Genomic DNA, 56,458 nt, shown 5'->3' with positions numbered 1-56,458 from the left:
GACTTGAGCCGCTACCCTCAAGCGCGTGAACGCATCTGTTACTCCGGACAACCTCCAGGGCGCCGGCCCGGTCGACCCCAGGGTCGCCGCCGACGCCGCCGCCTCGCGCCTGCGCGAGCTCACCGGCGCCGAGACCCATGACGTCGCCCTCGTGATGGGCTCCGGCTGGGCACCGGCCGCCGAGGCGCTGGGCGCGCCCGCCGCCGAGTTCCCCTTCACCGCGCTGCCCGGCTTCACCGGCGCGGCCGTGGCGGGCCACGGCGGCAAGGTCCGCTCGTACCTGATCGGCGAGAAGCGCGCCCTGGTCTACCTGGGCCGCACCCACTTCTACGAGGGCCACGGAGTCGCGTCCGTCGCGCACGGCGTGCGCACCGCCGCCGCCGCGGGCTGCAAGACGATCGTGCTGACCAACGGCTGCGGCGGCCTGCGCCAGGGCATGCGCCCGGGCCAGCCGGTCCTCATCTCCGACCACCTCAACCTGACGGCCACGTCGCCGATCGTCGGCGCCAACTTCGTCGACCTCACCGACCTGTACTCGCCGCGCCTGCGCGCCCTGTGCCAGGAGATCGACCCGACGCTGGAGGAGGGCGTGTACGCCCAGTTCCCCGGCCCGCACTACGAGACGCCCGCCGAGGTCCGGATGGCCGGCATCCTCGGCGCCGACCTCGTCGGCATGTCCACCGTCCTGGAGGCCATCGCGGCCCGTGAGGCGGGCGTGGAGGTCCTCGGCATCTCCCTGGTCACCAACCTGGCCGCGGGCCTGTCCGGCGAACCGCTCAACCACGCGGAGGTCCTCCAGGCCGGCCGTGACTCCGCCGCGCGCATGGGCGAGCTGCTGACCAAGGTCCTCGCCAAGATCTGAGCCCCGTCCCGCACCCGTACGTCCCTGAATGCCGAAGGAAGCCGACCGTGACCGTACAAGGCAGCGAACTGCTCGACCGGGCGAAGACCTGGCTGGCGGAGGACCCCGACGAGGAGACCCGCGCGGAGCTGGCCGCCCTCATCGACAGCGGTGACCTCGACGCGCTCGGCGAGCGGTTCGCCGGCACGCTCCAGTTCGGCACGGCCGGACTCCGCGGCGAACTGGGCGCGGGCCCCATGCGGATGAACCGCGCGGTGGTCATCCGCGCGGCCGCGGGCCTCGCCGCGTATCTGAAGGCCCAGGGACAGACCGACGGCGTGGTCGGCACCGTCGTCATCGGGTACGACGCCCGCCACAAGTCGGCGGACTTCGCGCGCGACACGGCGGCGGTGATGGTGGGCGCCGGGCTGCGCGCGGCGGTCCTTCCGCGACCGCTGCCCACGCCCGTGCTCGCCTTCGCCATACGGCATCTGGGCGCGGTCGCGGGTGTGGAGGTCACCGCCTCCCACAACCCGCCCCGGGACAACGGCTACAAGGTGTATCTCGGCGACGGTTCGCAGATCGTGCCGCCCGCCGACGCGGAGATCGCCGCCGAGATCGACGCGGTGGCGTCGCTGCACGACGTGGAGCGCCCGGAGTCCGGCTGGGAGACGCTCGGCGAGGAGGTCCTGGAGGCGTACCTGGCGCGTACGGACGCCGTCCTCGCCGCCGGGTCCGCGCGCACGGCCCGCACGGTCTACACCGCCATGCACGGCGTCGGCAAGGACACGCTCCTCGCCGCCTTCGCGCGCGCGGGCTTCCCCGAGCCGGTGCTCGTGCCCGAGCAGGCCGATCCCGACCCGGACTTCCCGACGGTCGCGTTCCCGAACCCGGAGGAGCCGGGCGCGATGGACCTGTCCTTCGCGACGGCCCGCGCCCTGCCCGAGGCCCCCGACCTGATCATCGCCAACGACCCGGACGCGGACCGCTGCGCCGTGGCCGTCCGGGACGGCGAGGACTGGCGGATGCTGCGCGGCGACGAGGTGGGCGCACTGCTCGCGGCGCACCTGGTCGAGCGCGGCGTACACGGCGTCCTCGCCGAGTCGATCGTCTCCTCCTCCCTCCTCGGCCGGATCGCCGAGGCGGCGTCGCTCCCGTACGAGGAGACGCTGACGGGCTTCAAGTGGATCGCCCGCGTCGAGGGCCTGCGCTACGGCTACGAGGAGGCGCTCGGCTACTGCGTCGACCCCGAGGGCGTGCGCGACAAGGACGGCATCACGGCCGCGCTGCTCGTGACCGAGCTGGCGAGCGAGCTCAAGGAGCGGGGCCGCACCCTCCTGGACGCGCTCGACGACCTGGCCCTGGCCCACGGGCTGCACGCCACGGACCAGTTGAGCGTGCGCGTCGAGGACGTCTCGGTCATCGCGGCGGCCATGCGGCGCCTGCGCGAGCGTCCGCCGTCGGCACTCGCCGGGCTCGCGGTGACCCGGGCCGACGACCTGTCGGCCGGTGAGGGCGGCCTGCCGCCCACGGACGGGCTGCGCTACACGCTGGACGGCGCGCGGGTCATCGTCCGCCCGTCCGGCACGGAGCCCAAGCTGAAGTGCTACCTGGAGGTCGTGGTGCCGGTGGCCGACCGGTCGGCGCTGCCCGCGGCGCGGGCGACGGCCTCGGACCTGCTCGCCGCGGTGAAGCGGGACCTCGCGGAGGCCGCGGGCATCTGACGCGGCGTCCACCGCGAGGCGGAGCCCGCCGGGCGCACTCGTCCGAGTGATGCGCGCGGGTCAGTTGACGGAGTCCGGAGCGACAGCGGCCGGGGGCGACGGGAACGTTGCCCCCGCAGACCGTCCCCGTCCCCGTCCCGCAGGAGCCGCCGACGTGTCCCCGACCGCCGCACCCGAGGCCGCCCTCCTCCTTGAGGCACACCCCGTCCGCCCGGCCCCGGGACCCATGACGGGCCTGCGCGACCGGTTCCTCGGCTCCCTGCGGCGCGCGGCCCCCGCCCTGTTCGCGTACGCGGCCGTCCGCACCGTCGTGCTACTCGTCCTCGGCATCTGGGCGCACAAGGAGGGCCACGGCGTCTGGCCCGCGCTCGCCGCGGACTGGGACGCCAAGTGGTACCTGGGCATCGCCGACCACGGCTACGAGCACCGGCTCGGCACCAAGTACGACGCCAACAACCTCGCCTTCTTCCCGCTCTACCCCTGCCTCGTCAAGGCGCTGGCCGCCGTGACGCCGGGCTCGCGGGCGAGCGTGGGGCTGGTCCTGGCGGCCCTGGCGTCCTTCCCCGCCGCGTGGGGCGTCTTCGCGGTCGGCGACCGGCTGCACGGGCGCCGCGTGGGTGTCCTGCTCACCCTGCTCTGGGCGTGCCACCCCGTCGGCATCGTCCAGTGGATGGGCTACACCGAGTCCTTGTTCACCGCGTTCGTGGCATGGTCCCTGTACGCGGTCCTGACCGGCCGCTGGGTCTGGGCGGGGACCCTCGCGGCACTCGCCGGTCTGACCCGCCCGACCGGCGTCGCGCTCGCCGCCGCCGTCCTCCTGTGCGGCCTGCTGGCCCTGCGCCGCCGCTTCTGCCCGCGGGTCCTGGCGGGCACCCTGCTCGCCCCGCTCGGCTGGCTCGGGTACGTGGGCTGGGTCGGGCTGCGCCTCGGTCGCTGGGACGGCTACTTCGCCGTACAACGGCTGTGGCGCAACGAGATCGACGGCGGCCTCGTCACCCTGCGCCACTTCCGGAGCCTTCTCGCCTACGACTCGACGCCCGAACTGTTCCTGGTGATGGTGACGGTGACGCTCCTCGCGTCCGCCGTCCTGTACGTGTACGCGCTCGGGGACCGCCAGCCGCTGGCCCTGCTGATCTTCACCGGGGTCCTGCTCGCGATCGTGCTCGGCAGCGGCGGCGTCTACTTCTCACGGGCCCGCTTCCTGGCCCCCGGCTTCCCCCTGCTGCTCCCGCTCGCCCTGGCGCTGGCACGAGCCTCGCGGCGCACCCTGGTCCTGGGCGTGTCGGGGGCGGTGCTGGGCGCCGCGTACTGCGGCGCGTACATGCTCCTGGTGTGGCCGAGCGCGCCCTAGTGAGGGCGCTCAGCCCAGCGCGACGAGGACGACCAGCAGGACGGCTCCGGCGACGGCCGGGGCGATGATCTCGTAGGCCCAGCGGACGACCGGCTCGCCCTGCGACGTGGTCGCCTGCGCGCGGGCCTGCCACAGCTCGCGCAGCTCGTCCATCGACTTGTCGGCGGGCGCGCGCCGCTCGGAGACGGGGGCCGGCGTCACATCCTGCTGAACGCGCCCACCGGGTCGCGGCTGGGCGGGGCGGCGCTGGGCCTTGCGGCGGGCGCGCAGCGAGACCGGGATGGACCAGAGCTGGTACTTGGTCCCCGCCTCGTCGAACACCTCGTTGGAGTATCCGGAGCGGAAGTTGGCGACGGCGGCCCAGGGCAGCGTGATGACGCGGAACGGGTTGCGCACGCGCAGCCGGTCCTCGTTGCCGAAGACGGCGGGGCGGATGGTGAACGCGACGACGAGCGGCACGGCGAACAGCAGCCCGGCGAGCGCGAACCACGGCGTGCGACCGTCCCCGCCGAACACGGCGTCGGCACCGAGCCAGGCGCCGAGGGCGAGGAGCACGACACCGCCCGCGATGCCGGCGGGCGACCGATAGACACGGTCCGGGGAGGTGACGGGGCGGCTGCTCATGCCCACGATTCTGCCGCACGCCCACCCGAACCCGATGACAGCCCCGAAGTTCGGGCCCCTCCGGCGATCGAGGGGCGGGGTCCGGGGCGGAGCCCCGTGGCAGGAAGACAGCCCCGGGCGCCCGACCGACGAGGCAAGCGGCCACGACCCCGCCCCCTATACAGCCGCTACGCGCGTAGATATGCTCCCCTCGTGACCATGCCCACTGCACCCACCCCCGCCGGAGAACACGCGTTGTCCGACGCTGTCGCTTCCGAGGCCACTCTGCGCCGATTCCTCCAGGGTCTGCCTGGCGTCGACGCGGTGGGCCTGGAGGGCCGCGCCGCCGCGCTCGGGACCCGCTCCATCAAGACCACGGCGAAGGCGTACGCCATCGACCTGGCCATTTCGATGATCGACCTGACGACCCTGGAAGGCGCCGACACCCCGGGCAAGGTCCGGGCCCTCGGCGCGAAGGCCGTCAACCCGGACCCGACCGACCGGACCGCCCCGCGCACCGCGGCCGTCTGCGTCTATCCGGACCGCGTGGCCGTCGCGAAGGAGGCCGTCGCCGGTACGGACGTCAAGGTCGCGTCCGTCGCCACCGCCTTCCCCGCGGGCCGCGCCGCCCTGGACGTCAAGCTCGGCGACGTCCGTGAGGCCGTCGCCGCGGGCGCCGACGAGATCGACATGGTCATCGATCGCGGCGCGTTCCTCGCGGGCCGGTACATGCGGGTCTACGAGGAGATCCGCGCCGTGAAGGAGGCCTCCGGGTCCGCCCGGCTCAAGGTCATCTTCGAGACCGGCGAGCTGTCGACGTACGACAACATCCGGCGCGCGAGCTGGATCGGCATGCTGGCCGGCGCCGACTTCATCAAGACCTCGACCGGCAAGGTGGGGGTCAACGCCACCCCCGCCAACACGCTGCTGATGCTGGAGGCGGTGCGCGACTTCCGCGAGGCCACCGGCGTCCAGGTCGGCGTGAAGCCCGCCGGCGGCATCCGCACCTCGAAGGACGCCGTCAAGTTCCTCGTGATCGTGAACGAGACCGTGGGCGAGGACTGGCTCGACAACCACTGGTTCCGGTTCGGCGCCTCCAGCCTCCTGGGCGATCTGCTGATGCAGCGCCAGAAGCTGGCCACAGGCCGCTACTCCGGTCCCGACTACGTGACGGTGGACTGAGACCTCATGGCTATGGAAAAGCAGACATCCGCGTTCGTGTACGCACCGGCCCCCGAGTCCCGCTCGGTCGTCGACATCGCCCCGTCCTACGGGCTGTTCATCGACGGCGAGTTCACCGAGGCCGCCGACGGCAAGGTCTTCAAGACCGTCTCCCCGTCCACCGAGGAGGTCCTCTCCGAGGTCGCGCAGGCCGGTGAGGCCGACGTCGACCGCGCGGTGGAGGCCGCCCGCAAGGCGTTCGAGAAGTGGTCGGCGCTGCCCGGCGCCGAGCGCGGCAAGTACCTGTTCCGGATCGCCCGCATCATCCAGGAGCGCTCCCGCGAACTCGCCGTCCTGGAGACCCTGGACAACGGCAAGCCCATCAAGGAGACGAGGGACGCCGACCTGCCCCTCGTGGCCGCGCACTTCTTCTACTACGCGGGCTGGGCCGACAAGCTCGACCACGCGGGGTACGGGCCGAAGCCGAGGCCGCTCGGCGTCGCGGGCCAGGTCATCCCGTGGAACTTCCCGCTGCTCATGCTGGCCTGGAAGATCGCCCCGGCGCTCGCCACCGGCAACACGGTCGTCCTCAAGCCCGCCGAGACGACCCCGCTGTCCGCCCTGTTCTTCGCGGACATCTGCCGCCAGGCCGGTCTGCCCAAGGGCGTCGTCAACATCCTTCCCGGGTACGGCGACGCGGGCGCCGCGCTCGTCGCGCACCCCGGCGTGAACAAGGTGGCCTTCACCGGCTCCACGGCGGTCGGCAAGCAGATCGCCCGGACCGTCGCCGGCACGGACAAGAAGCTCACACTCGAACTGGGCGGCAAGGGCGCCAACATCGTCTTCGACGACGCCCCGCTCGACCAGGCCGTCGAGGGCATCGTCACCGGCATCTTCTTCAACCAGGGCCAGGTCTGCTGCGCGGGCTCGCGCCTGCTGGTGCAGGAGTCCGTCCAGGACGAGCTGCTGCACGCGCTCAAGCGGCGCCTGTCGACCCTGCGCCTCGGCGACCCGCTCGACAAGAACACCGACATCGGCGCGATCAACTCCGCGGAGCAGCTCGCCCGGATCACCGCGCTCGCCGAGACCGGCGAGGCCGAGGGCGCCGAGCGCTGGTCGGCCCCGTGCGAGCTGCCGTCGTCCGGGTACTGGTTCGCGCCGACGCTGTTCACCGGCGTCACGCAGGCGCACACCATCGCCCGCGACGAGATCTTCGGCCCGGTCCTGTCCGTGCTGTCCTTCCGTACGCCGGAGGAGGCCGTCGCCAAGGCCAACAACACGCAGTACGGGCTCTCGGCGGGCATCTGGACCGAGAAGGGTTCGCGGATCCTCGCCGTGGCGAACAAGCTGCGGGCCGGGGTCGTCTGGGCCAACACGTTCAACAAGTTTGATCCGACCTCGCCGTTCGGCGGTTACAAGGAGTCGGGCTTCGGCCGCGAGGGCGGCCGCCACGGCCTGGAGGCATACCTCGATGTCTGATAAGTCCGAGTCGACGCGACTGTCCGTCTTCAAGACCTACAAGCTGTACGTGGGCGGGAAGTTCCCGCGTTCCGAGAGCGGCCGGGTGTACGAAGTGACCGACTCGAAGGGCAAGTGGCTGGCGAACGCGCCGCTCTCGTCCCGCAAGGACGGCCGGGACGCCGTCGTCGCCGCGCGCAAGGCGTTCGGCGGCTGGTCGGGCGCGACGGCGTACAACCGCGGGCAGATCCTCTACCGCGTCGCCGAGATGCTGGAGGGCCGCCGCGAGCAGTTCGTGCGCGAGGTCGCCGAGGCGGAGGGCCTGGGCAGGTCCAAGGCGTCCGCCATGGTGGACGCGGCGATCGACCGCTGGGTCTGGTACGCGGGCTGGACCGACAAGATCGGCCAGGTCGTGGGCGGCGCCAACCCGGTGGCCGGTCCGTACCTCAACCTCTCGACGCCCGAGCCGACCGGTGTCGTCGTGGTCGTCGCGCCGCAGGAGTCGCCGTTCCTCGGGCTCGTCTCGGTGATCGCCCCGGTCATCGCCTCGGGCAACACGGCGGTGGTCATCGCCTCCGAGCGGGCCCCGCTCCCGGCGCTCTCCCTCGGCGAGGTGCTGGCCACCTCCGACCTGCCGGGCGGCGTCGTCAACATCCTGTCCGGCAAGGCGTCGGAGATCGCCCCGTCGCTCGCCGCGCACCAGGACGTGAACGGCATCGACCTCACCGGCGCCGACGTGGCGCTCGCCAAGGAGCTGGAGATCGCGGCGGCGGACAACCTGAAGCGCGTACGCCGTCCCCAGCCTGTGGAGGACTTCACCGCGGACCCGGGCACGGAGCGGCTGACCCGGTTCCTGGAGACCAAGACGGTCTGGCACCCGACGGGCTCACTGGGCGCGTCCGGTTCTTCGTACTAGACCCCGCAACCGCCGACACCGAGGCCCCGGCCCCTTCTCCGTCCAGGAGGGGCCGGGGCCTCGCCCGTTCCCTGGCCTCAGATCCCGAGGCGCTGCGCGATGCCGTCGAGGACGCAGTCGAGGCCGAACTCGAACTCCCAGGCCGGGTCGTCCTTGCGCGTCGCGGACAGGGCGTACTTCTTGTAGGTGGGGTAACGGCCGGTGCCCATCAGGTAGTTCATCTGGGGTGCGAGCGCCTGCCGGGTCTCGGCGCCGCTCTCCCAGCCGTGCTCCCGCTTGTACGCGCGCAACGCGATCTCCGCCTGCGTCGCGCCGTGGACGAACGCGCCGACCGCGCGGAACGCGGCCATCATCGAGTCGGCGTCGAGGTCGCGGCCGGCCAGCGCCCGCAACTGCCGCTCCGCGACGGCCATCCGGGCGGGGGTGAGCTGGATCAGCGACGTCGGCACCTGTCCGAGCCAGGGATGCCTGAGCATCAGCTCCCGCGTCTGCACGGCGAAGGAGCGCAGCACCTCGCGCCAGTCCGCCACGTCGTCGTCCACCGTGAGCCCGGCCGAGACCCGGTCGAACATGAGCGCCCACAGATCGCCCTTGCCGGAGACGTGCCGGTACGCGGCCATGGGCGCGACGCCGAGCTTGGTGGCGAGCCGCCGCATGGTGACGGCGCTCGCGCCCTCCTCGTCGGCCAGTTCCACGGCCGCCGCGGCGATGCGGTCCAGCGTCAGCGAGGCGCGCCGGGTGGGCGCGGGCCGCTCCAGACGCTCCCACAGCGAGGGCTCGACCAGCCGACTCTCCGTGCTGACGCCGCTGTCGGCGTTGACGCCGTTGTCGGCGTCGTCGCCGTCGTCGCCGTCATCCTTGCCTGCCGCCACGGTCCCATCCTCTCGCTCACTGCGTCGTGTACAGCGTATCGCCAGTAGACGCCGTACACATCCCGTGTGTACGTTGTACGCGACAGATACGCCGTACACAGGCGATCGCATCGACAGCCGCGCACGCCCAGCGTGTCCGGCCCAGGGGGTTCACATGGCCAGCAACGCTCCGCTCCGCATCGCCGTCCTCGTCGGCTCCACCCGCGAGGGCCGCTTCGCGCCCGTCGTCGTCAAGTGGCTCACCGGCCACCTCGGGCAGCGCGAGGACCTGCGCGCCGACGTCGTCGACCTCACCGAGACGCCGCTGCCCACCGTCCTGCCCGCCTTCGGCCAGGACGCGCCGGCGGGGACCGCGGAGGCCCTCGCCCGCGTCTCCCCGCGGCTGGCCGCGGCCGACGCGTTCGTCTTCGTCACACCCGAGTACAACCACAGCTTCCCGGCGGCCCTGAAGAACGCGATCGACTGGCACAACGAACAGTGGCACGCAAAGCCGGTCGCATTCGTGTCGTACGGCGGACTCTCCGGCGGTCTGCGGGCGGTCGAGCACCTGCGTGTCGTGATGGCCGAGTTGAACGCCATGACCATTCGCAACACGGTCAGCTTCCACCAGGCGTACGGGGCGTTCGCGGCGGACGGCCGCGTCGACGACCCGGCGGTGGACACCGCCGCGAAGGCCATGCTCGACCAGCTCACCTGGTGGGCCCACGCCCTGCGCGACGCCAAGGCCGTCCGCCCGTACGCGGCCTGACCCGCCGTCATCTCCCAGGGGGAGCCATGACGACACGTACGGACCTCACGACATCCGGCGACGCGAAGGCCGGGGCCGCGCCGTCCCGGTGGGTCGTCCTCGGTCTGCTGCTCGGCATCGTGCTCGCCACGCTCGACGGCACCGTCGTCGGTACGGCCCTGCCGATCATCGTCGGCGACCTGGGCGGCCTCACCCATCTGTCCTGGGTGGTGACGGCGTATTTGCTGACCACCGCCGTCTCCACCCCCCTGTGGGGAAAGCTCGGCGACCTCTACGGCCGCAAAGGCAGCTATCTGGCCTCCATCACGGTCTTCCTCACCGGTTCCGTCCTGTGCGGACTCGCCCAGGACATGGGCCACTTGATCGCCTTCCGGGCCGTGCAGGGGATCGGCGCGGGCGGTCTGTTCGTGGGGGCGCTCTCGCTCATCGGGACGTTGCTGACACCGGCGGAGGCGGCCCGCTCGCAGTCGCTCATCGGCGTGCTGCTGCCCGCCGCCTTGATCGGCGGCCCACTCGTCGGCGGCTTCCTCACCGACCAGCTCGACTGGCGCTGGGTGTTCTACGTCAACCTCCCCGTCGGCGCCGTCGCCCTCGTCCTGATCGGCACCGGCGTCCGGGTGCGTACGGAACGGATCCGGGCCCGCGTCGACCTCGCGGGCGCCGCGCTGCTCACCGCGGCGATCCTCGCCCTGACCCTCCTCGCGAGCTGGGCCGGCACGACGTACGCCTGGGCGTCACCGCGCATCCTCGGGCTCGCGCTCCTGTCGGCGGCGGCCCTCGCGGCGTTCGTTCGGGCGGAGCGGCGGGCGGTCGAACCGGTGATCCCGCCCCGCCTGTTCCGCGACCGGAACTTCACCGTCGCCCAGGTCCTCGGCTTCACGTCCGGGGCGGCCATGATCGCGGCGGCCAGTTATCTCCCGCAGTACATGCAGCTCGTGCGCGGCATGTCGGCGACACGGAGCGGACTGCTGCTGCTCCCGCTGATGCTCGGCATGATGGCCGCCCAACTGTGGATCGGCCGCCGGGTGAGCGCCGGTGGGGCCTACCGCCCCTACCCCGTCGCGGGCGGCGCCCTCGCGGTCCTGGGCGCGCTGGCCCTGCTCCTGCTCGGCACCGGAACCCCGGCGTGGGCGGCGTCCGCCCTGACGCTGCTGCTCGGCGCGGGACTCGGCTGCCTGATGCAGCCCGCGCTGCTGATCACCATGAACAGCGCGGAGCCGCGGGACATGGGCGCGGCGAACGGCACCCAGACGCTGCTGCGGACGGTCGGCGGTTCGCTCGGGGTGGCGGTGCTCGGCTCGGTCTTCGCGGGCCGGGTGCGGGAGGGGGCGAGCCCGGACGTGTTCCGGGCGAGCGTCGTCCACGGGCTGCACGGCGTGGCGATCGGCACGGCGGCGCTGTGCGCGGTGGCGTTCGCCGTCGCCTGGGCGGTGCGCGAAGTGCCCCTGCGGACGCGCCCCGAGCCCGCGGCGACGCCCGGTGACTGACCCCGGCTCAGCCCGGCAGTACGCCCGTGACCGCGCCGACGACCGGCAGCTCTCCCAGCGAACCGCCCTTGGCCAGCGGGGCGGTGAGCGGGGCCGTGCTGACCGGCTTGAAGTCCGCGACCTGGGTGCCCACCGCGTTGTCCAGCGGATCGGAGCCCGTGCCGGCCAGCGGGTTGACGGGCAGGTCCTTGAGGGGGCCGAGCCCGTAGGTGGTCGCCGAGCCGAGCGCCTGGGTCAGGACCTGGACCGGAGCGCCCGTGTCGCTCCCGGCGGCCGGCGCGGCGCTCACGGCGCCGGCGCCCGCGGCGACGGCCGCACCGGCGGCGGTCACGGTCAGGCCCGCGCGCAGCAGGGCGCGACGGGCGCCGGAGGTCAGGATCGGGTTCTTGCGGGCTGCGTGCAGAGCCATGATCTTTACGCCTGGGCCTTTCGTTCCGGGAACAGCACAACGGCAGGTAACAACAGAACCACCCAGCGTAGTTGACGTGGTGCGCACCACATCACCACCACGCGGGCTCGGCGCCGGGTCGTCCATGCCGCACACTGGTCTCTCGTGAGTTCGCATCCCCCGATACCGACCCGGGTCGTCCTGCTGTCAGGGCCCTCCGGCTCCGGAAAGTCGTCGTTCGCCGCCCGCTCCGGGCTTCCCGTGCTGTGCCTGGACGATTTCTACAAGGAGGGTGACGACCCGACGCTGCCGCTGGTGCCGGGCAGTTCGGACATCGACTGGGACTCGCCGGCGTCCTGGGACACGGAGGCGGCGCTCGCCGCGATCGTCGAGCTGTGCGAGAAGGGGCGTACGAACGTTCCCGTCTACTCCATCGCCACCAGCGCGCGGGTGGGCGAAGAGGCGCTCGACATCGAGCGCACGCCCCTGTTCATCGCGGAAGGCGTCTTCGCCGCGGACATCGTGGAGCGCTGCCGTGAGCTGGGCGTGCTGGCCGACGCGCTGTGTCTGCGGGGCAGGCCCGCGACGACGTTCCGCCGCCGGCTCCTGCGCGACCTGCGCGAGGGCCGCAAGTCGGTGCCGTTCCTGCTGCGCCGCGGCTGGCGCCTGATGCGCGCGGAGCGTTCCATCGTGGCCCGGCAGGTCGCGCTGGGCGCGCACGCCTGCGGCAAGGACGAGGCGCTCGGTCGCCTCGCGGCGGCAGCGGCGGGCCGCTGCGTGAAGGCGCGGGCCGCCTCCCAGGGCCGCTGAGCGCACACGAAGAAGCGGGACCAGAATGCCCCCCGGCCTTCTGGTCCCGCTCGTTCCCCCCCCGTGGCGATCCCCCGTGATCCCCCCGGATATCGCATCCCCCCGGACGACCCCGCTCCCCCGAACAGGGCCGCCGTCCCTCCCCCCGGAGAGGTGCCTCAGGCGACGAGCTCCCCGAAGCACTCCTCCTGGTCCCGGCCGAAGCTCAGGACCTCGTCATCCCGCAGCCGCCGCAGCGACCGCCAGATGCTCGACTTCACCGTGCCGACGCTGATGTCGAGGATCTCCGCGATCTCGGGGTCGGTACGGCCCTCGTAATAGCGGAGCACGAGCATCGTGCGCTGGAGTTCGGGAAGGCGGGCCAGTGCCTGCCACAGCACCGCGCGCAGCTCCGTGCCGCGCATCGCGTCCGTGTCGCCCGCCGTCTCCGGCAGCTCCTCGGTCGGGTACTCGTTCAGCTTGCGGCGGCGCCACGCGCTGATGTGCAGGTTGGTCATGGTGCGGCGCAGGTAGCCCCCGACCGCGGCCTTGTCGCTGATCCGGTCCCAGGCCCGGTACGTCGAGAACAGCGCGCTCTGGAGCAGGTCCTCGGCCTCGAACCGGTCACCGGTCAGGTGGTAGGCGGTGGCGTACAGGGAGGCGCGGCGCTCCTGGACGTAGGCCGTGAACTCGGCCTCCGACAGGGACGTCCGCCGCTCCCCCGATTCCTCCCTGTACGCGGCTCCCCCGTGAGCGACCTTCTCGGTCACCGCCTCGTGCGCGTCGACCACCGTCATGAACACGGTGTGCTGACGCCCGGCGCCGCGAGCGCACCCCCGCCCGCTCACGGCACCGGACTTCTCGTGACGCTCGGTACGGCCCATGTCGTGCAGGCGCGTGACAACTGCGTTTGATGTGGTGCTGTGCAGCGTGTTCATCTCGCGCCCCCCGTCGTGGAGTCCGGTACGTCCGTCATTCGTTCCTTGCGTCATCGCGGTTCTTCGTTGCGATGCCCAAAAGCTTGCCGGGGCGACTTCATGACGGTGTCCTCCGACTGTCACAGACCTGTCACAGGGACTCCGCCTGTGCGGGTCGGGTGTGGGACCTCTCCCTCGGTCGAACTAAAGCCCTCCCATGGGCCAGAATGGCGCTTGTGCCTTCCCTGTTGCTGATCGAGGACGACGACGCCATCCGCACGGCCCTGGAGCTGTCTCTTACCCGCCAGGGTCATCGGGTGGCCACCGCTGCCACCGGTGAGGACGGTCTGAAGCTGTTGCGCGAGCAGCGGCCCGACCTGATCGTCCTCGACGTGATGCTGCCCGGCATCGACGGGTTCGAGGTGTGCCGCCGTATCCGGCGCACGGACCAACTGCCGATCATCCTGCTCACCGCGCGCAGCGACGACATCGACGTGGTGGTCGGCCTGGAGTCCGGGGCGGACGACTACGTGGTCAAGCCCGTGCAGGGGCGGGTGCTCGACGCCCGTATCCGCGCGGTGCTGCGCCGCGGTGAGCGCGAGGCCAACGACGCGGCGTCGTTCGGTTCCCTGGTCATCGACCGGGCCGCGATGACCGTCACCAAGAACGGCGAGGACCTGCAACTGACCCCGACCGAGCTGCGGTTGCTGCTCGAACTGAGCCGGCGGCCCGGACAGGCGCTGTCCCGGCAGCAGTTGCTGCGCCTGGTGTGGGAGCACGACTACCTGGGCGATTCGCGGCTCGTGGACGCCTGTGTGCAGCGGCTGCGGGCGAAGGTCGAGGACGTGCCGTCGTCCCCGACGCTGATCCGTACCGTGCGCGGCGTGGGCTACCGGCTGGACTCTCCTCAGTGACCGAGCCGCACGACAAGCACCGCGGCTGGACCGCGGCGAAGAGGGCGATACCGGCCGGTCTGCGCTTCACCAGTCTGCGCCTGCGCCTCGTCGTGGTGTTCGCGCTGGTCGCCCTGACGGCCGCGGTCTCCGCGTCCGGGATCGCGTACTGGCTCAACCGCGAGGCCGTGCTGACGCGGACGCAGGACTCGGCGCTCAGCGACTTCCAGCAGGAGATGCAGAACCGGGCCGCGGTGCTGCCCGCGCACCCCACCCAGGGCGAGTTGCAGCACGCGGCGGACCTGATGGCCGACAGCAGTCAGCACTTCAGCGTGCTGCTCATCGGCACGGACGAGAACGGCCGCCGGGTGGTGGGCAACTCCGACCTGGACGCCTTCACCGTCGCCGACGTACCGCGCTCGCTGCGCGACGCCGTCGACAAGAAGCAGCGGATCACCGACGGCAACAAGCACGCGTACCACCTGTACTGGCAGCGGACCACGCGCGACGACACCCCGTACCTGGTGGGCGGCGCCAAGGTGGACGGCGGGCCGACCGGCTACATGCTCAAGTCGCTCGAACCGGAGGCCAAGGACCTCAGCTCCCTGGCCTGGTCGCTCGGGATCGCCACCGCGCTCGCGCTGATCGGCTCCGCGCTGCTCGCGCAGGCCGCCGCGACGACCGTGCTGAAGCCGGTGCACCGCCTCGGCATCGCCGCGCGCCGGCTCGGCGAGGGCAAGCTCGACACCCGGCTGCACGTCTCGGGCACCGACGAACTCGCCGAACTGTCGCGGACGTTCAACAAGACGGCCGAGAACCTGGAGAAGAAGGTCGCCGACATGACCGCGCGCGACGAGGCCTCGCGCCGGTTCGTCGCCGACATGTCGCACGAGCTGCGGACGCCGCTGACCGCGATCACCGCCGTCACCGAGGTCCTGGAGGAGGAGCTGGACGCGGAGACCGGCTCCGTCGACCCGATGATCGAACCCGCGGTGCGGCTCGTCGTCAGCGAGACCCGGCGCCTGAACGACCTCGTCGAGAACCTCATGGAGGTCACCCGCTTCGACGCGGGAACGGCCCGGCTCGTCGTCGACACCGTCGACATCGCCGACCAGATCACCGCCTGCATCGACGCCCGCGCCTGGCTGGACGCCGTCGAACTCGACGCCGAGCGCGGCAACCTGGTCCGCCTCGACCCGCGCCGCCTCGACGTGATCCTCGCCAACCTCATCGGCAACGCCCTCAAGCACGGCGGCTCCCCGGTGCGGGTCTCCGTGCGGACCGAACCGCAGGAGGGCGCGGGACTCGTCATCGCCGTACGCGACCACGGACCCGGCATCCCCGAGGACGTCCTGCCGCACGTCTTCGACCGGTTCTACAAGGCGAGCGCGTCACGGCCGCGGTCGGAGGGCAGTGGCCTCGGGCTGTCCATCGCCCTGGAGAACGCGCATATCCACGGTGGCGAGATCACGGCCGCCAACCACCCCGAGGGCGGCGCGGTGTTCACGCTGCGGCTGCCGGTGGACGCCGCGCCCCTGCCCGGCAGCGACCCGGACGGCACCGACGACACCGCCAAGGACTCCCAGGAAGGCGGTGTCGCCAAGTGACACGACGTGGACGGCTGTGGGGGCTGCTCGCCCTCACGGCGGTACTGCTGTCCGGGTGCGGGATCCGCTCCACGGAGGTGCCCACCGACTTCGGCGCGGCACCCACGCGCGTGGGCTGCTCCCTCTCGGGCGCGAACGGGGTGGAGGCCCGGGCGGCCGGCGAGTTCGGTGTGCAGGTCTTCCTCGTGTGCACGTCGCAGCTCGTGACGGTCGACAGGACCGTCACCGTGCCGCGCGACCGGACCTCCGACCGGGTCGGTGTCGCCCAGGAACTCCTGGCGCAGCTCGCCAGGCCGCTGACGGCCAAGGAGAAGCAGGCCGGGTACACCACGGACGTCGGCTCCGGCACGAAGGTCTCGGGCCCGCGCGACGGCGACCCCGCGGACGCGCTGCGCCTGAACACCCCGCCGGACGATCTGTCGCCGTACGCCCTGGCCCAGATCGTCTGCACATTCGCGAACAGCAAGGTCACGACGGACGGCGAGGACCATGTCGCCCTCGGCGGCCCCGGCGACGACCCGCTGCGCGCCTACGAGTGCTCCGACGCGGTGAAGGCACGGCCCGGCACGGCCCCGGCGCCCGCCCAGACGGTGGGCTAGGACCACCGCTCCAGGCGGCGCGCCGGGGAGTGACCCAGCTCATCGTGTGCCCCCCGGAACCGTTCCTCCCGCCACGGGCGTCTAGGGGATCGTGCAGCGTCACAGCTCGGACGGCCATGAGCCCGTCATCCGCTTCCGTACGGCAGGACTCGTCCTCCTGGCCGTGCATCTCCTCTTCGTCGCATGGGTGACGCTGCGGCCTCTGGACGTGCCCTGGGTCAGCGCCGCGAACCTGCATCCCCTGGCCGGTATCCGCGCCGATCTGGCGCTCGGCTGGCAGGAGGGCGGCAAGCGCCTCGGTGAGGGCCTCGTGCTGCTGGCCCCGCTCGGTGTGCTGCTGCCTCTCGCGGGCGGCCGGGTCGCCGTCTCCCGGTGGGGTTCACTGGTGCGCACGGTCGCGGCGGGCGCGCTGATCTCGCTCGGTATCGAACTGCTCCAGACCGGGGTGCCGGGCCAGGTCGTGGACATCGACTCGCTGCTTCTGAACACCGTGGGCGTCGCCCTCGCGCACCTCCTCGTGGTGCCCCTGCTGCGGGCCAGGCTCCGCCGCGGGGCGAAGGCCGCGCCCCTCCCTCAGCAGGAGCCCGCTCAGGGTCCGACCCCGACGATTCCCAGGGTCGGCGTCGCCCCGTGAGCTGATGCCCCGCCTCCTTCGGGCCCGTACCTTCGAATACGTAAGCACCTCATACGAGAGCACCCCGCGAAGGTGCGCGAAGGAGCCCACCATGACCGCCCTTGCCCGCCCCACCGACGGACGGATGCTCGGCGGAGTGTGCGCAGCGCTGGCACGGCGCTTCGGCACCTCCGCGACCACGATGCGCGTGATCTTCGTGCTGTCGTGCCTGCTGCCCGGCCCGCAGTTCCTGCTCTACATCGCGCTGTGGGCCCTGCTGCCGAGTGAGAACAAGGCGCGCCAGGCCTGGTGACCCGCGCCGGTACGGCGAAAGAAAAAAGGGGCGCACCCGCGATGTCGCGGGTGCGCCCCTTCGTGCTGCCGCGGGTCAGCCGAGGGCCCCGGCGGCGTCGGCGAGCGGCAGGCCCTGGGTGGGAAGCTGGCTGACCGGCAGGCCACCCATCAGTCCGCCGACCGGGTCGCCGCCCTCGGTGAGCTTCTGGACGACGGGCTGGGCGGCGGTCAGGCCGTTGCCGAGGGCGCTCTGCGCGCCGGCCAGGGCCTGGGGGCCACCGGCGGGCAGGGAGCTGAGCGCCCCTTCGAGGGGGAGACCCGAGGTCACGGAGCCGAGGGTGCCGGCGGCGTCCGGCAGGGCCGGGGCGGCGTTCGCGGCACCGGCACCGGCGGCGGCGAAGGCGACGCCGAGGGCGGCGACACCGAGGGTCTTGGCGGCAGACTGCTTCATGGGGTCCTTTGTTCCTTGTCCCTGGGGGATGCGGTTCCGTTCCCGGCAAACACGCGAGATCACCCAGGAGTTACTACCCGCCCGCGCCGCGCACGCCGGGACCCGCTTCCGTGGGGGTGGAGGAAGCGCAGGTCAGGCGGGCGAAGCGGGGCCGGTGGAGGGAGCGGGGCGAGCCCCGCCCGCCGTCAACCCCATGTTGACCGCGGGCGGCATCCGCTAGTGGAACAGCCACTCCGCGCGCAGTTCGGCGTAGCGCGGCTTCACGACGTCGTTGATCATCGCCAGGCGCTCGTCGAACGGGATGAAGGCCGACTTGAGCGCGTTCACGGTGAACCACTCGAAGTCGGTGAGCGTGTAGCCGAACGCGTCGGCCAGGTGCTCGAACTCGCGGCTCATCGACGTGCCGGACATCAGCCGGTTGTCCGTGTTCACGGTGACGCGGAACCGCAGCTTGCGCAGCAGACCGATCGGGTGCTCGGCGTACGAACTGGCCGCGCCCGTCTGGAGGTTGGACGACGGGCACATCTCCAGCGGGATGCGCTTGTCGCGTACGTAGCTCGCGAGGCGGCCCAGTTCGACCGTGCCGTCGTCGGCGACCTGGATGTCGTCGATGATGCGCACGCCGTGGCCGAGGCGGTCGGCGCCGCACCACTGGAGCGCCTGCCAGATGGAGGGCAGGCCGAAGGCCTCACCGGCGTGGATCGTGAAGTGGTTGTTCTCGCGCTTGAGGTACTCGAACGCGTCGAGGTGGCGGGTGGGAGGGTAGCCTGCCTCGGCGCCCGCGATGTCGAAGCCGACCACGCCCAGGTCGCGGTAGCGGTTGGCGAGTTCGGCGATCTCCAGGGCGCGGGCCGCGTGCCGCATCGCGGTGAGCAGCGCGCCGACGCGGATGCGGTGGCCGTTCTCCTTCGCGCGGCGCTCGCCCTCGCGAAAGCCCTCGTTGACCGCCTCGACGACCTCTTCGAGGGTGAGGCCCCGCTCCAGGTGCTGCTCGGGCGCGTAGCGGATCTCGGCGTAGACGACGCCGTCCTCGGCGAGGTCCTCGGCGCACTCGGCGGCGACGCGGACGAGGGCTTCGCGCGTCTGCATGACGGCACAGGTGTGGGCGAACGTCTCCAGGTACCGCTCGAGGGAGCCGGAGTCGGCGGCCTCGCGGAACCAGATGCCGAGCTTGTCGGGGTCGGTCTCGGGCAGGTCCGCGTAACCCTGCTCGCGGGCCAGGTCGACGATCGTGCCGGGACGCAGCCCTCCGTCGAGGTGGTCGTGCAGGAGCACCTTGGGGGCGCGGCGGATCTGCTCCGAGGTCGGAGCCTGGGGGCTGTTGGAGTGCGCGATGGGCTGGCTCGTCATTTCGGCACTCTAACTCCTACGCGCGTAGATAGCTCCTGTCCGTGAAGAGAAAGTGATCCGTCGATACGCAACGGTGACCCTGCGGACAGGTGGCGTACATCCGTGCTTCTGACACTGTTCTGTCATGCAGCAGCAAGCGACGCCGGTCCGCGAGGCCAGGCTCGGCAAGGCGGTCGGGCCCGTGCCCATGGCGGTCGGCGGCGTGGTGCTGCTGCTGCCCGCGGGCGAGGAGACGTCCGTGCGACGACCGTCCCCGCTGGCGGCCCCGGCGCTGCGGTCGCTCGCGCGCCGCCTCGCCCGGTCCGGCCGGGACGACGGCCTGGTCACGCATGTCGTGCACTACCGCTACCGCGGGTGGAACGGGGCGCAGGCCGAGATGGTGCGGGACGCCGAGTGGGCCGCAGACGAGGTCGTACGCCGCTACGGCGACGTGCCGATCTGCCTCGCCGGTGTCGACATGGGCGGCCGGGCGGCCCTGCACGCGGGCGGGCACACGGCCGTCAACTCGGTGCTGGCGCTCGCCCCCTGGCTCCCGGAGGACGATGTCGCCGCCACCCCCGAACCGGTGAAACAGCTCGCGGGGCGGCGCGTACTGATCGTGCACGGCACCGACGACCGGCGCACCGACCCGGAGTTGTCGTTCCGGTTCGCCGGGCGGGCGAAGAAGGCCAACCGCGACGTGTGCCGCTTCGAGGTGCACTCCGACGGGCACCGCCTGGCGCAGCACCGCGCCGAAGTCACCGCGCTCGCCGTCGACTTCATGCTCGGCACCCTGTTCGGCCACCCGTTCTCCCGCCCCTTGCAGGACGCGCTGGCGGCCCCGCCGCCGCTGGGACTGCGGATGCCGCTGGCGTCCGGGTTCGGCCGGTCGCTCAACCGGTAGGGTCCGGCTGCGCCGCTTGGTCGTCCGCCGCGAGCAGGGCGCCGAGGACCCGCGGCGCGTCCTTGCGGCCGGCGAGGACGAGCACCTCCCGCCCGTCGTCCTCGCACTCGATGACGACGGTGTACTCGCCCCGGCCGCCGAGGGCGTACGTCGGGTCGCCGACCAGGGGTTCGCGTACACGGCGCACCGTCAGGGAGGCCGGGAGCGGGGCGAGCGCGACGTGCCCGGTCGGGTCGGGGGTGGCCGCGAGCGGCCCGTCCCCCACCACGAGACAGCCGTAGCCGGGCCTGCTGTAGGGCACGTCCCCGTGCACGACCGCGGACAGGACGCGTCGCTCGGTGGGCCGGGCGGGGACGATCCTCGCCACACCTCGGCGGACGCGGCGCGTCGCCCACAGGCCGAGCAGCGCGGACAGCGGCACCGCGACGACGGCGGCCCCCGCCGCGAACCGCAGGCCCGAGCCGACGTCGTCGACGGCCAGGAGCATGATCACGGGGCTGGACGCGGCGACGAGCACCCCCGCCACGAGCCCGGCGACCGGCTTCCAGGAGAGGGCGGCCCCCTTGGGGGCGGGCCGGTCGCGCACCCACCACCGCAGCCGGAGCAGCCCGAGCCCGACCGGCAGGGTCGCCAGGGCGAGAGCCCCGGGCAGTCGGCCGTCGTGCACGGGTGAGAGCACCGCCTTCTGTGTCCCGGAGGCGGCCCGGATCTCGCGGACCCGGTCCTTCCAGTACACGGCCGTGACCCGGCTTCCGACGTGTACGCGGTCGAAGACGGGCCGTTCGCCGGGCAGGCGCACCCGGTGCTCGTTCCCCGCGGCGCCCGGGGAACCTCCGGTCGCGACCACGTACAGGTAGTACTTGGTGCTCTTTCCGCTGGTGGTGGTCTTCTTGTCCACCACGGTCGCCGGGAGGACCACCCGGCAGTCACCGGCCCGCGTGCCCGCCTCGCAGACGGGCGCCGCCCCGTAGGCCCGGTTGTCCGCCTCCGCGAACGGCACCAGGGCGAACAGGACAAGGCCGATCAGGACGCAGGCCAGGCCGGACCGGCCCAGCAGGCGGATGCGCCGCTCCTCCCGGCCGACGTCCCCGGCGTCTCGCCTCGCTGCGTCCCCCACGTCCGTCGCCCCTCCCCGGTCCCGCCACGCGGCTCGCTACGCACCCACATTGTGCGTCACTCCATGGACGCCTGCTCCGGCAAAAGCCTGCCGCGTCGTGACAGCAGGAACTTCTTGAACGCCGCCACGGGCGGTGTGTCCGGGTGCCCGTCCAGCCAGGCCACGCCGATCTCGCGGACCGCCCGCTGCCCGGTGACCGCCAGCTCGACGACTCCCGGGCGCGGTACGGCCGGTGGTGGCAGCAGGGCGACGCCGAGGCCCGCCGCGACGAGGCCGCGCAGCGTCTCGGCCTCCTCGCCCTCGAACGCGATCCGGGGCGTGAATCCGGCTTCCGCGCACAGGTCGTCGGTGATGCGGCGCAGCCCGTAGCCGGGTTCGAGGGTCACGAAGGACTCGTCGGCGGTCTCCGCGAGCCTGATCCGTTTGCGGGCGGCGAGCCGGTGGTCCTCGGGGACGACGAGGCGCAGCCGCTGCTCGTCGAGGCGGCGGGCGACCAGGCCGGGCGCGTCCGGCACGGGCGAGGTGAGGCAGAGGTCGAGTTCCCCGGCGCGCAGCCGCTCCAGCATCGCCTCGCCGTAGTTCTGGACGAGGCTGAAGCGGATACGGGGGTGGTCCGCGCGGAAGGCGCGGAGCAGCGCGGGCACCGTCTCCGTCCCCATGGTGTGCAGGAAGCCGAAGGCGACCTTGCCCGACTCGGGGTCGGCGTCGGCGCGGACGGACTCGGCGGCCTTCTCCACCTCGCCGAGCGCGCGCTCGACCGAGGCGAGGAAGGTGCGGCCCGCCGGGGTGAGGGAGACGGTGCGGCCGTGACGGGCGAACAGATCGACGCCCAGGTCGTGTTCGAGCCGCGCCATGGCACGCGACAGCGTCGACTGCGGGACCTGCATCTCCTGCGCCGCGCGGGTGACGTGCTCGGTGCGGGCGACCCCCGCGAAGTAGGCGAGGCGGGGGGCGAGGAGCCGTACGATCTCGTCGCCCGACATGTCTCGCGCGTCACCGGTGTGTGACAGCGGCGACCGTGACCTGTGCTGATGCTCCATGGGAACGATTATGGCGCGTTCATGCATTGGACGCATGAATCATGGGGCTCTACGTTCGTGGCATGCCTGCTGCCAGTAGCCGGGCGATCGCCTCCCCGAACGCGGTCGCCGAAGCCGATGTCTCCTTCAGTGACACGCGGATGAGTCCGGGCGGGCCCGGCTACCGCCGGATGAGCTTCGCCCTCTTCCTCGCCGGTGTCGCCACCTTCGCCCTGCTCTACTCGACGCAGGCCCTGCTCCCCCTCGTCTCCGGCGAGTTCGGGGCGAGCGCGAGCGCGGCGAGCTGGACGGTCTCCGGGGCGACGGGCGCGCTCGCGCTGTGCGTCCTGCCGCTGAGCGCCCTGTCCGAGCGGTTCGGACGGCGCACGCTGATGACGGCGTCCCTGACGGTGGCCGTCACGATCGGGCTGCTGGTCCCCTTCGCCCCGAACCTCGGCGTACTGATCGGCCTGCGCGTGCTGCAAGGCGCGGCGCTGGCCGGTCTGCCCGCCTCCGCGATGGCCTACCTCGCCGAGGAAGTCCGGCCGAAGGCGCTGGTCACGGCCATCGGCCTGTTCGTCGCGGGCAATTCCGTCGGCGGCATGAGCGGCCGTGTCATCGGCGGCTGGATCGCCCAGGAGTGGGGCTGGCGGGCGGCCGTCGGCACCATCGGCGTGATCGCCGTCGTCTGCGCCGCCGCGTTCCGGGCGCTGCTGCCCGCGCCCCGCCACTTCACGCCGGGCTCCCTGCGGCCCCGCGCCCTGGCCAGGACCGTCGGCGGCCATCTCGCCAACCCGCTCCTGCGCCGCCTGTACGTCATCGGCGCACTGTTCATGCTGGTCTTCGGCGCGGTCTACACGGTGATCGGCTACCGGCTCACGGCCGCCCCGTTCTCCCTGCCGCAGGGCATCGTCGGTTCCATCTTCCTCGTCTACCTCGTCGGTACGGTCTCCTCGGCCGCGGCCGGCCGACTGGTCGCGCGGCTCGGGCGGCGCGGCACCCTGTACCTCGCCGCGAGTACGACGACGGCGGGCCTGCTCCTCGCTCTCGTGCCGCGGCTGCCGGTCGTCCTGCTCGGCCTGGTGCTGATCACGGCGGGCTTCTTCGCCGGGCACGCCACGGCGTCGTCGTCCGTCAGCCACACCGCGACGCACGGCAGGGCGCAGGCGTCCGCGCTGTACCAGTCCGCGTACTACATCGGCTCCAGCGTCGGCTCGGCCGTCGGCGCCGTCGCCTTCCACGCGGGCGGCTGGGCGGGCACGGTGGGCCTCGGTGTCGCCGCCGTCCTCGGTGTCGTCGCGATCACGCTGTGGGGCACGTGCGCGGCACGGTCGCAGCGGCGCCGCACCGCGGTGGGAGTGGTCACGGCGTCCTGAGCGGACCGGACACAGCGCCTCACATCGGCTCTCGGACCTGCGCCTTTCGCGGGTTCGGGGGCCGTTGTCAGTGGGCTGCGGTAGCTTTCGGAGTGCTGGGACTCACAGCGGCGATGGGGGCGTTGGACGATGAGTGACACCGCGACGAAGGCCGGGCTCGACGACCTGGAGAAGCACCGGGTCGAGCTGACCGGGTACTGCTATCGCATGCTGGGCTCGGCCTTCGAGGCCGAGGACGCCGTGCAGGACACGATGGTGCGGGCCTGGCGCAGCTTCGACAAGTTCGAGGGACGCTCCTCGCTCCGCTCCTGGCTGTACCGCATCGCGACGAACGTGTGCCTGGACTCGCTGAACGCGGGGAACAAGCGGGCCCGTCCGATGGATCTGACGGCGGCGGCGCCGCTCGCGCAGGCCGCGCTAACCCCGCGCCCCGACAATGTGTGGCTGGAGCCGATGCCGGACACCCGCGTGCTGCCGACCATCCATGATCCGGCGGAGGCCGCGGTGGCCCGGGAGTCGGTGCGCCTCGCGTTCGTCGCGGCCCTCCAGCAACTGCCCGCCAAGCAGCGGGCGGTGCTGATCCTGCGCGAGGTCCTCGCGTGGAAGGCGAGCGAGGTCGCCGAGCTGCTCGACACCTCGGTCGCCTCGGTCAACAGCGCGCTCCAGCGGGCCCGCGCGACTCTCGCGGACGCGCCGCCCGCCGACTCGGCGACGGCGGACCCGCTCGACGAGGAACAGCAGAAGCTCCTTGAGCGCTATGTGGCGGCCTTCGAGGGGTACGACATGAAGGCGCTGACGGCGCTGCTGGCCGAGGACGCGGTCATGACGATGCCGCCGTTCGACCTGTGGCTGCGCGGCACGGGCGACATCACGGGCTTCATGACGACGCTCGGCGCCGAGTGCGCGGGCTCGCGCCTGCTTCCGGTGTCGGCGAACGGGACACCGGCGTTCGCCCACTACAAGCCGGACCCGGACAGTGGCGGGTTCGTGCCCTGGGCGATCCAGGTCCTGGAGATCTCAGACGGCCGGATCGCCGGTTTCCACTGCTTCCTGGATCTCAGCAAGCGATGGTTCCCCCTGTTCGGCCTCCCCGAGCGGCTGCCCGCCTGAGCCGAGCGCCTCGGCGAGCCCGGCGAGCGTCAGCAACAGGGCCAGCCGCGGGGACGGATCGCGCAGCCGGATGCGTCCCCCGGCCCGGCGGGCCGCGAGTTGCATACGGGCGAGCGCGTCGACGGTGGTGAGGTCGGTGCCGGTCACGCCGGAGACGTCGCAGATCACGGTCGGCCCGCCGCCCGGAGCGCTTCGCAGAGCGGCGCGGACACGGTCGCACAGTTGGGGGACGTCGCCGGGGCGGATCGGCCCGGCGACGACCACGACAGGGGAGGACGAGGAAGCAGCCACGTAGACACAGACCGTGAGCGCGGGCGGAACTCATCGCCGCCGACCTGGTCTCCTATCCCGGTGCGTCACCGAGTACAGCATGCCGAACGGGACCGGCGGCGATCCACCGGTCCCGTTCGCTCGTACGAGGAAACCGCAGGTCAGGCGATACGTTCCAGCACGATCGGGCGTGCCGAGAACTCCGTCCCCGCGGGGGCGATGTCGTACGCGCCCTCCAGGGATTCCAGGGCGTACGCGAACCGCTCGGGCGTGTCCGTGTGCAGGGTCAGCAGGGGCTGGCCCGCGGTGACGGCGTCGCCCGGCTTCGCATGCATCTCCACGCCCGCCGCCGCCTGGACCGGGTCCTCCTTGCGGGAGCGGCCCGCGCCGAGGCGCCACGCGGTGAGGCCGACGCCCATCGCGTCGAGGCGGGTGAGAACGCCCGAGGTCGGGGCCGTCACGACGTGGGTCTCGCGGGCCGTGGGCAGCGCGGCGTCCGGGTCGCCGCCCTGGGCCGCGATCATCCGGCGCCACGCGTCCATCGCCGAGCCGTCGGCGAGCGCCTTCGCCGGGTCGGCGTCCTTGAGGCCCGCCGCGTCCAGCATCTCCCGGGCCAGGGCGAGGGTCAGCTCGACGACGTCCGCCGGGCCGCCGCCCGCAAGCACCTCGACGGATTCGCGGACTTCGAGCGCGTTGCCCGCGGTCAGGCCGAGCGGGGTGTTCATGTCCGTCACCAGGGCGACGGTCGGCAGGCCGTGGTCGGTGCCGAGCCCGACCATCGTGCGGGCGAGCTCGCGGGCCTGCTCAAGCTCCTTCATGAAGGCGCCCGTGCCCACCTTCACGTCGAGGACCAGCGAGCCCGTCCCCTCCGCGATCTTCTTCGACATGATCGAGGAGGCGATGAGCGGGATGCACTCCACGGTCGCCGTGACATCGCGCAGCGCGTAGAGCTTCTTGTCGGCGGGGGCGAGGCCGCTGCCCGGCGCGCAGATGACGGCGCCGACATCCTTGAGGGTGCGCATCATCTCCTCGTTGGAGATGTTCGCGCGCCAGCCGGGGATCGCCTCCAGCTTGTCGAGGGTGCCGCCGGTGTGGCCGAGGCCCCGGCCCGAGAGCTGCGGCACGGCGGCGCCGCAGGCCGCGACGAGCGGTGCGAGCGGCAGGGTGATCTTGTCGCCGACGCCGCCGGTGGAGTGCTTGTCGGCGGCGGGGCGGGGAAGGACCGAGAAGTCCATCCGCTCGCCCGAGTTGATCATCGCCGCCGTCCAGCGGGCGATCTCCGCGCGGTCCATGCCGTTCAGGAAGATGGCCATGGCCAGCGCCGACATCTGCTCGTCGGCGACCTCGCCGCGTGTGTACGCGTCGACGACCCAGTCGATCTGCGCGTCGCTGAGACGCCCTCGGTCGCGCTTCGTACGGATGACGGAGATGACGTCCATGGCACTTCCTCCCGGCCCCGCCGGTCCGGCGGGGCCCCAGGTGATTCGGTACTAGTTCAGGTGCTCGGGGCCGAACGCGTCCGGCAGCAGGTCGCCGAGCGGGCGCACTCCGGACGCCGTCTCCAGGAGCAGCTCCCGGCCCCCGAACTCGTAGAGGAGCTGACGGCAGCGACCGCAGGGCATCAGGGTCTCGCCCTTGCCGTCGACGCAGGTGAAGTGCGTCAGACGGCCGCCGCCGGTCGCCTGGAGCTGCGAGACGAGGCCGCACTCGGCGCACAGGCCGAGCCCGTACGAGGCGTTCTCCACGTTGCAGCCCGAGACAGTGCGGCCGTCGTCGACGAGGGCCGCCGCGCCGACCGGAAAGCCCGAGTACGGCGCGTAGGCGCGGGACATGGCCTCGCGGGCCACCTCCCGCAGCGCTTCCCAGTCGGCTTCGGAGATCACTTGCCCTGGCCCTTCCGGTACGGCTGGCCGTCCGCCTTCGGCATCCGCAGGCGCTGCGCGGAGAAGGACAGGACCAGCAGCGTGACGACGTACGGCGTCGCGGTGACGAGCTGCGTCGGCACGTCGTCGGTGGTGGCGTACCACGCTGCCATGCCCGCGGCGGCGACGGCGCAGACGACACCGGCGACGTACTTCTTCCTCACGAGCATCCAGACGGCGCCGATCACCAGGAGCAGGGCGACGAGCAGGAGCAGCGCGTGAACGTTCTCCGTGCCGCCGCGCAGCTTGAGGCTGTCGGTGTAGCCGAACAGGCCGGCGCCGAGGGCGAGGCCGCCCGGCATCCAGTTACCGAAGATCATCGCGGCGAGGCCGATGTAGCCCTTACCGGCGGTCTGGCCCTCCAGGTAGAAGGGGTTGGCGACGATCGAGAGGAAGGCGCCGCCGAGTCCGGCGAGGCCGCCGGAGATGATGACCGCCAGGTACTTGTACTTGATCACGTTGACGCCGAGCGACTCGGCGGCGACCGGGTTCTCGCCGCAGGAGCGCAGCCGCAGGCCGAACGCCGTGCGCCACAGCACCCACCAGGTGAACGGGATGAGCGCGACCGCGACGATCGTCAGCGGCGAGAGGTTCGTGACGAGGCCGCCGAGGAGCCCCGCGAGGTCGGAGACGAAGAACCAGTGTTTCTCGTTCAGGGTCGTCAGCCAGTCGGAGAGACCGGGGACGGTGATCGTGCCGAGCGAGTCGACCGGCGGGGACTGCTTCGTGGTGCCGCCCTCGACGCCCTCGAACGTGAAGTTCGAGAGGTAGCGGGTGGCGCCGAGCGCGAGGATGTTGATGGCCACACCGGAGACGATGTGGTTCACGTTGAAGGTGACCGTGACGACGGCGTGCAGCAGGCCGCCGAGGGCGCCGCCGATGATGCCGACGAGCACGCCGACCCAGGGGCCCCACTGGTAACCGGCCCAGGCACCGAACCACGTGCCGAGGATCAGCATGCCTTCGAGGCCGATGTTGACCACGCCCGCGCGCTCGGCCCACAGGCCGCCGAGGCCCGCGAGGCCGATGGGCACGGCCAGTTGGAGGGCCGTCGCCATCTGGCTGACGTTGGTGATGCCGTTGGCGTCGGTGATCAGGCGGACGAGGGAGGTGAGGGCGAGGACGCCCGCGACGACCAGCATCAGGACGGGCAGGGAGAGGGTGCGGCGGCTGCCGGGTGCGGGCTGCGTCGCCGCCTTCTTGTCGACGATGACCGTACTCATCGGGCAGCCACCTCCTTCGTGAGTTCGTTGGTGTTCTCACCGGCGGCTGCGGCGAGCTCGATGCCGACCCGGCGCTGCTGGCGGCGCTGGCCCCAGACCCGTACGGCCTCGTAGGAGACGACGACGGCGATGGTGATGATGCCCTGCATGATCACCGCGATCTCCTTGTCGTAGCCGCGCAGGTCGAGTTCCTGCGAGGCCTTCTCCAGCCAGGAGATGAGGAGCGCGGCGAAGGCGATGCCGACCGGCGAGTTGCGGCCGAGCAGGGCGATGGTGATGCCCTGGAAGCCGATCGTGGTCGGGAAGGTGAGCGAGTACGTGTGCGTGTCGCCGAGCAGGAGCGGCAGGCCCGCGAGGCCCGCGAGCGCGCCCGAGACGAGCATCGCGGTGAGCACCATGCGCTTGGCGTCGACGCCCGACGCGGCGGCGGCCGACTCGGAGGCGCCGGTGGCGCGCAGGTCGAAGCCGAAGCGGGTGCGGTTGAGGACGAACCAGTAGGCGACGCCGAGCAGGGCCGCGATGACGACGAAGCCGTAGACCTCGCCGACGCCCTCGCCCAGGTCGATCCCGGGGAACCAGCCGGACTCGTGCATGATGCCGGTCGTCTTGTTGTTGCCGACCTGCACGCCGAAGACGTCGGGCAGGTAGAGGTAGCCGATGACGCTGGACGCGATCGAGTTCAGCATGATCGTCGCGACGACCTCGCTGACGCCGCGCGTCACCTTGAGGATGCCCGCGATACCGGCCCACATGGCGCCGGTCAGCATCGCGACGATGATCAGCAGCGGGACCTGCGCGAAGCCGGGCAGGGCCACCTTGGCGCCGACGATCGCGGCGACGACGGCGGCGAGCCGGTACTGGCCGTCCACACCGATGTTGAAGAGGTTCATGCGGAAGCCGATGGCGACCGCGAGGGCGGCGAGGTAGTACATGCCGGCCTGGTTGATGATCAGGACCTGCACGTCCGAGAACGTCGCCTGCTCGAACATGATGCTGTACGGCTCGATCGGGGACTTGCCCGAGGCGAGCAGCACGATGGAGGTCAGCACGACGGCGGTCACCAGGGCGATGACCGGCCCCGAGACGCCGAGGAGCAGCCGCTCCTTGTCGAATTTGTTCTTCATGGCCATCAGGACTCGTCCTCCGCCTGCGGCGCCGCGGGCTGCTCGGCGGCGTCTTCTTCTACGTGTTCCAGGTGGCCGGAGGCCGCGCCGGTCATCGCCGAACCCAGCTCCTCCGGGGTGATCGTGGCCGGGTCGGCGTCGGCGACGAGCCGCCCGCGGTAGATCACGCGCAGGGTGTCGGAGAGGCCGATCAGCTCATCGAGGTCGGCGGAGATCAGCAGCACGGCCAGGCCCTCGCGCCGGGCCTCGCGGATCTGGTCCCAGATCTGGGCCTGCGCGCCGACGTCGACGCCGCGCGTGGGGTGGGCGGCGATGAGGAAGCGCGGCTTGTGGCTCATCTCGCGGCCGACGATCAGCTTCTGCTGGTTGCCGCCGGACAGGGAGGCGGCGGTGACGTCGATGCCGGGGGTGCGGACGTCGTACTCCTCGACGATGCGGCGGGTGTCCGCCTGCGCCGCCTTGAGGTCGAGGAGGACGCCGCGCGCGTTCGGCTTCTCGGTGACGTGGCCGAGGATGCGGTTCTCCCACAGCGGGGAGTCCAGGAGCAGGCCGTGGCGGTGGCGGTCCTCGGGGATGTAGCCGATGCCCTGTTCGCGGCGCTTGCGGGTGGCCCAGGAGGTGATCTCCGCCTCGGCCAGTTCGATGGTGCCGGAGTCGGCGCCCTTGAGGCCGATGAGCGCGTCGATCAGCTCGGTCTGGCCGTTGCCCTCGACGCCCGCGAGGCCGAGGACCTCACCGGCGTGGATGGTGAAGGAGATGTCGTCGAGCAGCGGCCGGCCGCCCTCGGCGTCGAGCCGCAGGCCCTTGACGGTGAGGACCGGACGGTCGGTGACGGTCGACTCGGCGGTCTCGGGCGTGGGCAGCTCGGAGCCGACCATCAGCTCGGCGAGCTGGCGGGGCGTCGTCTCGGCGGGGACGGCGGTGCCGACCGTGGTGCCGCGCCGGATGACGGTGATCTCGTCGGCCACGGAGAGGACTTCGCCGAGCTTGTGCGAGATGAAGATGACGGAGAGGCCCTCGGCCTTGAGCTCGCGCAGGTTGTCGAAGAGCGCGTCGACCTCCTGCGGCACGAGCACGGCGGTCGGCTCGTCGAGGATGAGGGTGGTGGCGCCGCGGTAGAGGACCTTGAGGATCTCCACGCGCTGGCGGTCGGCGACGCCGAGGTCCTCGACGAGGACGTCGGGGCGCACGCCGAGCCCGTACCGCTCGGAGATCTCCACGATCTTGCGGCGGGCCCTGGCGCCGATCCCGTACAGCTTCTCGCTGCCGAGCGCCACGTTCTCCAGGACCGTGAGGTTGTCGGCGAGCATGAAGTGCTGGTGGACCATGCCGATGCCGCGGGCGATGGCGTCGGCGGGCGAGGAGTACGAGACGGCCTCGCCGTCGATCGCGATGGTGCCCTCGTCCGGCTTCTGCATGCCGTAGAGGATCTTCATGAGCGTCGACTTGCCCGCACCGTTCTCACCGACGAGGGCGTGCACGGTGCCCTTGCGGACGGTGAGGTGGATGTCGTGGTTGGCGACGACGCCGGGGAAGCGTTTGGTGATGCCGGTCAGTTCGACGGCCGGCGGGCTGCTGGACGCGGTGATGGCGCACTCTCCTGGGAGACGGGGGCCTTCTACACGCGTAGAGCCCCTACGGCAGTACGAAGTGGACGCGAGCCGGTCAATTCGGGCGAACCGCACGCGAGGTGCACGGCCGGCCGCCCGACGCGGAGCCTGGCCCCGCCGCGAACGGGGTGCGGTGCCGCCTCGCCGCCGAGACTGCCCGCACCCCGTTCCCCACTCATGTCCCTGTGGTTACGGCTTGCTCTTGACCTTGATCTTGCCGCTGGTGATGCCCGTCTCGGCGGCCTTCAGCGCCTTCTGCATCGCATCGTTACCGGAGAACTTCGGGTTCGAGTCGGCCAGACCGACCTCGCCCGACTTGAGGTCGCCGGTGATGACACCGGTCGCGGGCTTGCCATCCTGGACCGACTTGGCCAGGTTGTACACGGCCGCTGCCACATTCTTCGTGGCCGAGGTCAGGATGTAGTCCTTGAACTGGGCCAGCGGCTTCTGGCTGTACTGGTCGGAGTCGACGCCGATCGCCCAGACCTTCTTCGCGGCGGCGGCCTGGATGACGCCCTGACCCGAGAGGCCGGCCGCGTGGTAGACCACGTCGGCGCCCTTGTCGATCTGCGACTCGGCGGCCGTCTTGCCCTTGTCGGGGCTGGAGAAGCCACCCTCGTCGGCGGTCTCGGTCAGGTACTGCGTGATGACCTTGGCCTTGCCGTTCGTGGCCTTCACGCCCTGCACGAAGCCCGCCTCGAACTTGTGGATGAGCGGCACGTCCACGCCCCCCACGAAGCCGACCGTGTTGGTCTTGGTGGCCTTCGCCGCCGCGACACCGGCCAGGTAGGAGGCCTCCTGCTCGCTGAAGACGAGGTCCGCGACGTTGTCCGCCTTGACCTGCGCGTCGTCCACGACACCGAAGGTGGTCTTCGGGTACTTCGCGGCGGCGGCCTTCACGGCCGGGGCGTAGGCGAAGCCGATGCCGACGACCGGGTTGTAGCCCTCCCGCGCCAGCGCGGAGAGGCGCGCGGTCTTGTCCGCGTCCGTCTCACCGTCGGTGGGCTCCTGGTCCTCGCCCTTGTAGCCGAACTCCTGCTCGGCCTTCTTCATGCCCTCGTAAGCGGCGTCGTTGAAGGACTGGTCGCCGCGCCCACCGACGTCGTACGCGATGGCGATGCCCTTGGACTTGCCGCCGCTCTCCTTGCTTGCGGCGTCGCTGGAGGTGCCGCCACAGGCGGACAGGGAAGCGGCGAGAGCAACGGTCGCAGTGCCTGCGAGCGCTATTCGGGAAACGCGGCGCATGGGATGAGCTCCTTGTGTACAAGCACCGACGACGGACCGGACGGCGCTGGCTTCGCCGCAGATTAACGCGCGTAGAACGCGCATTGAACCCTTCCCGGCAGACCGTTATCCGTCCGTACTGAAAGCGGCTGGAAGCGATCTTGTACGGACATACGGGCGCGCCCCGGATCCGCGAGGGTTCCGGGGCGCGCCCGTTGAGTCGGCGGGGTGCTGGCTACGGCTTCGTGGCCACCTTCACCTTGCCGTCGATGATGTCCTGCTTCGCTTTCGCCACGGCGTCCGCGAGGCCGGCGATCTCCTTGTACTTCGGGTTGGTCTCGGTGATGCCGACACCGCCCGCCTTCAGGTCGAACCGGACGACGCCGGACAGCGGCTTCTTGTCCTTCACCGACTTGGCCAGCTCGTAGACGGCGCGGCCGACGTCCTTGGTGGCGGAGGTGAGGATGCTGTCCTTGTACTGGGCGAGCGGCTTCTGGTTGTACTGGTCGGAGTCGACGCCGATCGCCCAGACCTTCTTCGCGGCGGCGGCCTGGATGACGCCCTGACCGGAGAGACCCGCCGCGTGGTAGACCACGTCGGCGCCCTTCTCGATCTGCGACTCGGCGGCCGTCTTGCCCTTGTCGGGGCTGGAGAAGCCACCCTCGTCGGCGGTCTCGGTCAGATACTGCGTGACGACCTTGACCTTCTTGTTCGTGTCCTTGACGCCCTGCGCGAAGCCCGCCTCGAACTTGTGGATGAGCGGCACGTCCACGCCCCCCACGAAGCCCACGGTGTTCGACTTGGTCGCCTTGGCGGCGGCGACACCGGCGAGGTAGGAGCCCTGCTCCTCGCTGAAGACGAGGTCGGCGACGTTCTTCGCCTCGATGGTGGAGTCGTCGATGATGCCGAAGGTGGTCTTCGGGTACTTCGCGGCGGCGGCCTTCACGGCCGGGGCGTAGGCGAAGCCGACGCCGATGACCGGGTTGTAGCCCGACTTGGCCAGCGAGCTGAGGCGCGCGATCTTGTCCGCGTCGCTCTCGCCGTCGCTCGGCTCCTGGTCGTCGCTCTTGTAGCCGAACTCCTGGTCCGCCTTGACCATGCCCGAGTAGGCGGCGTCGTTGAAGGACTGGTCGCCGCGCCCGCCCACGTCGTAGGAGATGGCGAGTCCGAGGTTCTTCTCCTTGCCCTCTTCGTCCGCCTTGTCGGCGCTGGTGCCGCCGCAGGCGGTGGCGGCGAGGGCGAGGCCGCAGGTGGCCACGGCGATGTGCGTGAGACGGGACGTACGAGATCGACGCATGATGAGCTGCTCCTTCGTCAACACGCCGCGCGGGGCGCTGAGTTCGGCGGAGCGTAACGCGCGTAGAAGGGGCGGGGAAGGTGGTCCGCCCCGCCGTTACCCATTCGTGCCGGGGGTCGGTTACATCCCGGTGAAGGAGGGTGACGAAGGGACCGATAGGGGGCGGCGGTCCCTCACGGGGCCGAGCGGGCCGCGTCCAGCAGGGCCGCCGCCGTGAACAGTTCCACGCCTACGGTGATCGCCGCCTCGTCCACGTCGAAGTCGCCCTGGTGCAGGTCGCGGGAGGTGCGGTCCTGCGGCGGCTTCACGCCGAGTCGGGCCATCGCGCCGGGCACGTGCTCCAGGTACCAGGAGAAGTCCTCGCCGCCCAGGCTCTGCGGGGTGCCCTCGACGGAGTCCGGACCGCGGCGGGCCGTCATGGCGTCCCGCAGCAGGTCGGTCACGGCCGGGTCGTTGACCACGGGCGGGACGCCGCGTACGTAGTTCACGACCGGCTTGGCCCGGTACAGGTCGGCGATCTCCTGGACCGCGGCGTGCACCACGTCCGGCGCCTCGCGCCAGGCGTCCAGGTCCAGGCAGCGGACGGTGCCCGACAGCTCGGCGTGTTGCGGGATCACGTTGCAGATGTGGCCGGACTCGATGCGGCCCCAGGTGAGGACGAGCCCGGAGCGCGCGTCGACGCGGCGGGCGACCACGGCCGGGACCTCGGTGGCGACCTTGGCGACGGCCGTGACGAGGTCGGTGGTCAGATGGGGGCGGGCCGTGTGGCCGCCGGGCCCGTCGAGCGTGACGTCCAGGCGGTCGCAGGCGGAGGTGATGGCGCCGTGGCGCAGGCCGATCCGCCCGGCGTCGACCTTCGGGTCGCAGTGCAGGGCGATGATCTTGCGTACGCCTTCGAGGGCGCCGCACGCGATCGCGTCGGCGGCGCCGCCGGGCAGCACCTCCTCGGCGGGCTGGAAGATCAGCCGCACGGGGTTCGGCAGGAGGCCGAGCCGGTCCAGGTCGGCGAGGACGAGGCCCGCGCCGAGCACCACCGTGGTGTGCACGTCGTGGCCGCAGGCGTGCGCGCGGTCCGGGACGGTGGACCGGTAGGCGCAGGTGGTCTTGGTGTCCGGGATCGGCAGCGCGTCGATGTCGGCGCGCAGCGCGAGCATGCCGCGACCACCCTCCCACTCCCCCGTCTCGGTGCCGGTGCCGATGTCGCAGACCAGGCCGGTACCGACACCGAGCACGCGCGGCGCCAGCCCGGCCTTCTCCAGGCGGGCCTTGAGCGCGGCGGTGGTCCGGAACTCCTGGTTCCCCAGCTCGGGGTGCATGTGCAGGTCACGCCGGAAGTCGATGAGTTCGGCACGGAGGGCGTCGGGCAGGGCGCCGAGGAGCGCGCTGCCGGGGACGGCTTCCCCCGGCTGGTCGGCCTCGGACTCTCGGGGCTTCAACTGGTTCACCCTGTGAAGGGTAGGGCGACACGACCCCCAACTGACCTACGATCAACAAAACTTCCGCCAGATTGGGGTAAGAAATACGGCGGCGTCGCGCATGTCGATCGTACGGAACGGGTATGACCCTTGTTTCTACCCGTGACCCGCCGAAGCCCTCGCGCGCGGCGCGGCGGCCACCGCGGCGCCGGTCAGCGCCACCAGGAGCGCGACCGCGACGAGGGCCGCGCTCACCAGGGGTACGGCCCGGTGGCCGAGGCCGCTCCCGATCGCGAGGCCGCCCGCCCAGGGGCCGAGGGCCGCGCCGACGTTGAGAGCCGCCGTGGCGGTGCCGCCCGCGAGCGTGGGGGCGCCGGTCGCCGCGTAGAGGGCCCGCGCGATGAGCGTGGAGCCGACCGCGAAGGACAGGGCGCCCTGCACGAAAGCGAGCGCGAGGGTCACCGGGGCGTCGTCGGCGGCCAGGGCGAGCAGCAGCCACCCCGCGAGCAGCGCCGTCCCGCCGCCCGCGAGCACCGGCACGGGGTGCGCGTCGGAGAGCCGGCCCGCCGCGGTGACCCCGGCGAACGAGCCGAGCCCGAACAGGGCGAGCAGCGCGGGCACCCGGTCCGCGCCGAGGCCGGTCACCTCGGTGGCGAGCGGGGCGAGGTAGGTGAAGGTGCAGAACGTCGCGGCGTTCACCAGGGCGCCGAGCAGCAGCACGGTGAGCAGGCGCGGTCCGCGCAGGGCCCGCAGTTCGGCGCGGACGTCGCCGCGGGCGGTCTCCGCCGGCTCCGCGGGCACCGAGCGCACCACCGCCACGAGCGCGGGGACGCAGACCAGCGCGACGGCCCAGAACGCGGCGCGCCAGCCGAGGAGCTGGCCGAGCAGCGCGCCGCCGGGGACGCCCACGACGCAGGCGAGGGTGGTGCCGCCGAGCAGGACCGAGGTGGCGCGGCCCTTGGCGTCGGGGGCGACCAGGGTCGCGGCGGTGGCCAGGGCGACGGTGAGGAATCCGGCGTTGGCGAGGGCGGCGGCGACGCGGGTGGCGAGCAGGACGGCGTAGTCGGTGGTGAGAGCCCCGACGACGTGCGCCGCCAGGAACAGGGACAGGGACCCGAACAGGGCCGGGCGGCGGGCCACGCGCACCGCGAGGAGCGCCGTCAGGGGCGCCCCGACGATCATGCCGACGGCGAAGGCGGAGGTGAGGGAACCGGCGGCGGGGACGGAGACGCCCAGGTCGCGGGCGATGTCCGGGACGAGCCCGGAGAGCATGAACTCGGAGGTTCCTTGGGCGAACACCGCAAGGGCGAGCAGGTGGAGCGAGAAGGGCACAGCGGACTCCGGGACCGTACGAGGAAGGGGTGGGGTCTCGGTACGGCAGTCCGGGCGATGGCAGGCGTCAGCGGAGGCGGGGTCCCCTGGGGGTGCCTCGACGCGGCGCGGGAGAAGGCCACCGGACGGCTGCCGGTGGCCGGAGTCTGTCGGACTCGGGGCTGTTCACCCGGTCACCTTAGGCGGCGCCGCGCGCGCCGGTCCACAGGTTTCGCCGCGTCACACGGGCCGCACCCCCCGCGCCGATCCGGCGATCCCGGCGAGGAAGCCCTGGGCGTGGTCGGAGACGCCCTGGGTGAGCCAGGCCGGGTCGATCTCGCAGACGGCGACCTTCACGCCCGTGCCCTCCAGGGCGATCGGCAGGGTGTGCACGACGGTCGAGGGGAAGCTGAGGATCGTACGGCCGATGGGGCCGCGGCGGGCGATGAGTTCGAGCGGGAGGTCGGGGCGGACGACTTCCAGGCCCGTCTCGACGGCGAGGCGGTGGAGTTTGTCGGAGGCTTCCCTGCGGTGGGCGAAGTAGCGGGTGGCGCCGTGGGCCGCGGCGAGGTCGCGGACCGCCTCCAGGTAGCGGTCGAGGTCGACCACCCCGGTCTCCACCAGGGAGGTCCCGACGAGGTCGGCGCCGCGGGTGAGGCGGGGCGGGCCGAAGCGGGCGCGGGTCCAGGCGTAGTCGTTGGCGGTCACGGTGACGCCGTCGGGCACCTCGTCCACGGGCATGGAGGTGAACACGGAGACGGTGCGGCGGCCGGGGCGCGGGGTGAGTTTGCGGCGCGCCGAGGAGGCGACGGGGGCGAAGGCGAGGTCGCGGGGGGCGGTCCGGCCGCCGCGCCGGTGCCAGCGCACCAGCCGTTCCCCGCGGGCCAGTTGGGAGATGAACTCCATGGTGGCCGTGCCGTCGTCGACGACGACGAGGTCGCGGGCCCGCACGATGGTCAGCAGCAGTTGTACGTAGCGGGAAAACGGGTCGCCGATGACGACGCGGTCGGCGGCGCGCAGCGGTCCCGCGAGGCCGCCGACGGTCTGGAACGGGGCGCCGGCACCGCCGCGGGCTTCCTCCCAGCGCACCGAGTGGCCCTCGGCGCGGGCGAGTTCGGCGACGCGGCGGAGCTGGCCGCGGGTCATCGGATCGGTGGGCGACAGGACGACCACGGTCACGGTCGCCCCGGCGTGATGGGCCCACTCCAGGACGTTGAGGAGCTGCACCGGGCTCTCGACGAAGCACAGGGTACTGCTGGACATGCGGCCCTCCCCGGGGACGCCGAGGCGGTCCGGCGTGACGGATCACGCCGGACCGCCTGAGGGGACTCAGACGCCGACCGGCTCACCGGCGGCGACGGCGATCTCCGACTCGGCGATGACGCCCGGGACGCGGCGCAGCTTCTTCATCGGGCCGAGCTCGGACTCGTAGACCTTCTTGACGCCGTCACCGAGGGACGCCTCGATGGTGCGGATGTCGCGGACGAGGCGCGTGAGGCCCTGCGGCTCGACGGAGGCGGCCTGGTCGGAGCCCCACATGGCGCGGTCGAGGGTGATGTGGCGCTCGACGAAGGTGGCGCCGAGGGCGACGGCGGCGAGGGTCGTCTGGAGGCCGGTCTCGTGGCCGGAGTAGCCGATCGGGACGTTCGGGTACTCGGCCTGGAGGGTGTTGATGACGCGGAGGTTGAGCTCCTCGGCCTGCGCCGGGTACGTCGACGTGGCGTGGCACATCAGGATGTTGTCGCTGCCGAGGACCTCGACGGCGTGCCGGATCTGCTTCGGCGTCGACATGCCGGTGGAGAGGATGACGGTGCGGCCGGTGGCGCGCAGGGCGCGCAGCAGCTCGTCGTCGGTGAGCGAGGCGGAGGCGACCTTGTGGGCGGGGACGTCGAACTTCTCCAGGAAGGCGACGGCCTCGGTGTCCCACGGGGAGGCGAACCAGTCGATGCCGCGCTTCTTGCAGTGCTCGTCGATCTGGCGGTACTCGTCCTCGCCGAACTCGACGCGGTGGCGGTAGTCGATGTACGTCATCCGGCCCCAGGGGGTGTCCCGCTCGATGTCCCACTGGTCGCGCGGGGTGCAGATCTCGGGGGTGCGCTTCTGGAACTTGACGGCGTCGCAGCCGGCCTCGGCGGCGACGTCGATCAGCTTGAACGCGTTCTCCAGGTCGCCGTTGTGGTTGATGCCGATCTCGCCGGTGATGTACACGGGCTGACCGGGACCGGCCGTCTTCGAACCGAAGGTGCGCAGGCGGGAGTTGGTGCTCATGACGAAGAAGTTCCTTAGTTGTCGAGGGAGTCGAGAGAAGGGCCGAGGATCCAGGTGGCGATCTCTCGGATCGCGCCGTCGCCACCGGGGGCGGTGGTGACCGCGCGTGCGGCGCCGCGTACGACGTCGTGGGCGCTCGCGACCGCCACGGGCCAGCCGGCGAGGGCGAAGCACGGGAGGTCGTTGACGTCGTTGCCGACGTAGAGCACGCGCTCGGGCGCGATGCCCTGCTCCTCGCACCACTGCTTCAGTGCGAGGTCCTTGCGGTCGATGCCGTGCAGGACCGGGATCTTGAGCTTCCTGGCCCGGGCGGCGACCACCGGGTTCTGTTCCGTGGACAGGATCAGCAGGTGCAGGCCGCTCCTGCGGAGGGCCGCGATGCCGAGGCCGTCACCGCGGTGCACGGTGACGAACTCCCGTCCGTCGGAGTCGATCAGCACCCGGTCGTCGGTCTGGGTGCCGTCGAAGTCGAGGACGACCGCGTCGATGTCCTCCCGGGTGGGGAGGGCCGTCTCGCGCGGCGCGTCGAGGAGGGGGGCCAGCGCGCGGGCGCGGGCCAGGTCGTGCGGGTCGTCGATCTCCAGGACCCTGGCGGGGTCGGTGCGCACGAGGTCGGTGCGGCCGAAGAAGCGGTGCTCGTGGCGGCGGAAGCCGGTGGCCTCCATCGCGTAGACGGCGCCGGTCTCCAGGAGGTCCTGGGGGCGGTCCTGGCGGCGCGGGCGGAACGACTTGTCGTGGTTGACGCCGTAGCCGCCGCCGGTCGCGGGTGCCCGGGTGACGAGGGTGTCGGTGCCGCCGAGCGTGGCGGACCTGCCGGGGGTGACGGTGCCGGGCTCGTCGGCGGCGTCGCGCCACACGAACCCGTGGAAGGCGGCGACGGTCAGGGCGCTGTCGGCGCCGTCGTCGACGATCGCGCGGACCACCCCGTCGATGTCGTCGCGGGACAGGAACGGGCTGGTGCACTGGACGAGCAGCACCACGTCCACGGCCGCGCCGTGCAGCGCCTCGTGGGCGTCCATGGCGTGCAGCACGGCGGCCTCGGAGGTGGCCTTGTCACCGGCGATGGCGGGGGGCCGGGTGACGACCTCGGCGCCCGCCGCACGGGCGGCGGCGGCGATGGCCGCGTCGTCGGTGGAGACCACGACGTCCGTGACCTGCCGGGTGGCCAGGCACTCGCGGACGGCGCGGGCCACCAGGGGCACGCCGCCGACCGGGGCGAGGTTCTTGGCCGGTACTCCCTTGGAGCCGCCGCGGGCGGGGATCACGGCGAGGACGCGGCGGACCGGGGTCGCCGCCCCCGCTTGCGGATCGGTCATGGGCGGTTCTCCTTCAAGGGGTCGGTTCGGGCGGGCGCTCACAGCTCCCCCATCCGACGGATGACGGGGGCGACGCGCTGAACCCCGTGCCGGTAGGCGCCGCGGGCGGCCCGGCGGACGATCTGCCGCACGGCGCCGGGGTCCTTGTCGGCGGCGGGCGCGCCGGGCAGCGGGCTGCCGTCGGGCGCCAGGTGGTGGCGGGCGAGGACGCGCGGCAGGTAGCCGGGCGCGGTGGTGCGGCTGTAGTACGGGGCGAGGGGCGGGCGCTCGCCTCCGAGCAGCGCGGCGAGCCGGGCGCGGGCCCCGTCGAAGGCGCTGTCGTACGAGCCGTCGGCGGCGACGCCCTGCCGGGCCACCCAGGCGGGGTCGGGCTCGGGCAGCCGGCCGGCGTCCAACTGGTCCCAGGAGACGAGGCAGCCGGAACCGGTGAAGTGGTGGTTGCCGAGCGCCTCGCGCACCCCGAGGTCGGTGAGGAGCGCCGTCGGGATGCGCCGGTGCAGGGATTCGAGCGCGGCGGTGGAGCTGACCGTGACGAGCAGGTCCGTACGGTCGAGGACGTCGCCCATGTTCCCGTACACCAGGCGGAGGTTGGCGGGTGTGTCGAGCCGCTGGACGAGCTTCTGGTACGGGACCTCCTCGATGTGCGTGGTGTGCTCGCCGGGCTTGCTGCGCAGCTTGAGCAGCACCTCGCGGTCGGGGTGTGCCCGGGCGTGCCGCACGAGCCGGTCGAGGAGGTACATCCGGTCGGCGGGCGTCTCCGGTACGGACGGCTGTGCGGCGAAGACGACCGTGTACGGGTCGTGTCCGGCCTTGTAGGGCTCGCCGCCGAGGAAGGGCAGGGCGCACTCCGTCACGGCCGAGGCGTCGGCGCCGACCCCCTCGTACACGGCGCGGAAGCGGTCGGCGTCATAGGCCGAGTTGGCGAGCACCATGTCCGCGCCGTGGCGCAGCAGCAGTCCGTCGGCGAGCTTCTCGTAGACGACGCCGACATAGCCGGTGACGACCACGGGCCGCCGCGTCCGGCCCCGCCAGGCGTGGGCGAGTCCGTGCAGTACGGCCTGGACGGCACCGCCCACGAGGGCGAGGACGACCACGTCGTACGCACCGGACGCGTCCTGCTCGGAGTGCTCCATCTCGCGCAGGAACTCGACCGCGGTGACCTCGCGCAGCCGGTCGGCGCGCACGCCGACCTCGGTGAGCTGGCGGGGGGTGGGGGTGGCACGGCCCCGCAGCAGGAACCCGTCGAGCGTGGCTCGGCCGGACGTGAGGCGGCCCGCGGTCAGGGCGCCCCATTTCCATCGGGTGTCGGAGTCTGCGAGCACGGCGATGCGCGGTGACTCGGGGATACTTACTGGCACGTCGAAGAAGCTAGGAAGGGTTTTCGAGCCGCGGCCCAACCCGAGTGCAACAAACGGTTAACAGCACACCGACGAATGGCGAATCGGCTCGGGAATCGCCTTGTGGAGGGGCTGGTTCACGGTCCCGCCACACGTCGTTCACCTGGCATCAAGTTGCCGGACAAGACGAATGCCGGGCTGCCGCCTAACGTCACGGACGTGGTCAAGCTCTCCGTCATCGTGCCGTTCTACAACGTGCAGCAATACGCGCCGACAGCCCTCAGGAGCCTGGGGGCCAACGCGCGTGCCGACTTCGAATTCATCCTCGTCGACGACTGTTCGACGGACCGGACCAAGGAGATCGTCGAGCGCGGTGCGCGCGACCTCCCCGGCGCCGTCCACGTCAGACGCGAGGAAAAGGGGGTGTCCGCGGCACGGAACCAGGCGCTCGACATGGCGCGCGGCGAGTACCTCACCTTCATGGACGGGGACGACTGGGTCGCCCCCGGGTACTTCTCTCAACTCGTCGCGCGCATCGAGGAGTTGGGCTGCGACTTCGTACGCACCGATCACGTGCGCTGCACTGGAAACCAGCGGGAGGTCCACCGTGTGCCCTGGGGGCCGCGCAACACCGTCGTCTCGCCGCGCGAGGTGATCCTGCCCTCGGACCGGTCGACGCCCGTCGATTACCCCTACTCCTGGGCCGGTGCCTATCACCGCCGCCTCAAGGACGAGGGCCTGCTGCACTTCCCCGAACATCTGCGCACGGCCGAGGACCGCCCCTGGATCTGGCGGCTGCACCGCGAGGCGAAATCGTTCGCCGCCGTCGACCTGCTGGGCATCTTCTACCGGCGCGGAGTCAGCACCTCACTGACGCAGATCGGCGACACCCGGCAGCTCGATTTCATCCCTTCCTTCAACCAGGTCGTCAGGGAAACGTCCGAGGATCCGGAAGCGGCGAAATTCCTGCCCAAGGTGATCCGGACGTATTGCGCCATCATCGCCCACCACTTGAACACCATCGATAAATTCGAGCCGTCGGTGGCCCGCAAAATGCGCATACTCAGCGCCTCGGCACTGAAATCCATGCCGCAGGACCTGCTCAACGAAGCGCTCGACACCATGGACCACGAGCGCGCGTCCCGTCTGCGACGGCTGCGCCGCCGCCCCGCCCCGGTGGAGGTGCCGGCCTGATGGCCAGGACGACCCAGATCTTCTGCGCCTCCACTCTCTACGGAGCCGCCACACTCGCCGCCGCCCTGGACGCCGACCGGTTCGCCCCGGCCGACCGGCGCGTCCTGCTGGTGATCAACAACAGCGCGACGCCCGAACTCACTCCCGCCCTGGACGAGATGGACGGGTTCGAGCAGCTCCGCGGTCGCTTCGACCGGGTCCTCTCCTGGAACGCGGCGATCCACCCGTTCCACCCCGGCGGCTGGTCCCCCCGCCCGAACGACACCGTCCTCCTCGAACGGTATCTGCGCCTGCTGTGGGACCTGGACGACGACCGGGTGGAGCTGGCCGTCGAGTCCATCCAGGTCAACCCCTCCCTCGCGCTGTGCCAGATCTTCTCCGGCGCACCCGTCGACGTGTACGCCGACGGCCTGATGAGCTACGGCCCGACCCGCTTCAAGATCGACCCGCTGGTCGGTACGCGGGTCAGGCGCCTGCTCCACCTCGACCTGGTGCCGGGTCTGCGGCCCCTGCTGCTCACCGAGTTCGGTGTCGAGCCCGAGACCGTACCGGCCGACACCTTCGCCAAGGTCCTCGCCGAACTCTCCGACGCGCAGGAGGAATTGCCACTGCCGCGGACCACCGCCGAGGACCGCCCCGCCCTGCTCCTCGGGCAGTACCTCTCCGCGCTCGACATCCTCACCGCCGAGGAGGAGGAGGAACTGCACATCCGGATGCTGACGGGGGCCCTGGAACTCGGCCACACCAAGGTCGTCTTCAAGCCGCACCCGACGGCGCCCGCGCGCTGGTCCCGCCTCCTTGAGCAGGAGGCCGCCCGGCTCGGCGCCGAACTGACCGTCCTGGACCGCCCCGTCCTCGCCGAGGTCGTCTTCCAGCGGCTCCGCCCGGCCCTGGTCGTCGGATGCTTCTCCACGGCCCTGCTCACCGCGCACACGCTGTACGGGCTGCCGGTGGCGCGGACCGGCACGGATCTCCTCCTGGAGCGCCTCACCCCCTTCCAGAACAGCAACCGCGTCCCCGTCACCATCGTCGACGCGCTGCTGCCCGAGGTGACGGACCGGGCGGCGGTACGCGCCCAGGCGCTGGACGCCGACCTCACCGACCTGCTCGCCGCGCTGGGCTTCGCGATGCAGCCCAAGATCTACCCGAACCTGCGCCCCGCGGCCGAGCGCTACCTCGCCCAGCACCTCACGCCCCGCACCTGGCGCTACTTCAAGCGCCGCAGGCTCACCTCGCTGGCCCTGCCCGGCGGCGTGCCGCCCCAGCTCGGCTTCATCCCGCGCAACGCGACCGTCCGCAGGATGGCCAGGCAGGCGCGGCGCATCAAGCGGGCGACGCTGGGATGAGCACCGCGTCACCGGCCATGGACCGGCCCCCGTCGCCCGAGCCCGCCGCCCCGGCGGCGGCCGTACCGCCTCCCGCCGCAGCTCCCGGCGGGAAGGGCGGGGGCCGCCTGCGCGCCCTGGACGGGCTGCGGCTGATCGCCGCGCTGATGGTGGCGGCGTACCACTACGGCGGCCGGGACGGTGAGATCACCAAGGCCTGGGGCAGCTCACCGAGGACCCAGTTCCCGACGGCCCACGAGTGGTTCGCGTACGGCCCGCTCGGCGTGCAGATCTTCTTCGTCATCAGCGGCTTCGTCATCTGCATGAGCGGCTGGGGCCGTCCCCTGCGCTCGTTCTTCGCCTCCCGCGTCTCCCGCCTCATGCCCTCGTACTGGGCGGCCATCGTCCTGGTCACCCTGGTCTTCGCGCTGCCGCCGGTCGCCTACGCGGCCGTGTCACCGAGCGACGCCGTGCTGAACCTCACCATGCTCCAGCAGCCGCTCGGTGCGGACCGCGTCCTCGGCGTGTGCTGGACGCTCTGGGCCGAACTGCGCTTCTACGCCCTGTTCGCGCTGTGCGTCGTGCTGCCGGGCGCGACCCGACGGCGCGTCGTCCTCTTCTGCGCGACATGGACGTTCGCGGCGGTCCTCGCCGACGCCTCCGGCGAGCCCTTCCTCACCCTGCTCCTCATGCCGGAGTACGCCCCGTTCTTCGTCGGCGGCATCGGCCTGTACCTGGTCCACCGCGACCGGCGCTCCGTCCTGGCCTGGGGCATCGTCGCGGTCGGCTGGGCGGTCGGGCAGCACTACGCGGTGGCCCGGCTGTGGCACAAGCCGAACCCGGAGTACTTCTCCTACCGCGAACCCCTCATCATCATCGCGATCGTCACGGCGGGCTTCGCGGCGGTCGCGGCGATCGCGGCGGGCTTCCTGAACCGCGTGAACTGGCGGTGGCTGACCGTCGCGGGAGCCCTGACCTACCCCTTCTACCTGGTCCACGAGCACCTCGGCTGGGTGGTCATCGGCGCGCTGCACCGCAAGGCGGGGCTGCCGTCGTCGGTCACGCTCGTCCTGACGATCGCCGCCATGCTGACGCTCGCCCGGCTGCTGAACCGCTACGTGGAGAAGCGGGCGACGCCCGCGCTGCGCACAGCGCTGCTCCGGAGCGCCGGTGACCGGCGGGACGTGCCTCAGCGCACCCCGTAACGCGCCTCGACACCGGCCACGATCAGCCGCAGTCCCTCCTCGAACCGCTCGTCGTACGCCGCGAAGAGCTGCCCGCCCGCGGCGGCGGCGAGCGGGTAGTCCGCGAGGAGTTCGGCGCGCTTCTCCACGTCGTAGCCGGGGCGTTCCTCACCGGGCAGCGGGCGGACGCCCTGCTCCTCCGTGACGAAGCCGAGCGTGTACATGTACGTGGTCGTGCTCGCCCAGGCGGCCTGGTCGGCGGTGAATCCGGCGTCGATGAGGAGGCGCAGGTTCGCCTCCATCTCGGCGCCGTGCTCGGTCCCGGTGAACCGTGAACCGCTGAAGACCTTCGCGCCGTCGCGGTAGCGCAGCAGGGTGGCGCGCAGTCGCCGGTTGCCCTGGATCAGCCACTCCTGCCAGGTCTCGCCGGTGGTCGCCCCGCCGGTCATCTCGACGCCGATCCCGCTGTCGGTCTCGGTCATGCGCCGGAACATCACCGTCGCCATCTCGTCGAGCAGCGCCTGCTTGTTCTTGAAGTGCCAGTACAGGGCGGGCGCCTGCACGTTCAGCTCCTTGGCGATGGCGCGCAGGGTCAGGCCCTCCAGGCCCACGTCGTTCAGCAGGTCGAGTGCCGTGTCGGCGACGTGCGCCTTGTCGAGCTTGGCCTTCTTCGGCCCGCTCGGCTGCTCCTTCGGGTTCTTCCGCTCAGCCACGCTTGACATCTTAACGCCGTTAAGGCGATGCTCGGAACAACAAACTTAACGACGTTAAGGAGCGTGGCCGATGCGTGCTGCCGAAGCGATGACGACGACGGACGTCCTGGTGGTGGGGGCGGGTCCGACGGGCCTCGTGCTCGCCGCGGACCTGGCCCGGCGCGGGGTGCGGGCGATGCTGGTGGAGCGGGCGCGAACCCTGTTCCCGGGCTCGCGCGGCAAGGGAGTGCAGCCCCGCACGCAGGAGGTGTTCCACGACCTCGGGGTGCTGGACGCGATCCACGCGGCGGGCACGGCGTACCCGACCATGCTGATCTGGGAGGGCGACCGACCGGGCCAGGAGTGGGACATGGTCAGGCGCGGGGAGCCGACGGAGCAGGTGCCGTTCGCGGAGGGGTGGCTGGTGCCGCAGGCCCGCACGCAGGAGGTGCTGTACGCGCGACTGCGGGAGCTGGGCGGCGAGGTGCGCTTCGGCACCGGACTCACGGGCCTGGAGCAGGACGCCGAAGGGGTGACGGCGACGTTCGAGGACGGCGCGTCGGTGCGCGCCGGGTATCTGGTGGCGGCGGACGGCGGCCGTTCCACGGTGCGCAGGGCGCTCGGCATCGGCATGACGGGCGAGACCGTCGACGCGAAGCCGATGCTGGTGGCGGATGTCCGGGTCACGCGCGACGCCCCGGTCACCGACACGCACTGGCACGTGTGGCCGAAGGCGCCCGAGGGCGGCGTGGCGTTCTGCCCGCTGCCCTCGGACGAGGGCCGCCTGTTCCAGCTCGCCGCGCAGTTCACGGATGAGACGGCGGTGCCGGACACGTCACCGGCCGGGGTGGCCAAGCTCCTCGCGACCCGTACGCCGCTGGGCGAGGAGCACATCGCGGATGTGCCCTGGGCCTCGGACTTCCGGGCGCGCGCGGCCCTGGCGGACCGGTTCCGCGCGGGCCGGGTCTTCCTGGCGGGCGATGCGGCCCATGTGCACTCCCCCGCGGGCGGCCAGGGGCTGAACACGAGCGTGCAGGACGCGTACAACCTGTCGTGGAAGCTGGCCGCGGTCCTGTCCGGCGCCCCCGACCGCCTCCTCGACACCTACGAGGAGGAGCGGCTGCCGGTCGCCGCGGACATCCTCGGCCTCAGCACCCGCATCCACCGGGCCGGCGCGGAGGGCAGGCCGGCGCAGCGCGGCGACGAGGTGCGGCAACTGGGCATCGGCTACCGGGAGTCGACGCTGACCCGGGAGACCCGGACGGACCTCGCCCAGGACGCGCTGCGCGCGGGCGACCGGGCGCCGGACGGGCGGCGCGGCGGCATCAGGCTGTTCGACGCCTTCCAGGGACCGCACTGGACCCTCCTGGCAGTGGGCACCGCCCCCGAACTCCCGCTGCCGGAGCGCCCGCTCATACGCACGGTGCGCATCCCGGCGTACGAGGCGTACGGGGCGGGCGTGTTCCTGGTGCGGCCGGACGGATATGTGGCGTGGGCAGGTGAGACGGCAGAAGGCGTGCCGGAGTACCTGGCGGAGGTCGGGCTCGGCACCGGAGGGCGCGGCGGGCGGTGAGATCAGCCGCCGGGCCGCCCACCCTGTGTGCCGCCCGACCCGCCCGCGGCCTACACGCTGGCCAGCGACAGCTTCACCGCGAACCCGAGGAACAGGACCCCCGCCGCCGAGGTCGCACCGGCCGCCAGCCGCTTGCGGCGCCGGAAGGCCGCGGACAGCTTGGTGCCGCCGAAGATCAGGGCCGACAGGTACAGCACGCTCGCGAGTTGGGCGAAGGCGCCGAGCACGACGAAGGAGAGGGCGGGATAGGCGTAGGTCCGGTCGACGAACTGCACGAAGAAGGCGATGAAGAACAGGATCGCCTTCGGATTGAGGAGGCTGATCACCAGGGCGCGCCGGTAGGGCCGCTCCTGCGGCGAGGGAGCCTCGGCGAGACCGGCCTCGGCGGCGGCGATCCGCTCGCGGCGGGTCCGCCACATCGACCGGGCGGCGCGCAGCATGCCGACCGCGAGCCACGTCAGGTAACCGGCGCCCGCGTACTTCACGATGCCGAAGAGCACGGCGTTGGCCTGGAGGAGGGAGGCGACACCGGCCGCGGACAGGGTCATCAGGACGGTGTCGCCGCACCAGACACCGGCGGCGGCCTTGTAGCCGGTGCGTACGCCGCGGCGGGCGGCCACGGAGAGCACGTACAGCGAGTTCGGCCCGGGGAGGAGCACGATGAGGACGGTACCCGCGAGATAGGTCGGAAGATCGATGACACCCAGCATGGGCGGAGTGTCGCACAGCGGCACGCCACTCCGCCCAGGTGTTTCATTTCCCGGAAGACGCTGGTCAGGGGGTGTGTGGAAAATGTTGGGTCGCGGATCAGAAGGCGTCGGAGGGGACGTAGGTGCCCCACACCTCGCGCAGGGCGTTGCTGACCTCGCCGACGGTGGCACGGGCGCGCAGGGCGTCCTTCATGGGGTAGAGGACGTTGTCCTCGCCCGCGGCGGCCTTCTTCAGGGCGGCCAGGGCGGTGTCGACGGCCGCCTGGTCGCGTTCGGCGCGCAGGGTCGCCAGGCGTTCGGCCTGCTGGGCCTCGATGGCGGGGTCGACGCGCAGCGGCTCGTAGGGCTCCTCCGCGTCGAGCTGGTAGCGGTTGACGCCGACGACGACGCGCTCACCGGAGTCGGTCTCCTGGGCGATGCGGTAGGCGGAGCGTTCGATCTCGGCCTTCTGGAAGCCGTGCTCGATCGCGGCGACCGCGCCCCCCAGCTCCTCGACGCGCTCCATGAGTGCGACGGTGGCGGCCTCGACGTCGTCGGTCATCTTCTCCACGACGTAGGACCCGGCGAAGGGGTCGACGGTGGCCGTCACATCGGTCTCGTAGGCCAGTACCTGCTGGGTGCGCAGGGCCAGGCGGGCGCTCTTGTCGGTGGGGAGGGCGATGGCCTCGTCGAAGGAGTTGGTGTGCAGCGACTGGGTGCCGCCGAGCACGGCGGCCAGGCCCTGGACGGCGACGCGGACCAGGTTCACCTCGGGCTGCTGTGCGGTCAACTGCACTCCGGCGGTCTGCGTGTGGAAGCGCAGCATCAGCGACTTGGGGTTCTTGGCGCCGAACTCCTCACGCATCACCCGGGCCCAGATCCGCCGGGCGGCGCGGAACTTGGCGACCTCCTCCAGGATCGTGGTGCGGGCCACGAAGAAGAAGGAGAGGCGGGGCGCGAAGTCGTCCACGTCCATCCCGGCGGCCACGGCGGTACGCACGTACTCGATGCCGTCGGCGAGGGTGAAGGCGATCTCCTGCGCGGGCGAGGCACCCGCCTCGGCCATGTGGTAGCCGGAGATCGAGATGGTGTTCCACTTGGGGATCTCGGCCTTGCAGTACTTGAAGATGTCCGCGATCAGCCGCAGCGACGGCTTGGGCGGGAAGATGTAGGTGCCGCGGGCGATGTACTCCTTGAGCACGTCGTTCTGGATCGTGCCCGTCAGCTTGTCGGCGGCGACGCCCTGCTCCTCGGCGACCAGTTGGTACATCAGGAGCAGCAGCGCGGCGGGCGCGTTGATCGTCATCGAGGTCGACACCTTGTCCAGCGGGATCCCGCCGAACAGCACCCGCATGTCGTCGATCGAGTCGATCGCCACCCCGACCTTGCCGACCTCACCCGACGCGATCGGCGCGTCCGAGTCGTGGCCCATCTGGGTCGGCAGGTCGAAGGCGACCGACAGACCCATCGTGCCGTTCGCGATCAACTGCTTGTAGCGGGCGTTGGACTCGGTGGCCGTACCGAAGCCCGCGTACTGGCGCATCGTCCAGGGCCGGCCCGTGTACATCGTCGGGTACACGCCGCGCGTGAAGGGGTAGCTGCCGGGCTCGCCCAGCTTCCGTTCCGGATCCCAGCCCTCCAGAGCCGACGGGCCGTACACCGGCTCGATGGGCAGTCCCGACTCGGATTCGCGCGCCATGGGTGTGCCTCCAGCGATCTGCTGATTGATCGTGTGCGGTTGCGACCAGGGTTACTTGACAGTAGTCGCCGCCTCTCGCGACGGACTGTAGCGGCGCTAGCGCGGCCGGTGGAGAGACCTGGGCTGGGACCTTGCTCACAGGCCGGTTCCCCTGTTCACGACCGGCGCGGCGGGGGCAGCATCAGGGGTGACAACAGCGAGAGCGGCGCGGCAGGCGGGGGACGACGTCATGCGGAGAGCTGTCATCCGAAGGACCTGTGCGGCCGCCGGGGTGCTGGCCCTTGTCGGCGGTTGCACGGTGCAGACGGTCGGCCCGGACGGGCGGCCGTACGGCTCGGCGTCGGGAGGGGCCGCGACGGCGCCCTCCGCGTCGGCCCCGGCCCGCGGCCAGACCACCGGGGGCGGCAACCCGTCCGGCCCGGGCACATCGGCCGCACCTCCCGCACGGACCCTGTTCGCGCCCGGCGACCGGGGCGAGCGGGTGAGGGAGTTGCAGGCGCGGTTGCGCGAGGTCGCCTGGCTCCGCATCGGCCCGACGGGCACGTACGACGCCTTGACGACCGCGGCGGTCAGCGGGTTCCAGGGCAAGCGGGGTCTGCCACGCACCGGCACCACCGACTCCGTCACCTGGCAGCGGCTGCTGACGATGACGCACGAGCCGACGCGCGACGAGCTGTACGCGACGGGCGGGCGGCCACCGGCGAAGCCCGACCCGCGCTGTATGACGGGCCGGGCGCTGTGCATCAGCAAGACGAGCCGCACGGTGTCGTGGATGGTGGACGGCAAGCGGCTGATGACGACGGACGTACGGTTCGGCTCGCAGTACTCCCCCACCCGCGAGGGGGTCTTCCACGTGTACTGGAAGTCGCGGCACCACGTCTCGACGATCTACCACGCGCCCATGCCGTATGCGATGTTCTTCAGCGGCGGCCAGGCGGTGCACTACTCGGCGGACTTCGCGGCCCGTGGTTACAGCGGGGGTTCGCACGGCTGCGTGAACGTCCGGGACGAGGGGAAGATCGCGCGCCTCTTCGACGAGGTACGCACCGGGGACAAGGTCGTCATCTATTGGTGAGGTGACGAAGGCCCCGGGGGGGAATGCCGAGGGTGGGTTTGGGGGCGTGGGTGGGGCCGGGGGAACGTGCCCCACCCACGCCAGTGGCACCGAGCCGAAGGTACGGGGGGAACCCCGGCTCGTGCACGGCCGATGACCAGTCGGCTCACTCACTACTGCGTCCCCCGTCCAGAAAATGTCACACCTGCCGCGCAACTATTTTGAGGAATCGTGTCTGCGCAGGTCAGAGGGGTGAAGAAGGGGGGTTGCCGAGGGCTGCGTCACGCACGGGGGGTCATGAGGCCGCAGAGGAGGACGAGGGGAAGGGGGAGAGCGAGGGGGAGGTGAAGGCGTGCCGCCCGGGACCGGCGTTCGGCCTGTGACCAGGTCCCGACCCGTGACCCGCGCCCGGCCCGTGACTCGGGGCCGATCCGTACCCCGGGGCCGATCCGTGACCCGCGCCCGGCCCGTGGCCGGAGGTGGAGCCGGGGCTCCCGTGGCCGCCCGCGCCGATGCTGTTGTGGCCGCCGGCGCTGTCGGGGTCCTCGTCCTCATCGGCGTCCTTGCCGCCGTCCTTGCCACCGCCCTTGCCGCCGTCCGTGCCGCCGTGGTGGCCGTTCAGTTCCTTGGGTCCGTCGGAGCCTTTGGTTTCGTTCGAACCGTTGGAGCCGTTCGAGCCTTTGGAGCCGTTCGGGCCGCCTCGTGAGTCGGGGCCGCCGAAGGTGGTGGGGCTGTCGGAGTGGTCCAGTACGCGATCGCAGTAGCGGCCGAGTTCCGCCGCGTCGAGGCCGAACTTCTTGGCGGAGCCGCGCAGCCGCTGCCGTTCGTCGGCGCCGAGTTCGCCGCCACGGTATTTGAGGCAGGCCTCGATCACCCGGCGGTGCATCCCCGCGGACGCCTTGCCGCTCTCGGCGCTCCCGGTGGCGGGCGGGCGGGTCGCCCCCTTGCTCTCCTGTCGTACGCCGCCGCCTCCCGCGCCCGGTGTGGCGGAGCCGTCGGGTGTCGCGGAGCCGTCGGGGAGGGCCTGGTCGTGGTCCCTGCCGTTCGGCGAGGGCGAGATGAGCGGCCGGTCCGGGCTTGCGACGCCCGAGACGGAGGCGGCCGGCGCCGGATCACCGCTGCCGCCGAACGGCGAGGGGAGCACTCCGGTCCCGGCGGCGACGGCGACCCCGCCGGCCATGCACGCGGCGAGCGCGGCGGCCAGCCCGAACCGCACCGGCCGCCGCCAGCGCGGACCGCCGCCGACCGCGCCGACCGCGCCGACCGCGTGATCGGTGCGGTCGGTGCGGTCCGAGTGGTCCGTACGGTCCGTGGCGATCACGACGCGGTCGACGGGGTCGTCCACGGCGCTGACGGCGCGGGCCTCCCGGAACGCCTTCAACGCCGCTTCCTCGCCGGGGAGTTCACCGTCGGGCCCGGCCCGCATCACGGTCAGCGCGTCGAACGCGGCGGTCAGGCGCGCCGCTCGCGGGATGTCGTCGTCGGTGACGGCCTCCAGGGGCTCCCCGCGCAACAGACGCTCCGCCGCGTCGCGGTCCAGCCACTTGTCGTGCTCGTCGGCCATCACATGTCCTTCTGCGTCCGCGTCGGCGAATGCGTCACACCGGCGGACGTCACCGTGCGGGGGCGCGCCTGCCTCGGATGCGGGACGGCGTCGAGGGAACCGGCGGAGCGCGGGTCCGCGCCGAGGAGTTCCGCGAGGCGTTTCAGGCCGCGGTGCGCGGCGGTGCGGACGGCGCCGGGACGCTTGCCGAGGGTCTGCGCGGCGCTCTTCGCGTCGAGTCCGACGACGACGCGGAGCACGACGGCTTCGGCCTGGTCCTGCGGGAGCTGGGCGATGAGATGCATGGCGGTGCCGGTGGCGAGTGATTCCAGTGCTTCGTCGGCGGTGTCGGACGGTGCGGGTCGGGCGGTGAGTTCGCTCTCGTCGCCGCCGACGGCGGGCCGGCGCCCCCGCATGCGTATGTGGTCCAGCGCGCGGTTGCGGGCGATCCGGGCGGCCCAGCCGCGGAACCGGTCGGCGTCGCCCTCGAAGCGGGGCAGGTCCCGGGCGATCTGGAGCCAGGACTCGGAGGCGACGTCCTCGGCGTCGGGGTCGCCGACGAGCGTGCGCAGGTATCCGAGCAGCCGTGGGTGCACGGCGCGGTACACAGTCCGGAACGCGGTCTCGTCCCCGTCCTGCGCCGCAAGCACCGCGGCGGTCAGCTCCGCGTCGTCCCCCAGCACTCCCCTGTCCCTGCCTGCCCCGGTGGTGAAGCCGTGTGCCCCGTATGACGGTGTGCGCTCCCGGCGCGAATCAGCACGCTACGGCCTGAAACGCCCCCGCGTCCATGTTTGTACAAGGCGCAACTACCGGGTGGTGCAGTGGGGTGTGCGGTCGAGTGCCCAGTGCGGTGTGACACAAAACGCACGCGTGGCGCTGAAGGAGGTACGGGCCGCTCGCGACCCGTACCGCGCGGCGGCCGGGGTCTCTCCTGTGGGGGGTGGCGACCTCGGCCGTCCGTCTGCGCGAGCCGCCCGCCGCGGGCCCGCGCCACGGCCGCGCCGGTCGGGCCTCAGGCGTCGAAGACCGCGCCGCCGCCCGTCGGGAACTCCACCACCTGCGCCGGGTCGGGCCTGGTGACGGAGAACGGTTTGTTGTAGTCGGTGAAGGTGAGGGCGACACGCATGCCGTCCGCGCCGCCGTTGATGGAGCGCAGATACGGGTCGCCGTCCGCGACGACGTACGCCGTGCTGTCGCCACTGTCCTGGGGCGACACGAGCGGGACGAGGAGTTCTCCGTCGCGGCGCACGTCGGGCAGCGCGCGGGTGCCCGCGGCCTGCCGGGTCATCCCCGTGGCCAGCATCCGGCCGAAGCCGCACTGCCTGCCGATGATCTGGACGCCCTGCGGGCCCTGCGGCGCCTTCACGTACTTGCCCCGCGCCTGTTGGACGAACACCCGCATGACGGCGCTCAGTTCGGGCCCCTGGCTCCGGGCCCTGTCCTGAATGACGGAGAGGGCGGCATCGGTGTACTTCAGGTACGCCTCGTCCGCCCCGTCGCCCTCGCCGTCCCCGTCGGTGTCCGCGCCGCCCTTCAGGTAGACGACGCGGGCGACCACGCCGTCACCGTCGTCGACGGTCCCGGAGCAGTTGCCGTGGTGGTCCAGGCCCAGCTCGGCCTGTACGTGCTTGGCGCCCCGCCTGACGTCCACCGCCATCTGTACGGAGTACGCGTCGCGCAACCACACTCCCGCCTGCTTCAGCAGCCGTTCCCCGCGCTCCTGGTCGGCCGGTTTCTCCTCAGCCGTGTCCGTAGCGCTCGCGGCGGCGGACGGCTCGGCGAGGGCGCGCATCCCGGCGGCCGGTTCGACGGGCCTGAAGGCCGCGCCCCCGGCGGCGAGGGCGACGACGAAGATCCCGGTGATCACAGGGTGGCGCATCCCTGGCCCCTCCGCCCCGGCAGTGGATCCCGTCCGGCGAAGGCCACCGCGTGGCGCCCGCCCCCCGTGTCGGCGGCCCGTCTCTCACCCTCATGCATGGTGTCTGCACCCCTTGATCCGGTCCAGGGAAGCCCGGTCCCGGTTCTTCCCACACTCCCCCAGCGCACATGTCACCTCAACCGTCCCGGGTTGCCCACATGTCACTTCTCACAGGCGGAAAGAGCCGTCGCCGTACAACCTTCCGACGCCGTCGGCCGTCTGCGCGGTGACGCGGCGACGGTCGGGTGACGTATGACACACCTGTGCAACGTGTGACGTTCTTCGGGAGTCTGTCGCTGAACAGAACACTTACCCGCGGCGCTCGCGGGTTCTACGTGAACTTCTTCAAGGGGTGGGGCATTTGAGCCCGCGACATTCGCGCGGAAAGGCTCAGGACGCGCGCGCCACGCACGCGTACAAGCCGCTGAGTCTCAAGCGGAGGGCGTGGATCACGGTCGGTGCCGTCGTGCTCGGCGGGGCCGGGGCCATGACGTACGCGATGGCCGACCCGGGTGACGGGGGTGCGGCGAACGCGCGGGTGTTCCGGGCCGCGTCCGTGCACTCGCTGGGACTTCAGTCGAAGGGCGACCGCAAGGTCGTGCCGCCGAAGTCGACGGAGCGGTTCAGTGCCGTGTCGGTGACGTGGAAGGACCCGAAGGACGAGATCGAGGGCAAGGCCCAGTTCCGCGCCCGGTCCGCCGAGACCGGTGACTGGGGCGCGTGGACGACCCTGCCGAAGGAGAACAACGACGCGGACGGCGCCGAGCGCGAGGGCTCCGACATCCGCGGCGGCACCGCGTCCGTGCCGACGCCGACCGCCTCGGACGGCGTCGAGGTGCGGGTGGTCGACGCCGACGGGAAGGCGTCCGACCTCCCCGCCGGCATGGACGTCAAGCTGATCGACCCGGGCACGGGCCCCGTCAAGGGCAAGGGCGCCGTCCTCGAACCGGCCGCGTACACCGAGGAGACGACGGCCCCGGCCACGACCGGTGCGCCGACCGGATCGGCGACCCCGCCGCCGGTGACGCAGAGCCCCACGAGCGCCGCGCCCACCAGCGCCGCGCCCACGACGTCCGCGCCCGCCTCGCCCTCCCCGTCGCAGACGGTGCCCGAGCCGCGTCCGTCGACGGTCGAGAAGCCGGTCATCATCCCGCAGTCGGTGTGGGGCCCGGGGCTCCCGCACGACGGGACGCCCTCCTACGACACGGAGATCAAGGCCGCCGTCGTCCACCACACCGGTGTCGACCTGGACAACCAGATCCCCTGCGCTAGGTCCGCCGAGCGCCTGCGCCAGATCCAGCAGGAGCACGTCGCCAAGGGCTACTACGACATCGGCTACAACTTCGTCGTCGACCGCTGCGGCCAGATCTTCGAGGGCCGTACCGGCGGCGTGGACCTGCCGGTGCACGGCGCCCACGACTACGGGTTCAACACGGACACCGTCGGCATCTCCTACATCGGCAACTTCGAGTCGGCGAAGCCCACCAAGGCGGCGCTGGACGCGATCGCCCGGGTCGTCGCCTGGAAGTTCGGCCAGTACGGCATCGTGCCGACCGGCAACGTCACGCTGACGTCCAACGGTGACCTGAACGTCGACGGCAACAACGTCGCCAAGGGCACGACCATCACCCTGCCCCGCGTCTTCGGGCACAAGGACACCAACGCCACGCTGTGCCCCGGCGCGAACCTGTACCCGAAGCTGTCCCGCATCCGCACCCTCGCCGCGACGCCGGGCATCTCGCACGCCCTGCCCGACCAGAACGTCACGGGCGACGCCACCGCGGACATCGTCGCGGGCGTGCCCAAGGGCGCGGGCGGCGGCCAGGTCGTCGTCGCCCCCGGCACCATCGACGGCCCGACCGCCACCGGCAAGAAGGTCATCTCGCAGGCCGGTGACGTGCCCGGCTCGGCCGAGAGCGGCGACGAGTTCGGCGCGTCCACCGCGACCGGCGACATCAACGGCGACGGCTACACCGACATCGTGGCCGGTCAGCCCGGAGAGGACGACACCTCGGGCCACAAGGACCGCGGCGCGGTCACCGTCGTGTACGGGCCGGGCTTCACCACGGGCCTCGGCATCAACATGGACGCGGGCTACGACCTGACCGGCGCCCGCTTCGGCTCGGCCGTGGCCGTCGGCGACTTCAACGCGGACGGCAGGGCCGACGTGTTCGCCGCCTCCACCGGCCTCGGCGGCACCTGGTCGGCCCGCTACGGCGACAACTGGGACACCGACTCGACGATCACGTCCAGCGAGGCGAACCTGGCCTACGCGGACGCCGCCGCCGGTGACTTCAACCAGGACGGCTACGCGGACATCGCCCTCAACTACCGCGACTCCACCGGCGTCGGCCGCGTCACCTGGTACAAGGGCGGCTCCGACGGCCTGCGCAAGGCGGCCACGCTGACCGTCAAGGGCGGTCGCTCCATCGGCGCCGGTGACATCAACGGCGACGGCGTCGACGACATCGCCATCGGCCAGCCCTACGTCGCCGAGTCCGCGGCTGCCGCCGGTGGCCAGGTCACCTTCGTCAAGGGCGTGGCCGGCACCGGCCTCACCGCGACGGGCGCCAAGACGATCAGCCAGGACACGTCCGGCGTGCCCGGCGCCGGTGAGTCCGGCGACGCGATGGGCTGGTCGGTCGCGGTCGGCGACTACGACCTCGACGGCTACGCGGACGTCCTGACGGGCGCCCCGAACGA

The 56,458-nt window shown here is 72.0% G+C and carries 51 protein-coding genes (1 of these 51 cut by a window edge); 23 read left to right on the top strand and 28 right to left on the bottom strand.

Annotated elements, in window-relative coordinates; genetic code table 11:
* The first annotated feature begins 25 nt into the window (after positions 1–25).
* From ACIRF8_RS21930 to ACIRF8_RS21920, 3 genes are all read left to right on the top strand, one after another.
* Positions 26–862, top strand: a complete 837-nt coding sequence (locus ACIRF8_RS21930) for a purine-nucleoside phosphorylase (RefSeq protein WP_404217095.1) — start codon at positions 26–28, stop codon at positions 860–862.
* Between the two features lie 47 nt (positions 863–909).
* A complete protein-coding gene (locus tag ACIRF8_RS21925) occupies positions 910–2,565 on the top strand; it encodes a phospho-sugar mutase (protein ID WP_404217094.1) in 1,656 nt (551 codons plus the stop codon).
* 154 nt (positions 2,566–2,719) lie between these two features.
* Positions 2,720–3,916 (top strand): hypothetical protein, encoded by a 1,197-nt coding sequence (locus ACIRF8_RS21920; protein WP_404217093.1) that lies wholly within the window; start codon positions 2,720–2,722, stop codon positions 3,914–3,916.
* A 9-nt stretch (positions 3,917–3,925) separates the two neighbouring features.
* On the opposite strand, the gene ACIRF8_RS21915 is transcribed toward ACIRF8_RS21920, so the two are convergent.
* Positions 3,926–4,540, bottom strand: a complete 615-nt coding sequence (locus tag ACIRF8_RS21915; protein ID WP_404217092.1) for a PH domain-containing protein — start codon at positions 4,538–4,540, stop codon at positions 3,926–3,928.
* Positions 4,541–4,738: 198 nt separating this feature from the next.
* Between ACIRF8_RS21915 and deoC the strand changes: the two genes are divergently transcribed.
* Genes deoC through ACIRF8_RS21900 form a run of 3 tightly spaced genes read left to right on the top strand, consistent with a single transcriptional unit; the run spans position 4,739 to position 8,054 of the window.
* Positions 4,739–5,701, top strand: coding sequence for a deoxyribose-phosphate aldolase (deoC, locus tag ACIRF8_RS21910; RefSeq protein WP_404217520.1), 963 nt, complete (start codon positions 4,739–4,741; stop codon positions 5,699–5,701).
* A gap of 12 nt (positions 5,702–5,713) precedes the next feature.
* Positions 5,714–7,159, top strand: coding sequence for an aldehyde dehydrogenase family protein (locus ACIRF8_RS21905; protein WP_404217091.1), 1,446 nt, complete (start codon positions 5,714–5,716; stop codon positions 7,157–7,159).
* Positions 7,152–8,054 carry an aldehyde dehydrogenase family protein gene (locus tag ACIRF8_RS21900; protein WP_404217090.1) on the top strand — a complete coding sequence of 301 codons (903 nt, stop codon included), beginning with the start codon at positions 7,152–7,154 and terminating at the stop codon, positions 8,052–8,054. Before ACIRF8_RS21905 ends, ACIRF8_RS21900 begins: the two co-directional genes overlap by 8 nt.
* 77 nt (positions 8,055–8,131) lie before the next feature.
* Here ACIRF8_RS21900 and ACIRF8_RS21895 read toward each other — a convergent pair whose 3' ends face one another.
* Positions 8,132–8,926, bottom strand: coding sequence for a TetR/AcrR family transcriptional regulator (locus tag ACIRF8_RS21895; protein WP_404217088.1), 795 nt, complete (start codon positions 8,924–8,926; stop codon positions 8,132–8,134).
* Positions 8,927–9,080: 154 nt separating this feature from the next.
* On the opposite strand from ACIRF8_RS21895, the gene ACIRF8_RS21890 reads away from it, so the two are divergent.
* Entirely contained in the window at positions 9,081–9,674 is a 594-nt protein-coding gene (locus ACIRF8_RS21890; protein WP_404217087.1) for an NADPH-dependent FMN reductase, read from the top strand.
* A gap of 26 nt (positions 9,675–9,700) precedes the next feature.
* Positions 9,701–11,161 (top strand): DHA2 family efflux MFS transporter permease subunit, encoded by a 1,461-nt coding sequence (locus tag ACIRF8_RS21885; RefSeq protein WP_404217086.1) that lies wholly within the window; start codon positions 9,701–9,703, stop codon positions 11,159–11,161.
* Positions 11,162–11,168: 7 nt separating this feature from the next.
* Here ACIRF8_RS21885 and ACIRF8_RS21880 read toward each other — a convergent pair whose 3' ends face one another.
* Positions 11,169–11,570 (bottom strand): hypothetical protein, encoded by a 402-nt coding sequence (locus ACIRF8_RS21880; RefSeq protein WP_404217085.1) that lies wholly within the window; start codon positions 11,568–11,570, stop codon positions 11,169–11,171.
* A gap of 144 nt (positions 11,571–11,714) precedes the next feature.
* On the opposite strand from ACIRF8_RS21880, the gene ACIRF8_RS21875 reads away from it, so the two are divergent.
* Positions 11,715–12,359, top strand: coding sequence for an ATP-binding protein (locus tag ACIRF8_RS21875; protein ID WP_404217084.1), 645 nt, complete (start codon positions 11,715–11,717; stop codon positions 12,357–12,359).
* A gap of 158 nt (positions 12,360–12,517) precedes the next feature.
* On the opposite strand, the gene ACIRF8_RS21870 is transcribed toward ACIRF8_RS21875, so the two are convergent.
* A complete protein-coding gene (locus ACIRF8_RS21870; RefSeq protein ID WP_404217083.1) occupies positions 12,518–13,276 on the bottom strand; it encodes a SigE family RNA polymerase sigma factor in 759 nt (252 codons plus the stop codon).
* Between the two features lie 215 nt (positions 13,277–13,491).
* On the opposite strand from ACIRF8_RS21870, the gene afsQ1 reads away from it, so the two are divergent.
* From afsQ1 to ACIRF8_RS21845, 5 genes are all read left to right on the top strand, one after another.
* A complete protein-coding gene (gene afsQ1 / locus ACIRF8_RS21865) occupies positions 13,492–14,169 on the top strand; it encodes a two-component system response regulator AfsQ1 (RefSeq protein WP_161300939.1) in 678 nt (225 codons plus the stop codon).
* Positions 14,166–15,755: an ATP-binding protein gene (locus ACIRF8_RS21860; RefSeq protein WP_404217082.1), complete on the top strand. Its 1,590-nt coding sequence runs from the start codon at positions 14,166–14,168 to the stop codon at positions 15,753–15,755. Before afsQ1 ends, ACIRF8_RS21860 begins: the two co-directional genes overlap by 4 nt.
* Positions 15,752–16,354 (top strand): hypothetical protein, encoded by a 603-nt coding sequence (locus ACIRF8_RS21855; RefSeq protein ID WP_404217081.1) that lies wholly within the window; start codon positions 15,752–15,754, stop codon positions 16,352–16,354. The genes ACIRF8_RS21860 and ACIRF8_RS21855 overlap by 4 nt, the downstream gene beginning before the upstream one ends.
* A 91-nt stretch (positions 16,355–16,445) precedes the next feature.
* Positions 16,446–16,988: a VanZ family protein gene (locus tag ACIRF8_RS21850; RefSeq protein ID WP_404217079.1), complete on the top strand. Its 543-nt coding sequence runs from the start codon at positions 16,446–16,448 to the stop codon at positions 16,986–16,988.
* A 91-nt stretch (positions 16,989–17,079) separates the two neighbouring features.
* Positions 17,080–17,280 carry a PspC domain-containing protein gene (locus ACIRF8_RS21845; RefSeq protein WP_404217078.1) on the top strand — a complete coding sequence of 67 codons (201 nt, stop codon included), beginning with the start codon at positions 17,080–17,082 and terminating at the stop codon, positions 17,278–17,280.
* A 75-nt stretch (positions 17,281–17,355) separates the two neighbouring features.
* On the opposite strand, the gene ACIRF8_RS21840 is transcribed toward ACIRF8_RS21845, so the two are convergent.
* Both ACIRF8_RS21840 and ACIRF8_RS21835 read right to left on the bottom strand, forming a co-directional pair.
* Positions 17,356–17,712 (bottom strand): ATP-binding protein, encoded by a 357-nt coding sequence (locus tag ACIRF8_RS21840; protein ID WP_404217077.1) that lies wholly within the window; start codon positions 17,710–17,712, stop codon positions 17,356–17,358.
* Positions 17,713–17,928: 216 nt separating this feature from the next.
* On the bottom strand, positions 17,929–19,062 hold the full coding sequence (locus ACIRF8_RS21835) for an adenosine deaminase (protein ID WP_404217076.1): 1,134 nt from the start codon (positions 19,060–19,062) through the stop codon (positions 17,929–17,931).
* Between the two features lie 124 nt (positions 19,063–19,186).
* Here ACIRF8_RS21835 and ACIRF8_RS21830 point away from each other — a divergent pair, with 124 nt between their 5' ends.
* Positions 19,187–19,945, top strand: coding sequence for an alpha/beta hydrolase (locus tag ACIRF8_RS21830; RefSeq protein WP_404217075.1), 759 nt, complete (start codon positions 19,187–19,189; stop codon positions 19,943–19,945).
* Here the strand turns inward: ACIRF8_RS21830 and ACIRF8_RS21825 are convergent.
* On the bottom strand, positions 19,935–21,062 hold the full coding sequence (locus ACIRF8_RS21825) for a hypothetical protein (protein WP_404217074.1): 1,128 nt from the start codon (positions 21,060–21,062) through the stop codon (positions 19,935–19,937). The two genes, ACIRF8_RS21830 and ACIRF8_RS21825, sit on opposite strands and share 11 nt — an antisense overlap.
* 56 nt (positions 21,063–21,118) lie before the next feature.
* The gene (locus tag ACIRF8_RS21820; RefSeq protein ID WP_404217073.1) at positions 21,119–22,102 is read right to left on the bottom strand and encodes a LysR family transcriptional regulator; all 984 of its coding nucleotides are present in this window, start codon (positions 22,100–22,102) and stop codon (positions 21,119–21,121) included.
* Positions 22,103–22,164: 62 nt separating this feature from the next.
* On the opposite strand from ACIRF8_RS21820, the gene ACIRF8_RS21815 reads away from it, so the two are divergent.
* Both ACIRF8_RS21815 and ACIRF8_RS21810 read left to right on the top strand, forming a co-directional pair.
* Positions 22,165–23,457 carry an MFS transporter gene (locus ACIRF8_RS21815; protein WP_404217072.1) on the top strand — a complete coding sequence of 431 codons (1,293 nt, stop codon included), beginning with the start codon at positions 22,165–22,167 and terminating at the stop codon, positions 23,455–23,457.
* Positions 23,458–23,586: 129 nt separating this feature from the next.
* Positions 23,587–24,567, top strand: coding sequence for a sigma-70 family RNA polymerase sigma factor (locus ACIRF8_RS21810; protein ID WP_404217071.1), 981 nt, complete (start codon positions 23,587–23,589; stop codon positions 24,565–24,567).
* Here ACIRF8_RS21810 and ACIRF8_RS21805 read toward each other — a convergent pair.
* The 14 genes from ACIRF8_RS21805 to ACIRF8_RS21740 all read right to left on the bottom strand — a co-directional run bounded on the left by ACIRF8_RS21805 (position 24,475) and on the right by ACIRF8_RS21740 (position 40,905).
* Positions 24,475–24,858 (bottom strand): STAS domain-containing protein, encoded by a 384-nt coding sequence (locus ACIRF8_RS21805; RefSeq protein WP_404217070.1) that lies wholly within the window; start codon positions 24,856–24,858, stop codon positions 24,475–24,477. The genes ACIRF8_RS21810 and ACIRF8_RS21805 overlap by 93 nt on opposite strands.
* Positions 24,859–24,998: 140 nt before the next feature.
* Positions 24,999–26,276 (bottom strand): thymidine phosphorylase, encoded by a 1,278-nt coding sequence (locus tag ACIRF8_RS21800; protein ID WP_404217069.1) that lies wholly within the window; start codon positions 26,274–26,276, stop codon positions 24,999–25,001.
* 51 nt (positions 26,277–26,327) lie between these two features.
* Positions 26,328–26,717, bottom strand: a complete 390-nt coding sequence (locus ACIRF8_RS21795; RefSeq protein WP_404217519.1) for a cytidine deaminase — start codon at positions 26,715–26,717, stop codon at positions 26,328–26,330.
* A complete protein-coding gene (locus ACIRF8_RS21790; RefSeq protein WP_404217068.1) occupies positions 26,717–27,982 on the bottom strand; it encodes an ABC transporter permease in 1,266 nt (421 codons plus the stop codon). The genes ACIRF8_RS21795 and ACIRF8_RS21790 overlap by 1 nt, the downstream gene beginning before the upstream one ends.
* Positions 27,979–29,106, bottom strand: a complete 1,128-nt coding sequence (locus ACIRF8_RS21785) for an ABC transporter permease (protein WP_404217067.1) — start codon at positions 29,104–29,106, stop codon at positions 27,979–27,981. The genes ACIRF8_RS21790 and ACIRF8_RS21785 overlap by 4 nt, the downstream gene beginning before the upstream one ends.
* 5 nt (positions 29,107–29,111) lie before the next feature.
* Positions 29,112–30,695, bottom strand: a complete 1,584-nt coding sequence (locus ACIRF8_RS21780) for an ABC transporter ATP-binding protein (protein ID WP_404217517.1) — start codon at positions 30,693–30,695, stop codon at positions 29,112–29,114.
* 210 nt (positions 30,696–30,905) lie between these two features.
* Complete coding sequence (locus ACIRF8_RS21775; protein WP_404217066.1) at positions 30,906–31,961, bottom strand: BMP family protein; 1,056 nt, start codon at positions 31,959–31,961, stop codon at positions 30,906–30,908.
* A gap of 214 nt (positions 31,962–32,175) precedes the next feature.
* On the bottom strand, positions 32,176–33,237 hold the full coding sequence (locus ACIRF8_RS21770; protein WP_404217065.1) for a BMP family protein: 1,062 nt from the start codon (positions 33,235–33,237) through the stop codon (positions 32,176–32,178).
* A gap of 173 nt (positions 33,238–33,410) precedes the next feature.
* Positions 33,411–34,682, bottom strand: coding sequence for an amidohydrolase (locus ACIRF8_RS21765; protein ID WP_404217064.1), 1,272 nt, complete (start codon positions 34,680–34,682; stop codon positions 33,411–33,413).
* A gap of 126 nt (positions 34,683–34,808) precedes the next feature.
* Positions 34,809–35,984 (bottom strand): Cmx/CmrA family chloramphenicol efflux MFS transporter, encoded by a 1,176-nt coding sequence (locus ACIRF8_RS21760; RefSeq protein WP_404217063.1) that lies wholly within the window; start codon positions 35,982–35,984, stop codon positions 34,809–34,811.
* 219 nt (positions 35,985–36,203) lie between these two features.
* On the bottom strand, positions 36,204–37,226 hold the full coding sequence (locus tag ACIRF8_RS21755; protein ID WP_404217062.1) for a hypothetical protein: 1,023 nt from the start codon (positions 37,224–37,226) through the stop codon (positions 36,204–36,206).
* Between the two features lie 66 nt (positions 37,227–37,292).
* Positions 37,293–38,231 carry an N-acetylneuraminate synthase family protein gene (locus ACIRF8_RS21750; protein WP_404217061.1) on the bottom strand — a complete coding sequence of 313 codons (939 nt, stop codon included), beginning with the start codon at positions 38,229–38,231 and terminating at the stop codon, positions 37,293–37,295.
* A 14-nt stretch (positions 38,232–38,245) separates the two neighbouring features.
* Positions 38,246–39,547, bottom strand: coding sequence for a cytidylyltransferase domain-containing protein (locus ACIRF8_RS21745; protein WP_404217060.1), 1,302 nt, complete (start codon positions 39,545–39,547; stop codon positions 38,246–38,248).
* Positions 39,548–39,585: 38 nt separating this feature from the next.
* Positions 39,586–40,905: a DUF6716 putative glycosyltransferase gene (locus tag ACIRF8_RS21740; protein WP_404217059.1), complete on the bottom strand. Its 1,320-nt coding sequence runs from the start codon at positions 40,903–40,905 to the stop codon at positions 39,586–39,588.
* A 198-nt stretch (positions 40,906–41,103) separates the two neighbouring features.
* Between ACIRF8_RS21740 and ACIRF8_RS21735 the strand changes: the two genes are divergently transcribed.
* From ACIRF8_RS21735 to ACIRF8_RS21725, 3 genes are read left to right on the top strand one after another with little or no spacing between them, the layout of a single operon-like run.
* Positions 41,104–42,078 carry a glycosyltransferase gene (locus ACIRF8_RS21735; protein WP_404217516.1) on the top strand — a complete coding sequence of 325 codons (975 nt, stop codon included), beginning with the start codon at positions 41,104–41,106 and terminating at the stop codon, positions 42,076–42,078.
* Positions 42,078–43,424, top strand: coding sequence for a polysialyltransferase family glycosyltransferase (locus ACIRF8_RS21730; protein ID WP_404217058.1), 1,347 nt, complete (start codon positions 42,078–42,080; stop codon positions 43,422–43,424). The genes ACIRF8_RS21735 and ACIRF8_RS21730 overlap by 1 nt, the downstream gene beginning before the upstream one ends.
* A complete protein-coding gene (locus tag ACIRF8_RS21725) occupies positions 43,421–44,608 on the top strand; it encodes an acyltransferase family protein (protein WP_404217057.1) in 1,188 nt (395 codons plus the stop codon). Before ACIRF8_RS21730 ends, ACIRF8_RS21725 begins: the two co-directional genes overlap by 4 nt.
* Here ACIRF8_RS21725 and ACIRF8_RS21720 read toward each other — a convergent pair.
* Positions 44,593–45,309 (bottom strand): TetR/AcrR family transcriptional regulator C-terminal domain-containing protein, encoded by a 717-nt coding sequence (locus tag ACIRF8_RS21720; protein WP_404217056.1) that lies wholly within the window; start codon positions 45,307–45,309, stop codon positions 44,593–44,595. The genes ACIRF8_RS21725 and ACIRF8_RS21720 overlap by 16 nt on opposite strands.
* 61 nt (positions 45,310–45,370) lie before the next feature.
* Between ACIRF8_RS21720 and ACIRF8_RS21715 the strand changes: the two genes are divergently transcribed.
* Entirely contained in the window at positions 45,371–46,852 is a 1,482-nt protein-coding gene (locus tag ACIRF8_RS21715) for an FAD-dependent monooxygenase (RefSeq protein WP_404217055.1), read from the top strand.
* Positions 46,853–46,902: 50 nt separating this feature from the next.
* Here the strand turns inward: ACIRF8_RS21715 and leuE are convergent, their stop codons facing one another.
* Together leuE and ACIRF8_RS21705 are read right to left on the bottom strand one after the other, a co-directional pair.
* Positions 46,903–47,562 (bottom strand): leucine efflux protein LeuE, encoded by a 660-nt coding sequence (leuE, locus tag ACIRF8_RS21710; RefSeq protein ID WP_404217054.1) that lies wholly within the window; start codon positions 47,560–47,562, stop codon positions 46,903–46,905.
* 97 nt (positions 47,563–47,659) lie between these two features.
* Positions 47,660–49,240 (bottom strand): methylmalonyl-CoA mutase, encoded by a 1,581-nt coding sequence (locus ACIRF8_RS21705; protein WP_404217053.1) that lies wholly within the window; start codon positions 49,238–49,240, stop codon positions 47,660–47,662.
* Between the two features lie 229 nt (positions 49,241–49,469).
* Between ACIRF8_RS21705 and ACIRF8_RS21700 the strand changes: the two genes are divergently transcribed.
* The gene (locus tag ACIRF8_RS21700) at positions 49,470–50,315 is read left to right on the top strand and encodes a L,D-transpeptidase family protein (RefSeq protein WP_404217052.1); all 846 of its coding nucleotides are present in this window, start codon (positions 49,470–49,472) and stop codon (positions 50,313–50,315) included.
* Between the two features lie 274 nt (positions 50,316–50,589).
* Here the strand turns inward: ACIRF8_RS21700 and ACIRF8_RS21695 are convergent, their stop codons facing one another.
* The 3 genes from ACIRF8_RS21695 to ACIRF8_RS21685 form a co-directional block, all read right to left on the bottom strand.
* Positions 50,590–51,858: a hypothetical protein gene (locus ACIRF8_RS21695; RefSeq protein WP_404217051.1), complete on the bottom strand. Its 1,269-nt coding sequence runs from the start codon at positions 51,856–51,858 to the stop codon at positions 50,590–50,592.
* On the bottom strand, positions 51,858–52,520 hold the full coding sequence (locus ACIRF8_RS21690; RefSeq protein WP_404217050.1) for an RNA polymerase sigma factor: 663 nt from the start codon (positions 52,518–52,520) through the stop codon (positions 51,858–51,860). The genes ACIRF8_RS21695 and ACIRF8_RS21690 overlap by 1 nt, the downstream gene beginning before the upstream one ends.
* A 329-nt stretch (positions 52,521–52,849) precedes the next feature.
* Positions 52,850–53,716, bottom strand: a complete 867-nt coding sequence (locus ACIRF8_RS21685; protein WP_404217049.1) for a hypothetical protein — start codon at positions 53,714–53,716, stop codon at positions 52,850–52,852.
* Positions 53,717–54,116: 400 nt separating this feature from the next.
* On the opposite strand from ACIRF8_RS21685, the gene ACIRF8_RS21680 reads away from it, so the two are divergent.
* A protein-coding gene (locus ACIRF8_RS21680; RefSeq protein ID WP_404217048.1) for an N-acetylmuramoyl-L-alanine amidase crosses the window boundary here: on the top strand, positions 54,117–56,458 show its 5' portion. The gene runs 355 nt beyond the window's last position; 2,342 of the gene's 2,697 nt are visible here — the first part of the coding sequence; the start codon lies at positions 54,117–54,119; the stop codon falls past the right edge of the window.

The sequence above is a fragment of the Streptomyces sp. NPDC102406 genome (assembly GCF_044765725.1).
Lineage (GTDB): Bacteria > Actinomycetota > Actinomycetes > Streptomycetales > Streptomycetaceae > Streptomyces.
The sequence above is the reverse complement of the archived record's forward strand: the minus strand, read 5'-3'. Positions and strand labels throughout refer to the sequence as shown.

Bases quoted from the DNA above. Each gene is read 5' to 3' on its own strand.
- ACIRF8_RS21720 (WP_404217056.1), bottom strand. From the start codon at position 45,309: ATGTCAAGCGTGGCTGAGCGGAAGAACCCGAAGGAGCAGCCGAGCGGG.
- ACIRF8_RS21810 (WP_404217071.1), top strand. From the start codon at position 23,587: ATGAGTGACACCGCGACGAAGGCCGGGCTCGACGACCTGGAGAAGCAC.
- ACIRF8_RS21885 (WP_404217086.1), top strand. From the start codon at position 9,701: ATGACGACACGTACGGACCTCACGACATCCGGCGACGCGAAGGCCGGG.
- ACIRF8_RS21755 (WP_404217062.1), bottom strand. From the start codon at position 37,226: ATGTCCAGCAGTACCCTGTGCTTCGTCGAGAGCCCGGTGCAGCTCCTC.
- ACIRF8_RS21685 (WP_404217049.1), bottom strand. From the start codon at position 53,716: ATGCGCCACCCTGTGATCACCGGGATCTTCGTCGTCGCCCTCGCCGCC.
- ACIRF8_RS21745 (WP_404217060.1), bottom strand. From the start codon at position 39,547: ATGACCGATCCGCAAGCGGGGGCGGCGACCCCGGTCCGCCGCGTCCTC.
- ACIRF8_RS21770 (WP_404217065.1), bottom strand. From the start codon at position 33,237: ATGCGTCGATCTCGTACGTCCCGTCTCACGCACATCGCCGTGGCCACC.
- ACIRF8_RS21815 (WP_404217072.1), top strand. From the start codon at position 22,165: ATGCCTGCTGCCAGTAGCCGGGCGATCGCCTCCCCGAACGCGGTCGCC.
- ACIRF8_RS21835 (WP_404217076.1), bottom strand. From the start codon at position 19,062: ATGACGAGCCAGCCCATCGCGCACTCCAACAGCCCCCAGGCTCCGACC.
- ACIRF8_RS21700 (WP_404217052.1), top strand. From the start codon at position 49,470: ATGCGGAGAGCTGTCATCCGAAGGACCTGTGCGGCCGCCGGGGTGCTG.
- ACIRF8_RS21775 (WP_404217066.1), bottom strand. From the start codon at position 31,961: ATGCGCCGCGTTTCCCGAATAGCGCTCGCAGGCACTGCGACCGTTGCT.
- ACIRF8_RS21905 (WP_404217091.1), top strand. From the start codon at position 5,714: ATGGAAAAGCAGACATCCGCGTTCGTGTACGCACCGGCCCCCGAGTCC.
- ACIRF8_RS21750 (WP_404217061.1), bottom strand. From the start codon at position 38,231: ATGAGCACCAACTCCCGCCTGCGCACCTTCGGTTCGAAGACGGCCGGT.
- ACIRF8_RS21695 (WP_404217051.1), bottom strand. From the start codon at position 51,858: ATGGCCGACGAGCACGACAAGTGGCTGGACCGCGACGCGGCGGAGCGT.
- ACIRF8_RS21800 (WP_404217069.1), bottom strand. From the start codon at position 26,276: ATGGACGTCATCTCCGTCATCCGTACGAAGCGCGACCGAGGGCGTCTC.
- ACIRF8_RS21840 (WP_404217077.1), bottom strand. From the start codon at position 17,712: ATGAAGCAGTCTGCCGCCAAGACCCTCGGTGTCGCCGCCCTCGGCGTC.
- ACIRF8_RS21820 (WP_404217073.1), bottom strand. From the start codon at position 22,102: ATGGAGCATCAGCACAGGTCACGGTCGCCGCTGTCACACACCGGTGAC.
- leuE (WP_404217054.1), bottom strand. From the start codon at position 47,562: ATGCTGGGTGTCATCGATCTTCCGACCTATCTCGCGGGTACCGTCCTC.
- ACIRF8_RS21915 (WP_404217092.1), bottom strand. From the start codon at position 4,540: ATGAGCAGCCGCCCCGTCACCTCCCCGGACCGTGTCTATCGGTCGCCC.
- ACIRF8_RS21730 (WP_404217058.1), top strand. From the start codon at position 42,078: ATGGCCAGGACGACCCAGATCTTCTGCGCCTCCACTCTCTACGGAGCC.
- ACIRF8_RS21785 (WP_404217067.1), bottom strand. From the start codon at position 29,106: ATGAAGAACAAATTCGACAAGGAGCGGCTGCTCCTCGGCGTCTCGGGG.
- ACIRF8_RS21830 (WP_404217075.1), top strand. From the start codon at position 19,187: ATGCAGCAGCAAGCGACGCCGGTCCGCGAGGCCAGGCTCGGCAAGGCG.
- ACIRF8_RS21880 (WP_404217085.1), bottom strand. From the start codon at position 11,570: ATGGCTCTGCACGCAGCCCGCAAGAACCCGATCCTGACCTCCGGCGCC.
- ACIRF8_RS21845 (WP_404217078.1), top strand. From the start codon at position 17,080: ATGACCGCCCTTGCCCGCCCCACCGACGGACGGATGCTCGGCGGAGTG.
- deoC (WP_404217520.1), top strand. From the start codon at position 4,739: ATGCCCACTGCACCCACCCCCGCCGGAGAACACGCGTTGTCCGACGCT.
- ACIRF8_RS21900 (WP_404217090.1), top strand. From the start codon at position 7,152: ATGTCTGATAAGTCCGAGTCGACGCGACTGTCCGTCTTCAAGACCTAC.
- ACIRF8_RS21725 (WP_404217057.1), top strand. From the start codon at position 43,421: ATGAGCACCGCGTCACCGGCCATGGACCGGCCCCCGTCGCCCGAGCCC.
- ACIRF8_RS21715 (WP_404217055.1), top strand. From the start codon at position 45,371: ATGCGTGCTGCCGAAGCGATGACGACGACGGACGTCCTGGTGGTGGGG.
- ACIRF8_RS21870 (WP_404217083.1), bottom strand. From the start codon at position 13,276: ATGAACACGCTGCACAGCACCACATCAAACGCAGTTGTCACGCGCCTG.
- ACIRF8_RS21705 (WP_404217053.1), bottom strand. From the start codon at position 49,240: ATGGCGCGCGAATCCGAGTCGGGACTGCCCATCGAGCCGGTGTACGGC.
- ACIRF8_RS21890 (WP_404217087.1), top strand. From the start codon at position 9,081: ATGGCCAGCAACGCTCCGCTCCGCATCGCCGTCCTCGTCGGCTCCACC.
- ACIRF8_RS21790 (WP_404217068.1), bottom strand. From the start codon at position 27,982: ATGAGTACGGTCATCGTCGACAAGAAGGCGGCGACGCAGCCCGCACCC.